The sequence below is a fragment of the Pseudomonas sp. PSPC3-2 genome (assembly GCF_049897085.1).
In the GTDB taxonomy this organism is placed as follows: Bacteria; Pseudomonadota; Gammaproteobacteria; order Pseudomonadales; family Pseudomonadaceae; genus Aquipseudomonas; species Aquipseudomonas paraveronii.
In genome coordinates this window covers 169,706-226,691 of sequence record NZ_JAFCVO010000008.1, presented here as the reverse complement: position 1 = coordinate 226,691, position 56,986 = coordinate 169,706, and the positions used below count along the sequence as shown (strand labels likewise).

Here is a 56,986-nt window from a genome sequence, read left to right as displayed (position 1 = left end):
CGGCAGCGGCGATACGCTGAGCAACAAGCCGAGGGCAAAGGTCAGCCAGACGATCCAGCCATTGTGCGAATGAGTACCGGCCATTATTCCTCCCTCTGCCGCGTGGTTGCCGGGGCGGCGGCCGGCGGCTTCGCAGCGGGCGGCGTGGTCGCAGGCTGGGCGGCCGGCGGTTTAGTCGCCGCTGGTTTCACCGGGCGAGTGCTGTGAGCGACCGGCTTGGCTGGCGTGGCCACGGGCGCAGCCGGCGCCGGCGCAGTTGCAGGCGGTGTAGCCGGCGCGGGTTTTGGTACGGTCGCCGGGATGATCGGCGCGGTGCCGTTACGCTTGTCTTCCGCTTCCTGGGCCTGAGCGGCGTCGTTGGCGCGCTCTTCCGCGGTGCGGTTGTCGCTGAACACCAGCAACAGGTAGCGGCTGCGGTTCAGCGCGGCAGTCGGCACGGCGCGGACAATAGCGAAGGGCTGGCCGGAGTCGTGGATCACTTCCTTGACCGTCGCCACCGGATAACCCGCCGGGAAGCGTTGGCCCAGGCCGGAACTGACCAGCAGGTCGCCTTCCTTGATATCGGCCGTGTCGGCCACATGACGCAGCTCAAGACGCTCCGGATTACCCGTACCGCTGGCAATCGCGCGCAGGCCGTTGCGGTTGACCTGCACCGGAATGCTGTGAGTGGTGTCCGTCAGCAGCAATACGCGCGAGGTGTAGGGCATCAACTCGACCACCTGCCCCATCAAGCCACGGGCATCGAGTACCGGCTGGCCAAGGACTACACCGTCGCGCTCACCCTTGTTGATGATGATGCGATGGGTAAAGGGGTTGGGGTCCATGCCGATCAACTCGGCGACTTCGACCTTCTCGTTGACCAGCGCGGAGGAGTTGAGCAACTCGCGCAGCCGAACGTTCTGCTCGGTGAGGGCCGCCAGCTTTTGCATGCGCCCCTGCAGCAGCAGGTTTTCAGTCTTGAGTTTTTCGTTCTCGGCGACCAGCTCGGTGCGGCTGCCGAATTGGCTGGCCACGCCCTGGTAGAGACGTTGCGGCAGGTCGGTGATCCAGTAAGTCTGCATCAACACCAGCGACATTTGGCTACGCACGGGCTTGAGCAGTGCAAAGCGGGCATCGACCACCATCAGCGCGACCGAAAGCACGACCAGCACCAATAAGCGCACGCCCAATGAGGGGCCTTTGGCGAAAAGCGGTTTAATAGGCCGCTCCTCCCAGGCAAATGTTCTCTCTATTCATACGGCATCTAACCGGCCTGGATGCAGATTGAAGAAGATAAACGCCAACAGGCAGCACTGCAAAGTGCTGCCTGCGGGCGAAACATGGGCTTACCAGCAACCACTTATTCGCTGGAGAGCAGGTCCATGGTGTGTTTATCCATCATTTCCAGTGCACGGCCACCGCCACGGGCGACGCAGGTCAGCGGGTCTTCGGCGACGATCACCGGCAGACCGGTTTCCTGGGCCAGCAACTTGTCGAGGTCGCGCAGCAAGGCGCCACCACCGGTCAGTACCAGGCCACGCTCGGCGATATCGGAAGCCAGCTCCGGAGGCGATTGCTCCAGGGCACTCTTCACTGCCTGAACGATGGTGGCGAGGGACTCTTGCAGAGCTTCCAGCACTTCATTGGAGTTCAGGGTGAAGGCACGCGGCACGCCTTCGGCCAGGTTGCGACCGCGAACATCGACTTCGCGCACTTCGCCGCCCGGATAAGCGGTACCGATTTCCTGCTTGATGCGTTCGGCGGTGGATTCGCCGATCAGGCTGCCGTAGTTGCGACGCACATAAGTGATGATCGCTTCGTCAAAGCGGTCGCCACCAACACGGACGGACTCGGCATACACCACGCCGTTCAGGGAAATCAGGGCGATTTCAGTGGTACCACCACCGATATCCACCACCATCGAACCGCGCGCTTCTTCAACCGGCAGGCCGGCACCGATCGCAGCAGCCATTGGCTCTTCGATCAGGAACACTTCACGAGCACCGGCACCAAGCGCCGATTCACGGATGGCACGACGCTCCACCTGGGTGGACTTGCACGGAACGCAGATCAGCACACGAGGGCTGGGCTGCAGAAAGCTGTTTTCGTGAACCTTGTTGATGAAGTACTGCAGCATCTTCTCGCAGACACTGAAGTCGGCGATCACGCCGTCTTTCATCGGACGAATGGCAGCGATATTGCCTGGTGTTCGCCCAAGCATACGCTTGGCCTCGGTGCCAACGGCAACGACACTTTTCTGATTACCATGGGTCCGAATAGCCACAACCGATGGCTCATTCAGGACGATACCGCGCTCGCGCACGTAAATAAGGGTGTTGGCAGTGCCCAGGTCAATGGAAAGATCGCTGGAAAACATGCCACGCAGTTTCTTGAACATGGGGAAAGGACCCTAGGCAACGCGTGGGTAAAAAAGTGCGGCAAACTCTAACAACGACAGGGATTTTGGGCAAGGCGCCAATGTGCTAAATTGGCCGACTTTCTACGCACCAACCCCCACAATCGCGGCCATATGACCGTAGAAATGCGGTAGTGTTCCGACAATCTAACACACGGACGCCCTCCGTTCTGTTTTCCACTGGAGAATCCCATGGCGCTTGAACGCTCCGACGTGGAAAAAATCGCACATCTGGCCTCGCTTGGCCTGAATGATGCCGATCTTCCACAGACCACCGCAGCCCTGAACAGCATTCTCGGGCTGGTTGACCAAATGCAGGCCGTGAATACCGACGGCATCGAGCCCCTGGCTCACCCGCTGGAAGCCAACCAGCGCCTGCGCGCAGACGTCGTGACCGAAGTCAATCATCGCGAGGCCTACCAGTCCATCGCGCCAGCGGTCGAAAACGGCCTGTATCTGGTTCCGAAAGTCATCGACTAAAGGGAAAGAGCCTTTCATGCATCACATGACTCTGGCCGAGATCGCCCGCGGTCTCGCCGACAAAAAGTTTTCATCCGAAGAGCTGACCAAGACCTTGCTGGCGCGTATCGGCGCGCTCGACCCCAAGGTCAACAGCTTCATCAGCCTCACCGAGGAGCTGGCCTTGAGCCAGGCCAAGGCCGCCGACGCACGTCGCGCCAACGGTGAGAACGGCGCGCTGCTGGGCGCACCGATCGCCCACAAGGACTTGTTCTGCACCCAGGGCATTCGCACCAGTTGCGGCTCGAAGATGCTCGACAACTTCAAGGCGCCCTACGACGCCACCGTGGTGTCCAAGCTGGCCGCCGCCGGGGCCGTGACCCTGGGCAAGACCAACATGGACGAATTCGCCATGGGCTCGGCCAACGAGTCGAGCTACTACGGCGCGGTGAAAAACCCGTGGAACCTGGACTGCGTGCCAGGCGGTTCATCCGGCGGTTCGGCGGCGGCGGTTGCCGCGCGCTTCCTGCCGGCCGCCACGGCCACCGACACCGGCGGCTCGATCCGCCAGCCCGCCGCGTTCACCAACCTCACCGGGCTGAAGCCGACCTACGGTCGCGTGTCTCGCTGGGGCATGATCGCCTATGCCTCCAGCCTCGATCAGGGCGGCACACTGGCACGCACCGCCGAAGACTGCGCAATATTGTTACAAGGTATGGCAGGCTTCGACGCAAAGGACTCCACCTGCATCGATGAGCCGGTACCGGACTACAGCGCCAGCCTCAACACCTCGCTCAAAGGCCTGCGCATCGGCGTGCCAAAAGAGTATTTCAGCGCCGGCCTCGACCCGCGCATCGCCGAATTGGTCCACAACAGCGTCAAGGAGCTGGAAAAGCTCGGCGCCGTGATCAAGCCCATCAGCCTGCCGAACAACCAGCACGCGATTCCGGCGTACTACGTGATCGCCCCGGCCGAAGCGTCCTCCAACCTGTCGCGGTTCGACGGCGTGCGTTTCGGTTATCGCTGCGAAAACCCGAAAGACCTCACCGACCTGTACAAACGCTCCCGTGGCGAAGGCTTCGGTGCCGAAGTGCAGCGCCGGATCATGGTCGGTGCCTACGCCCTGTCGGCCGGTTACTACGACGCGTACTACCTCAAGGCGCAAAAAATCCGTCGCCTGATCAAAAACGACTTCATGGCAGCCTTTGAAGAAGTCGACGTGATCCTCGGCCCGACCACGCCGAACCCGGCCTGGAAGATCGGCGCCAAGACCGGCGACCCGATCGCCGAGTACCTGGAAGACCTGTACACCATCACCGCCAACCTCGCGGGCTTGCCGGGCTTGTCCATGCCCGCCGGTTTCGTCGATGGCCTGCCGGTCGGCGTGCAATTGCTTGCCCCGTATTTCCAGGAAGGCCGCCTGCTCAATGTGGCGCACCAGTACCAGTTGAACACTGACTGGCACACTCGCACCCCTACCGGCTTCTGAGGAGAACACTATGCAATGGGAAGTTGTGATCGGGCTGGAGATTCATACCCAGCTCGCCACCCAATCGAAGATTTTCTCCGGTAGTGCCACCACGTTCGGCGCAGAACCCAACACCCAGGCGAGCCTGGTAGACCTGGGCATGCCCGGTGTGTTGCCGGTGCTGAACCAGGAAGCGGTGCGCATGGCGGTGATGTTCGGCCTGGCGATTGACGCCGAGATCGGCCAGCACAACGTGTTCGCACGCAAGAACTACTTCTACCCGGACCTGCCCAAGGGCTACCAGATCAGCCAGATGGAATTGCCGATTGTCGGCAAGGGCTACCTGGACATCCCGCTGGAAGACGGCACCATCAAGCGTGTCGGTGTGACCCGTGCGCACTTGGAAGAGGACGCCGGCAAGAGCCTGCATGAAGAGTTCAACGGTGCCACCGGCATCGACCTGAACCGCGCCGGCACGCCGTTGCTGGAGATCGTGTCCGAGCCCGACATGCGCAACGCCAAGGAAGCCGTGGCCTACGTCAAGACGATCCACGCGCTGGTGCGCTACCTGGGCATTTGCGACGGCAACATGGCCGAAGGCTCGCTGCGCTGCGACTGCAACGTGTCGGTCCGGCCAAAGGGCCAGGTCGAGTACGGCACCCGCTGCGAGATCAAGAACGTCAACTCGTTCCGTTTCATCGAGAAGGCGATCAACACCGAAGTGCGTCGCCAGATCGAACTGATCGAAGACGGCGGCAAGGTGATCCAGCAAACCCGCCTGTACGACCCGAACAAAGACGAAACCCGCGCCATGCGCAGCAAAGAGGAAGCCAACGACTACCGTTACTTCCCCGACCCGGACCTGTTGCCGGTGGTCATCGAGGATTCGTTCCTCGATGACGTCCGCGCCACCCTGCCGGAATTGCCGCCGCAGAAACGCGAGCGCTTCCAGGCGCAGTTCGGCCTGTCGGTCTACGACGCCAGCGTCTTGGCTTCGAGCCGTGAGCAAGCCGACTACTTCGAAAAAGTCGTGAGCATCGCCGGGGACGCCAAGCTGGCGGCCAACTGGGTGATGGTGGAGCTGGGCAGCCTGTTGAACAAACAGGCCCTGGAAATCGACGAAGCGCCAGTCTCGGCCGAGCAACTGGGCGGCATGTTGCTGCGGATCAAGGACAACACCATCTCCGGCAAAATTGCCAAGACCGTGTTCGAAGCCATGGCCAGCGGTGAAGGCAATGCCGATGAGATCATCGACAAGCGTGGCCTCAAGCAAGTCACCGACAGCGGCGCCATCTCCGCCGTGCTCGATGACATGCTCGCGGCCAACGCGGAACAGGTCGAACAATACCGCGCGGCAGACGAAGCCAAGCGCGGCAAGATGTTCGGCTTCTTTGTCGGCCAGGCCATGAAAGCCTCCAAAGGCAAGGCCAACCCGCAACAGGTGAACGAACTGCTGAAAAGCAAGCTCGAAAGCTGATAGCGGTGAACGGTCCGAGTGAGATTTCATGCTCGACTCGGACCTCCTGTGGGAGGGGGCTTGCTCCCGATAGCGGTGATTCAGTCAAAACAGTAGTGACTGACACTCCGCTATCGGGGGCAAGCCCCCTCCCACATTTGTGATGAGGGCACCTTGATAATGAAGCGCTTACTTGGCCTTTTAGCCCTGTTCTCTTTACTGGCCGGTTGCGCCAGCGGCCTCATCAACCCCAACGGCTACGACGAAACCGGCACCGCCTCCTATTACGGCGCCAAGCACCATGGCAAAAAAACTGCCAGCGGTGAACCCTTCAACCAGAACGCCCTGACCGCCGCCCATCGGCGCCTGCCTTTTGGCACGCAGGTCAAGGTGACCAATCTCGATACCGACAAATCGGTGGTGGTGCGCATCAATGATCGCGGCCCGCACACCCGTGGGCGGCTGATCGATCTGTCACGCCAGGCCGCCGCGCAACTGGGCATGCTGGGCAGCGGCACCGCGCGGGTGCGCGTGCAAGCCCTGAGCAATTGAAGACGGAGCCCTGGCCATTTACGGATTAACCGCCCTCTCGCCCTGGAGCCTGATCGAATTGATCAGCGGCCTGGTGTTGCTGATCGTCGGTGCCGAAATCCTGGTGCGCGCCGCGGTGCGCCTGGCTGCCAGCCTTAAGGTCAGGCCGTTGATCATTGGCCTGACGATCGTCGCCTTCGGCAGCAGTGCGCCGCAGATGACGGTCAGCCTGCAAGCCACCCTGGCCGGCAACACCGACATTGCGGTGGGCAGCGTGATCGGCAGCAGCATTTTCAACATCCTCGTCACCCTGGGCCTGTCGGCGCTGATCGTTCCGCTGCGGGTCTCGAGGCAACTGGTGCGCCTGGATATCCCGGTGATGATCCTCGCCGGCCTGCTGGTATTTACCCTGGCGGCCAATGAAGAACTGACGCCGGTCGACGGTTCGCTGCTGCTGGTGGCCTTGCTGGCCTACCTCGGCGTGCTGCACTACCAGACCCGCCATTCACGTCGCCCGCGCACGCTGGACACCGTGGCCAAGGCGCCCTGGCTGAGCAGCGTATTGCTGATGTTCGGCGGATTGCTGGTGCTGGTGCTGGCCGGGCATTTGTTGCTGGGTGCGGCAGTGGATGTGGCGGGCGATCTGGGCCTGTCGGAGCGCATCATCGGCTTGACGCTGATCGGCGTCGGCACTTCGCTGCCGTGCCTGGCCACCTCGCTGATCGCAGCCCTGCGCGGCCAGCGGGAAATCGCCGTGGGTAACGTGATCGGCAGCAACCTGTTCAACCTGCTGGGCGTACTGGGGCTGACCGCACTGCTCGCGCCCTCGCCGCTGTCGGTGTCGCCCAATGCCCTGGATTTCGACCTGCCGGTGATGCTCGGCGTGGTGGTGCTGTGCCTGCCGGTGTTTTATTCCGGCTACCGCGTGACCCGTGCCGAAGGCCTGGTGCTGCTGGGGCTATACCTGGCGTATGGGCTACATGTGATGGCATTCACCACCGGCATGCCGTTGGCCAACAAACTCGAACAACTGATGCTGTATTACGTCCTGCCAGTGCTGGTGGCTTTCCTGTTGTTCAGCACGCTGCGAGCCTGGCGCCGCCAACACAAGAGGGAATCGCAATGACCGATCCGAAAAAGCCAGGGGTAGAAATGCGTCGTCAGGTGATGGGCGATGCGTTCGTCGACCGCGCCTTGGGCAACGCGACCGAATTCACCCAGCCGCTGCAGGACTTCGTCAACGAACATGCCTGGGGCAGCGTGTGGAACCGCGACGGCTTGCCGCTGAAGACACGCAGCCTGATCACCCTCGCCGCCCTCACCGCGCTCAAGTGCCCGCAGGAACTCAAAGGCCATGTGCGCGGCGCGCTGAACAACGGCTGCACGGTGGAGGAAATCCGCGAGGCGCTGCTGCATTGCGCGGTGTATGCCGGTGTGCCGGCGGCGATCGAAGCGTTTCGGGCGGCGCAGGAAGTGATTGAGGCGTATCAGGCAGACAAGCCGTGACGCTCAGATAGCGATCACAAGATTCAGATCCAGCCACCCGCCTGCAACACGAAGATCCCGATATTCGTGGTCACCGCCGCCATCAAGGTGGTGATCACGATAATCGCCGCCGCCAGCTCATGATTGCCCTCGGCCGCCCTGGCCATCACAAAGCTCGCGGCTGCGGTCGGTGCGCCGAAGTACAGGAACAGAATCCCCAGTTCCGGCCCACGAAACCCCAGCAACCACGCCCCCAGAGTGGCGACCAGCGGCAGCCAGATCATCTTCATCAAGCTCGCACTCAACGCCATGTTGCCGCTCTTGCGCAACGCCGCCAGCGACAAGGTGCCGCCGATGCAGATCAGCGCCAACGGTAAAGTCATGTCGGCCAGGTACTGCGCGGATTTTTCCAGCCAGCCCGGCAAGCCGATCTGGAAATAGGCGAACGGCGCGGCCGCGATCACGCTGATGATCAGCGGGTTGGCCAGGACACTTTTGCAGATGCTCCACGGGTCGGATTTGATCACCGGGCTGTACACCGCCAGCACAATGGTCGACAGCGTGTTGTAGAACAGGATCACCAACGCCGCGAGGATCGCGCCGAGGGAGATGCCGTAATCACCGTACATACTGGCCGCCAGCGCCAGGCCGATCACCCCGTTGTTACCGCGAAAAGCGCCCTGGGTGTAGATGCCCCGGTCTTCACGCTTGCAGCGGAAAATCGCCCAGCCCCAGGCCAGGGCAAAACTCAACAGCGTGGCGACGGCGAAGTAGATCAGCAAACCTGGCTTGAGCGCCGAATGCAGGTCGGCATGCAGGATGCCGAGAAACAGCAGCGCCGGCATGGTGACGTTGAACACCAGCGACGACGCGGTGTGGATGAAGTTGTCGTTGATCCAGTTGATGCGCTTGAGCAACACGCCGAGGAACAACATGGCAAACACCGGCGCGGTGATGGTGAGGGTGGAGAGGAAGATAGCCAGCATGCCGGGGAGAACCTTGGTGAGCGTCGTTAGGGGGCTAATGATAAGCCATACGGCCCAGCGGCGCCTGATAGACCGCTATCGGGGGCAAGTCGAACCGTCGCACCGCCCCTCCCACATAGGGTCTGCGGTGTTCATCCATTATATGTCTGACGCAGACTCAGTGTGGGAGGGGCGGTGCGACGGTTCGACTTGCCCCCGATGAAGGCGACTCGGTCTCAAGTAATCGGCGCCGGGTTGAACAACGTAATGTCGTTATACAGCTTGTGCTGCTCCGCCCACGTCTGCTTCCTGCCGCTGGCCACATCCAGGTAGAAGTGGAACAACTCCCACCCCAACTCCTCGATGGTCGCGCGCCCGGTGGCTATGCGCCCGGCGTCGATATCGATCAGGTCCGGCCAGCGCTGCGCCAGCTCCGTGCGGGTCGAGACCTTCACCACCGGCGCCATCGCCAGCCCGTAAGGCGTGCCGCGCCCGGTGGTGAACACATGCAGGTTCATCCCCGCCGCCAGTTGCAAGGTGCCGCACACGAAGTCGCTGGCGGGCGTGGCGCAAAAGATCAGGCCTTTGCCCTTGAAGCGCTCACCCGGGCCGAGCACCCCGTTGATCGCGCTGCTGCCAGACTTGACGATGGAGCCCAGGGACTTCTCGACAATATTCGACAACCCCCCCTTCTTGTTCCCCGGCGTGGTGTTGGCACTGCGATCCGCCTCGCCCTTGGCCAGATAACGGTCGTACCAATCCATCTCCCTAACCAACGCTTCGGCCACGTCCCTGGTCTGTGCGCGAGCAGTCAGCAGGTAAATCGCATCACGCACCTCGGTGACTTCGGAAAACATCACCGTCGCCCCCGCCCGCAACAACAAGTCCGAGGCGAAACCCAGCGCCGGGTTGGCGGTGATGCCGGAAAACGCATCACTGCCGCCGCACTGCATGCCCAGGATCAGCTCGGACGCCGGCACGGTTTCCCGGCGGCGCTGGTCGAGTTTCTTCAGGCGCGCCTCGGCCAGCGCCATGATCTGCTCGATCATCTCGCCAAACCCGTGGCTGGAATCCTGCAGCCGATACAGCCACGGCTCGCTCAGGTCGACGGAGCTGTCGTTATCGTGCATCACCTGCCCGGCCTGCAATTTCTCGCAGCCCAGGCTGATCACCAGGGCTTCGCCGCCCAGGTTCGGGTTGCGTGCCAGGTTGCGCACGGTGCGGATCGGGATATACGCATCCGTCGCAGTGATCGCCACCCCACAACCGTAGCTGTGGGTCAGCGCCACCACGTCATCGACATGCGGGTACTTGGGCAGCAATTCGTCCTTGATGCGCTTGACCGCATGGTCCAGCACACCGGTGACGCACTGCACCGTGGTGGTGATGCCGAGGATATTGCGCGTGCCGACCGTACCGTCGGCATTGCGATAGCCCTCGAAGGTAAACCCTTCCAGCGGTGCCTGGGCCTCAGGCACCTCGGTAGACAGCGGCAAGCTGTCCAACGGCGGCGCGGTAGGCATGCGCAGTTGATCTTCCTGCACCCAACTGCCGCGTGGGATCGGCGCCAAGGCGTAGCCGATGGTTTGGCCGTAGCGAATAATCCGGCCGCCTACGGGGATATCTTCGAGGGTCACTTTGTGGCTTTGTGGAATGAAATCCACGGTCACCAGGCCGTCCGGGAATTCGGTCCCGGCCGGTACACCCTGGTCATTGACCACGATCACCACGTTGTCGCGCTCGTGCAAACGAATCGAGCGCGGCGAGTCGGCATGTTCAATCAACTGCATCACTCGGCCCCTTCAGGAATGCGCTTGGGTAAGGTGGGTCAACTCGGGCCCTTGGCTTGGCGGCTCTTTGAGCACCACGCGTTTGATCGGGCCGACAATCACCAGGTAACTGAACACCGCCACCAGCGCATTCGCGCCGACAAACACCAGGGCCCATTTGAACGAACCAGTGGTACTGATGATGTAGCCGATGACAATCGGCGTGGTGATCGACGCCAGGTTACCGAAGGTGTTGAACAGGCCGCCACTGAGGCCAGCGATTTGTTTCGGCGACGTGTCAGACACCACCGCCCAGCCCAGTGCGCCAACACCCTTGCCGAAGAAGGCCAAGGCCATGAAGCCCACCACCATCCACTCGATATCCACGTAGTTGCAGGCCACGATGCTGCTGGAGATCAGCAGGCCGCCAATAATCGGCGCCTTGCGGGCGAAGGTCAGGGAATGGCCTTTGCGCAGCAGGTAGTCGGAGATCACCCCGCCCAATACACCGCCGATAAACCCGCAGATCGCCGGCAATGAGGCAACGAAACCGGCCTTGAGAATGGTCATGCCACGGTCCTGCACCAGATACACCGGGAACCAGGTCAGGAAGAAGTACGTGATGCCGTTGATGCAGTACTGGCCCAGGTACACGCCGAGCATCATGCGGTTAGTCAGCAACTGACGGATGTAATCCCACTTCGGACCGTCGGTTTTCTTACCCTTGCCCTTGTCCTGATCCATATCGACCAACGCACCATTGGCCGCGATGTGATTGAACTCGGCTTCGTTGATCATCGGGTGCTGGCGCGGGCTGTGGATAACTTTCAGCCAGACCAGTGAGAAAACAACGCCGATCACGCCCATCACGATAAACACGTGCTGCCAGCCGAAGCTGTAGACGATCCAGCCCATCAGCGGCGCGAACAGCACCGTGGCGAAGTACTGCGCCGAGTTGAAAATCGCCGAGGCCGTACCACGTTCGGCGGTGGGGAACCAGGCGGCCACAATCCGTGCATTGCCCGGGAAGGACGGCGCTTCGGCCAGGCCGACCATAAAGCGCAGCATAAACAGCGCCACGACCGCCGTGGAGATACCGAACTCACCGACGTAGCCTTGCAGCACGGTGAACAGTGACCAGGTGAAGATGCTCAGGGCATAGACTTTTTTCGAGCCGAACCGATCGAGCAGCCAGCCGCCGGGAATTTGCCCGGCCACGTAGGCCCAACCGAATGCAGAGAAGATGTAACCGAGGGTGACCGCGTCGATGCCGAGGTCTTTTTGCAGGCTGGAACCCGCTATCGCGATGGTGGCCCGGTCGGCGTAATTGATCGTAGTCACCAGGAACAGCATGAGCAGGATCAAATAGCGGACATGGGTCGGCTTGGTCGCTTGCATATAGAAGTACTCCCACTAATTATTTTTTTTGCGGGTAATGCGTGTTTTGTCCAGTGGTCACCGGCGCCTACACAAGCCGGTGACCACTGGGTGCTGCGTGTTACGAGCCGATGTAGCTGGTTTTCACCACGGTGTAGAACTCTTGCGCATAGCGACCTTGCTCACGCGAACCATAGGATGAGCCCTTACGGCCGCCGAACGGAACGTGATAGTCCACGCCAGCCGTCGGCAGGTTGACCATCACCATCCCGGCCTGGGAGTGGCGCTTGAAGTGGTTGGCGTATTTGAGCGAGGTGGTGGCAATCCCCGCCGACAAACCGAACTCGGTGTCGTTGGCCATGGCCAGCGCCGCCTCGTAGTCCGCCACGCGCACTACGTTGGCCACTGGGCCGAAGATCTCTTCACGGCTGATGCGCATGGCGGCTTCGCTGTCGGCAAACAGCGTCGGCGCCAGGTAATAGCCCTCGGTGTCGCAGGTCACCAGGCCGCCACCGCTCACCAACCGCGCACCTTCGCTCTGGCCGATGTCGATGTATTTCAAGTCCTGGTCCAACTGGGCCTGGGAGACGACCGGGCCGATGTCGGTGCCGCTTTTCAAGGCATGGCCGACCTTGATCGACTTCATGCGCTCGGCCATGGCCGCGACGAACTGGTCATGAATGCCGGCCGTCACGATCAAGCGGCTGGAGGCGGTGCAACGTTGGCCGGTGGAATAGAACGCGCTCTGTACCGATAACTCGACGGCCTGCTTGAGGTCGGCGTCATCGAGAATGATCTGCGGGTTTTTGCCGCCCATTTCCAACTGCACCTTGGCTTGGCGCGACACACAACTGACCGCGATCTGACGCCCCACACCGACCGAGCCGGTGAAGCTGATGCCGTCGACTTTCGGGCTGTTGACCAACACCTCGCCGACCACACGCCCGCTGCCCATCACCAGGTTGAACACACCAGCGGGGAAACCGGCGCGGGAGATGATTTCCGCCAGGGCCCAGGCGCAGCCCGGCACCAGCTCCGCCGGCTTGATCACCACGCAGTTGCCGTAGGCCAGGGCCGGAGCGATTTTCCACGCGGGGATGGCGATCGGGAAGTTCCACGGGGTGATCAAGCCGACCACGCCAAGGGCTTCGCGGGTGACTTCAACATTGACGCCCGGCCGCACCGACGGCACGTAGTCGCCGGACAGGCGCAGGCACTCGCCGGCGAAGAACTTGAAAATATTCCCGGCGCGGGTCACTTCGCCAATGGCTTCAGGCAGGGTCTTGCCCTCTTCCCGAGCCAGCAGCGTGCCAAGTTCTTCGCGGCGGGCGAGGATTTCGCTGCCGACTTTATCCAACGCGTCATGGCGGGCCTGGATTCCGGAAGTGGACCAGGCCGGGAACGCAGCACGGGCAGCATCGATGGCGGCGTTGACCTGGGCGACATCCGCCTTGGCATATTCGCCGACGACATCGGACAACTCCGACGGGTTGAGGTTGACGCAATAATCAGCGCCGGCCACCCATTGGCCGTTGATGTAGTTCTCAAAACGTTTGGCTTGGGACACGAATCTTCTCCTGACGCAAAAGGCCGCTGATTGCTCAGCGGCCTTATAGATAAGTTATTGCGGACCTTGCTTGTCGATCAGCGCGGCCAGGGCTTCGTATTCTTCCGGCAGCAGCTCGGTCAGTGGCGTGCGTACCGGGCCTGCGTCGTAGCCGACGATTTTGGCGCCTGCCTTGACGATGCTCACCGCATAGCCGGCCTTGCGGTTACGGATGTCCAGGTACGGCAGGAAGAAGTCATCGATGATCTTGCCGACAGTGGCGTGATCGTCGCGGGCGATGGCGTGATAGAAGTCCATCGCGGTTTTCGGGATGAAGTTGAACACCGCCGAGGAGTACACCGGCACGCCCAGCGCCTTGTAGGCAGCGGCGTAAATCTCTGCAGTCGGCAAGCCACCCAGGTAGCTGAAACGGTCGCCCAGACGACGGCGGATCGACACCATCAATTCGATGTCACCCAGGCCGTCCTTGTAGCCGATCAGGTTCGGGCAACGTTCGGCTAGGCGCTCCAGCAGTGGCGCAGTCAGGCGGCAGACGTTGCGGTTGTAGACCACCACGCCGATCTTGACCGACTTGCACACCGCTTCCACGTGGGCGGCAACCCCGTCCTGGCTGGCTTCGGTCAGGTAATGCGGCAGCAGCAGCAAGCCTTTGGCTCCGAGGCGCTCGGCTTCCTGAGCGTATTCGATGGCCTGACGGGTCGAACCACCCACACCGGCGAGGATCGGCACGCTGGTGGCGCAGGTATCCACTGCCGTCTTCACAACCTGGGAATATTCGCTGGCGGCCAGGGAGAAAAACTCACCGGTGCCGCCGGCAGCGAACAGTGCAGTGGCGCCGTAGGGGGCTAGCCACTCCAGACGCTTGATATAGCCGGCCTGATGGAAATCACCTTGTGCGTTGAAATCGGTCACGGGGAAAGACAGCAGACCGTGGGAGAGGATGGACTTCAGTTCTTGTGGATTCATTATTCGAACACCCTGGCAAAGACTTTCTATCGAAAGGTTATTGTTGGTTCTGGTTATGTCATACGTCATCGTACAACTATAAAATATTTCGTCAACTGCAATTCATCGACGTTCATCGAACCGCCTGTTGAGACAGCGCGTGTTGACGTAGGATTTTTTTCCTCTATGCTCAAATAACTGTATATGCATACAGTAAAAAGGAAGATCCCCACGACATAGCAAGGAGCTAACATGTCCGGTCTTGAACTCGCAGCACCCGAAAAAAACCTACCCACCCTGCGTTTCGAAGGCGCTGAACACACCGCCATCGGTGACGACACGCTGTTGCGCTTCGCCAAGGACGCCCCGGCGATTGCCGCCCGACACGTCGAACTGCACCTGCCCAACGGCCTGGCGCTGACCTATGGTCAAGTGATCGCCCTGGGCGGTGACTTCTATGGCATTCCCGGCCAACCCATCAGTGATGGCACCTCCCCTGCCGAGCGCGTGCAACGCTTTAGCGCCGCATTCAACTCGCTGGCGGTGCTGCCGGCGTCACGGGAGGAAGCACCGAAGATCCTGGCGGTGATGCAAAAGGAGATCAACGCGGTCAACCAGGCGATCAAGGACGGCAAATCACCCCACGACGCCTACGCTGCGCTCGGTGATACGTTGTCCGAGGAGTGGAACCGCATCACCGGCGGTGGCAGTGTGGTTTCGGCGCTGTTTCCCCTGGGGCGTTACTTGAAGCTGGCGGCGGACAACGCCGACCACTTCGGCGAATGGGCGCTGTCGGCCTACCTGGCCGGGCATACGGCAGCGCTGCAACAAGCGGTCATCGCCCATCAGAGCGGCACCGACCAGGCGCTGGAACTGGCCTATGCAATGAACAGTTTTGCCGATCACTTCCTGACCGACCTGTTTTCCGCCGGCCACCTGCGAGTGCCGCGCAAACAACTGGCCGCCGTGGTGACGCCCGGGGATTTGGGCTCACTGGTCAGCCGCTTCATGCACGATGAAGACAGCAAGTTCGGGCTCAAGGTACGCAATGCCGTCGGTGACGAGTGGCATGCCTACGGGGATAAACGCTACTTCGATGCCGACGACGCGGCCAACCGGGCCCAGGTCCAACGCGCCGTGCAGGCGTCGGCCGATGAGATTTTCGACGCGTTTATCAGCGGCGTCGCGCCCTCCCCGGCCCACTTCAAGGCGCCGCTGTATGTGCCGGATCTGAATGCGGCGCAGAACCCGGCGAATAACTTTTCGCCGTTGTTCAAGATGCAGGGAGACAAGGTGCTGCGGCGCAAGGACGTGAATGACTTGAACGACAAGCATTGGACCGCTGATTGGTGGGGGTGGAGTACGTACTTGCTGCTCAAGGACTACACGCCCAATACACCTGCTTGAGGCGTACCGTTTGTCGTGACTGCATGACTGTCCTCAAGGGCCAAGTCCTTGGCTCTTGAGGCTTTTCATTCCCGTCATCCGCAGACGCAGAGCCAGGCAGACCCGTGGGTTCTGGTAACGGCTAAGTACATCTTCATGGCGGCACAAATCGAGCAGAACGTGATCGTGCTTGATGCCTTGACCACAGCGCCGCCTACCGACATTCGCCCACCGGCGGTTTGATCACTCGGCCCGTTCTGCCGCTTCATGGGCATGGCGCAGCCGCTCCCGACTGTTCGTCAAATGCAAGCGCATCGCCGCCCGCGCCGCGTCCGAATCCTGACGCGCGATTGCTTCATAGATTTCTTCGTGTTCGCGGCTCAAGCGCTTCATGTAGTGCTGCTGGTCATCCTGGGCCAGGCGCGCCGAGTTCAGGCGGGTACGCGGAATGATGCTAGTGCCCAGGTGAGTCATGATGTCGGTGAAGTAGCGGTTGCCGGTGGACAGGGCAATCTGCAGGTGGAACTGGAAGTCCGACGCTACCGCATCGCCGGCATGGGCGGCGCTTTCATTCAAGGCGTCGAGGGCGGCACGCATGCCGGCCAATTGTTCGTCGCTGCGGCGCAACGCGGCCAGGCCCGCAGACTCCACTTCCAGGCTGATACGCAGTTCCAGGATCGCCAACACATCACGCAGGGTCACGACGGTGGCCGGGTCAATGCGGAAGCCGCTGGGGCTTGGCGTGTCCAACACAAAGGTGCCGATACCGTGGCGGGTTTCCACCTGTCCCGCCGCCTGCAAGCGCGAGATGGCTTCACGCACCACCGTGCGGCTGACGCCATGGGCCTCCATGATCGCCGATTCGGTGGGCAATTTGTCGCCACGCTTGAGTTGGCCGTCGCGGATCTGCTCGGACAACACCGTGACCAATTCCTGGGCAAGGCTGCGGCGCTTGCGGGGAAAACGCGGGGCGGTGTTGGTGCTTTCCATGTTGGGTCATCTTTCTTGGTGAACTGAAGACGCATCATAGCCCATGGCGGTTGTACGATCACCGTCCCCGGCATGTCTTTCATCTACAACGACCAGGCAAAAAAATGCCCCGGCAACCGCCGAGGCATTTTTCAGGCTCGCCCGAAGGCAACAACCGCTTACTTCACCACTTTCAGACTGGGCCGGCCGCTTGGACGCGGTGGCTCGGTATCCGGTGGCGGCACTTCATCGTCGTCTTCCCCTTCGATCGCGTCGTCATCCTCGAAAGGCGACTCCAGATCGAACACCATGCCTTGACCATTTTCCCGGGCGTAAATCCCGAGGATGGCGCCAATCGGCACGTACAGCGTATGCGGCACACCGCCGAAACGCCCTTCGAAGCTGACGGCTTCGTTGTCCATGTGCAGGTGGCGCACCGCACTCGGCGATACGTTCAGCACAATCTGCCCGTCACTGGCAAAACCCTGCGGAACCTGAACCGCAGGAAACTCGGAATTGACCAGCATGTGCGGGGTGCAATCGTTGTCCACAATCCACTCATAGAGCGCGCGAACCAGGTAGGGTCGACTGGAGTTCATCAACGGCTCCTTAAGCCTTAGCGCATATCGCGTTCGACACCAGACAGACTCGTCTGGAAAGCCTCACGCGCAAACTGGCGCTCCATGTAATCAAGCAGCGGCTTGGCCGGCCGCGGCAGTTCAATGCCCATAATCGGCAAGCGCCAGAGTATGGGCAATAGGCAGCAATCCACCAGGCTTTGTTCCTCGCTGAGGAAAAAAGGCTTGTCGGCGAACAGTGGCGAAACACCCGTCAGGCTCTCGCGCAATTCCTTGCGCGCCACGACACGGGCCGCCTCTTTGCTGCGCGAATCCAGAATCAAATCCACCAGCCCGCACCAGTCGCGCTGAATCCGATGGATCAGCAGGCGGCTGTTGGCACGCGCCACCGGGTATACCGGCAGCAAAGGCGGATGCGGGTAACGCTCATCCAGATATTCCATCACCACGGTTGACTCCCACAACGCCAGGTCACGATCGACCAGGGTGGGCAAGCTGCCGTAAGGGTTCACTTCGATCAGTTTCGGCGGGTGACGACCCACCTCCACACTGATGATCTCGGCGCTGACACCCTTCTCTGCGAGCACGATGCGTACTCGGTGGGAATAGTGGTCGGCGGGGTCGGAGTAACAGGCCAACCGATTGGTCACGCCCATGGCGGTCCTCCTCGCTTGTTGAAATTATCGGAAGCTCAAAAACGAGCGCGCCCAGAGAGCATCTCGGTAGTACCTGATGACCAGGTCGCTACGGTTTAGAGATGCCGCTGGGCGCGCAAGATTAACAGCAATTGCTTACGGTTGGATCAATGCACATCCTTCCAGTATTCGCGCTTGAGCAGATAAGCGAATACGAAGAAGAAAGCCAGGTACAGCAAGACATACGTACCAATGCGCTGGTGCTGCAGTTTGACCGGGTTGGCCGAGTAGGCCAGGAAGGTCACGAGATTCTTGACCTTCTCGTCGAACTGCTCTTCGTTCAGCGCGCCGGACTTGGGCACGATGGTCAGTTGATCGCACGCTTCATGTGTCAGCGGCGTGCCGGTCAACGGGTCAAATTGCTTCTTGCCGCCATCTACTACCTGAACCTGCTTGCATCCTATCACTTGGCGACCCTGCAGGCCGACCAGAACGTTAGGCATAGCGACGTTCGGGAACACCACGTTGTTCACGCCCCATGGACGTGCAGGGTCTTCATAGAAGGATTTCAGGTAGCCGTAGAGCCAATCGGTGCCGCGAACCCGCGCCACCAGGGTCAGGTCGGGCGGCGGAGCGCCGAACCAGGCCTTGGCGTCCGCCGGCTGCATGCCGATGTTCATGTGGTCGCCAATCTTGGCGCCGGTGAACACCAGCTTATTGAGCATCACCTCGTGCGGAATGCCCAAGTCATCGGCCACGCGCTCGTATCGCTGGAACTTGGCGCTGTGGCACCCCATGCAATAGTTGGCGAACGTGCGAGCGCCGTCCTGCATGGCCGCTTTGTCAGACACGTCGATAGCGACTTTTTCCAACTCGGGGCCTTGCTCGGCAGCGAAGGACAGTAGCGGCAGCGCCGCAAGCATCAATGCAACGAATAATTTTTTCATCAGCCAGTCACCCTTTCCGGAACCGGTTTGGTCTTCTCAAGCCGGGTGTAGAACGGCATCAGAATGAAGTAGGCGAAGTACAGGAAGGTGCAGACCTGCGACAGCAACGTGCGCTCAGGAGTCGGCGCCAGTACACCCAGTACACCCAGGATAACGAACGCAATGCAGAACACCCACAGCCAGATCTTGCTCAACCAGCCCTTGTAGCGCATGGACTTGACCGGGCTTCGGTCGAGCCACGGCAGCACGAACAGCACTGCGATGGCGGCGCCCATGGCGATCACGCCCATGAGCTTGTCGGGGATCGCCCGCAAGATCGCGTAGAACGGTGTGAAGTACCAGACCGGGGCAATATGCACAGGCGTCTTGAAGGCGTTGGCCTGTTCGAAGTTAGGTTTCTCCAGGAAATAACCACCCATCTCCGGGAAAAAGAACACGATCGAGCAGAACACGAACAAGAACACGACGACACCGACAATATCTTTTACGGTGTAGTACGGGTGGAACGGAATGCCATCCAGCGGGATGCCGTTCTCGTCCTTGTGCTTCTTGATGTCCACACCATCAGGGTTGTTCGAACCCACTTCGTGCAGCGCCAGGATGTGCAGCACCACCAAACCGAGAATCACGATCGGCAAGGCCACCACGTGCAAGGCGAAGAAGCGGTTCAGGGTGATGCCCGAGATCAGGTAGTCACCACGAATCCATTGGGTCAGGTCGTTGCCGATCACCGGGATCGCGCCGAACAGCGAGATGATCACCTGGGCGCCCCAGTACGACATCTGGCCCCACGGCAGCAGGTAGCCCATGAAGGCTTCAGCCATCAGCGCCAGGTAGATCAGCATGCCGAACACCCACACCAGCTCACGCGGCTTCTGGTACGAACCGTAGAGCAAACCACGGAACATATGCAGGTAGACCACGATGAAGAACGCCGAGGCGCCGGTGGAGTGCAGCAGGCGCAGGATCGAGCCGTACTCGACGTCACGCATGATGTATTCGACGGAAGCAAACGCCTCCTCCGCCGACGGGGTGTAGCTCATGGTCAGCCAGACGCCGGTGACGATCTGATTGACCAGCACCAGCAGTGCCAGGGAGCCGAAGAAGTAGAAGAAGTTGAAGTTTTTTGGCGCGTAATACTTGCTGAGATGGTCTTCCCACATTTTGGTGGCGGGGAAGCGCGCATCGACCCAATCCATGAACTTACTCATCACGCGTTCTCCTTGTCGAGGCCAATGACAATGATGTCGTCAGATTCGTAGTTATGCGGAGGCACGGGCAGGTTCAGTGGAGCAGGTTGCGATTTGTAGACGCGGCCGGCCAGGTCGTAGTGCGAACCGTGGCAGGGGCAGAAATAACCGCCGACCCAATCCTTGCCCAGGTCGACTGGCGCCACTTCAGGGCGGAAAGTAGGTGAGCATCCCAGGTGGGTACACAGACCGACCAGCAGCAGAATCTCTGGCTTGATCGAACGTGCTTCGTTTTTGGCGTAGGCGGGTTGGTCGGAAAACTCAGATTTTGGGTCAGACAACTGGCCTTCGATCTTTTTCAGATTTCCCAGGATTTCCTCCGTTCGACGAACAATGAAGACCGGCTGACCGCGCCACTCAGCAATCATCTGCTGGCCTGGCTCGATCTTGCCAATATTCACTTTCACCGGTGCACCTGCGGCTTTCGCCTTGGCACTGGGAAACCATGACCCCACGAACGGGACCGCAGCCCCCACCGCTCCTGCAGCACCCACCACGGATGTGGCTGCTACCAAGAAGCGACGCCGGCCTGCATTCACGCCGTCATTGCTCATTCAGTCCTCTCCCATCAGCTTTTTGGCCTGTTAAATCAGGCGTCTACTAAGTATTAAATCTGAACTTATAAAAATTTTGCCGAATGGTAATGAAAAGCCCCACCTCTGACAAGGGAATTACCCGGAGCTCCAGCTCCAAGCCTTGTAGTATAGGGGGTCTACGGCTGTGGCAAGTTGTCACGCCGAAATTTATACATAAATCGCAGGCAATAAAAAACGCCCAGCTCCGTGAGGAGGCTGGGCGTTTTTGTGGAACGTAAAGCGAATTAACGCTTCGAGTACTGCGGACGCTTACGCGCTTTACGCAGACCGACTTTCTTACGTTCAACTTCACGGGCATCACGAGTCACGAAGCCAGCTTTGCGCAGAGCGCCACGCAGGGTTTCGTCGTACTGCATCAGAGCGCGAGTGATACCGTGGCGGATTGCGCCAGCTTGACCACTTACACCGCCACCGATAACGGTGACGTAGATGTCGAACTTTTCACCGGTCTCGGTCAGTTCCAGCGGCTGACGAACTACCATGCGGGCAGTTTCGCGGCCGAAGAAATTTTCCAGAGTGCGGTTGTTGATCGAGATGTTACCAGTGCCCGGACGCAGGAAAACGCGTGCGGTTGCGGTTTTGCGACGGCCAGTGCCGTAATTTTGAGTCGCCGACATAATGAACTATTCCGTTAAAACTTCAGTTCTTGGGGCTGCTGAGCAGCATGAGGGTGAGCAGCGCCCGCATAGACTTTCAGCTTGCGAAACATATCGCGACCCAGTGGGCCCTTCGGCAGCATGCCTTTAACCGCGATTTCAATCGGGGCCTCAGGCTTCTTGGCGATCAGACCTTCGAAATTAGAAGACTTGATGCCGCCTGGGAAACCGGAGTGACGGTAGTACATTTTGTCTTGCGCTTTGTTGCCGGTAACACGTACCTGCTCAGCGTTGATGATCACGATGTAGTCACCGGTGTCAACGTGAGGAGTGTATTCAGGCTTGTGCTTGCCACGCAGACGGCTGGCGACTTCAGTGGCCAGACGACCCAGAGTCTGACCAGCGGCGTCGACGACAAACCAGTCGCGCTGAACTGTTTCCGGTTTTGCAGTAAAAGTTGTCATTCTTTAATAGCCTCAGGGGCCGCCCTGTAAATTAGACGGCGGATCTTACTGAATAGTGCGTACTTTGACAAGTCAAAGGCAGCCGGATACAGACGCTATCGGGGGCTCGGGTCGGCGCGTCCGTTCAACGGCAAGATTCTTCGGCAGGCGGCGCATCACTTCCACTGCAGAAAGAGGTGGGCAATTATGCAGATTGCGAAAAAAATTTCAACCTGCTTTTATGATTGTTTTCCCCAAAGGAGCACCCGATGGATTATCGACAGCTGGGCCGTACCGATCTGAACGTAAGCGCGATAGCCTTGGGCACCATGACCTGGGGCGAGCAGAACAGCGAGGCAGAGGCCTTCGCACAGATCGAACGGGCCAAGGCCGCAGGGATCAACTTCCTCGACACGGCGGAAATGTACCCGGTGCCGCCCAAGGCCGATACCTACGCCACCACCGAGCGTTACATCGGTAATTACTTCAAAAGCCACGGCGACCGGGCCGACTGGATTCTCGCCAGCAAGATCGCCGGCCCCGGCAACACCATCGACTACATCCGCGGCGGCCACCCGCGCCACAACCGCAAGCACATCGTCGACGCCCTGGATGCCAGCCTCAAGCGCCTGCAGACCGACTGGATCGACCTCTACCAGTTGCATTGGCCGGAGCGCAGCACCAATTTCTTCGGCCAGTTGGGCTACACGCACAAGGACGAAGACGACCTGACGCCGCTGGAGGAAACCCTCGAAGCGCTGGACGCGCAAGTGAAGGCCGGCAAGATCCGCCACATCGGCCTGTCCAATGAAACACCCTGGGGCACCATGAAATTCCTCGCCCTGGCCGAAGCCCGTGGCTGGACCCGCGCAGTGTCGATCCAGAACCCCTACAACCTGCTCAACCGCAGCTTTGAAGTGGGCCTGGCGGAAATCGCGATTCGCGAACAGTGCGGCTTGCTGGCTTATTCGCCCTTGGCGTTCGGCATGCTCAGCGGCAAATACGAAGGCGGCGCACGCCCGGCAAAAGCCCGCCTGACGGAATACAGCCGCTTCAGCCGCTACTTCAACCCGCAGTCGGAAGCGGCGTGCAGCCGCTATGTGGCACTGGCCCGCGCACACGGCCTGGACCCGGCGCAGATGGCGTTGGCGTTCGTTACGCAGCAGCCGTTCGTGACCAGCAACATCATTGGTGCGACGACGCTTGAGCAACTGGACAGCAACCTTGCCAGCGCAGACCTGAAACTGTCGAAAGAGGTGCTGGAGGGGATTGAGGCGATTCAGAAGGATCATCCGAATCCGGCGCCTTGATTGACCTTTAGGCCGCCATCGGGGGCAAGCCCCCGATGAGGCCCTCAGCCACACCACCGAAATCAAAGCGCCCGCGCAATAATCTCCTTCATGATCTCGTTGGTCCCCGCATAAATCCGCTGCACCCGCGCATCCGCCCAGGCGCGGGCGATCGGGTATTCCCACATGAAGCCGTAGCCGCCATGCAATTGCACGCACTCGTCGAGCACCTTGCATTGCAGGTCCGTGGCCCAGTACTTGGCCATCGCGGCGGTGGGCACGTCGAGCTTGCCCTCAAGGTGCAATGCCAGGCACTTATCGACGAACACGCGGCCGATCTGGATCTCGGTGGCCATCTCCGCCAATTTGAAGCGGGTGTTCTGGAAATCGGCAATCGCCTTGCCGAACGCCCTGCGCTCACGGGTGTAGTCGAGCGTCCATTGCAGCGCTGCTTCGGCTGACGACAGCGCGCCAATCGCCACGGTCAAGCGCTCCTGGGGCAACTCCTGCATCAAATAGGCAAAGCCCATGCCCGCCTGGCCCAGCAAGTTTTCCTTGGGTACACGGACATCCTGGAAGAACAGCTCAGAGGTGTCCTGGGCCTTCATGCCGACTTTCTCCAGGCGCTTGCCCTTATCGAAGCCCGGCGTGGCGGCCTCCACCAGGAACAGGCTGGTGCCCTTGGCGCCGGCCTTGGGGTCGGTCTTGGCGACCACGATCACCAGATCGGCGAGAAAGCCGTTGGTGATGAAGGTCTTGGAGCCGTTGATCACATACTCATCGCCGTCCAGCACTGCGCTGGTCTTGACCCCTTGCAGATCGGACCCGGCACCCGGCTCGGTCATTGCGATGGCCGTGACCATCTCGCCGGAGATCAATCTGGGCAGGTATTTGTGCTTCAACGCCTCACTGCCGTAATGCAGGATGTACGGCGCGACAATATCCGAATGCAGGGAGAAACCGATGCCGGTCAGCCCCAGACGGCTGATTTCTTCGATCACCACTGCGCTGTAAAGAAAGTCCGCACCCAGGCCGCCGTACTCCTCCGGCAGATGGGAGCACAACATCCCCGCCTCGCCGGCCTTGTTCCACAGCGTGCGGTCGATATAGCCCTGCTTCTCCCATTGCGCGTGGAACGGCGCGGCGTCTTTTTCAAGGAAGGTGCGCACGCTCTGGCGGAAGAGCTCGTGTTCCGAACTGAACAAGGTTCTGGGGATCATGGGTCACCTGCGTGGATTGTCGGACAAAGACGAACCACAGAGCCTATGCCCCGACGACGTCACGGGACACTGGACACATGCGACAAAAAATAAGACGATCCAGCCGTCTGGTGACCACTTTCCCCTATAAGAATAAATGAAATTATGTCTAACCAAATCTCCACGCCCCTGCGGCGCGTCAGCATTTTGGCCATTGATCGGGTATTCGCTTCCACCCTCATGCAAGCCAAGGATTTCTTCCACCTCGCCAGCCTGCGTTACGGCAAACAACAAGGCCTGGGCCTGACCCCCGCATTCGAAACCCGCCTGGTCAGCCCCGACGGGCTATCGGCGCGCAGCTTCAGTGATGTGATCATGCCGATGGACGGCGGGCTGGAAGACGCCGACATCATCGTGCTACCGGCCTTCTGGGATGACTTCGACGCCCTGTGTACGCGTTACCCGCAAGTGCTGCCGTGGCTGCGTGAACAGCACGCCCGCGGCGCCGTAGTCTGCGGCGTAGCCAACGGGGTGTTCTGGCTGGCCGAAGCCGGGCTGCTCGATGGGAAGGAGGCGACGACCTACTGGCGTTTCTTCAATGCCTTCAGCGAGCGCTTCCCCAAGGTCCAACTTAACCAGGACAAGCACCTCACCGACGCCGACAACCTGTACTGCGCCGGCGGTACCACCTCCGCCTGCGACCTCTACATTTATTTGATCGAACGCTTCTGCGGCGCCAATATCGCCCAGGCCGTGGCCCGCGACATTCTTTACGAAGTGCAGCGTAGCTACTCGCCGGGACGGATCGGTTTCGGCGGGCAGAAGCTGCACCAGGACGTGATCATCCTGCAAATCCAGCACTGGCTCGAAGAACATTTCGCCGACAAGTTCCGCTTCGAGGACGTCGCCCGGGAACACGGCATGAGCATCCGCAACTTCATGCGCCGCTTCCAGACCGCCACCGGCGACAAACCGCTGCATTACCTGCAACGGCTGCGGATCGAGACGGCAAAAGGACTGCTTTCGGGCAGCCGCAAGAGCATCAAGACCATCAGTTATGAGGTGGGTTACGACGATGCGAGCTTCTTTGCGCGGTTGTTCAGGCAGCACACCGAGCTGTCACCGAACCAGTATCGCCAGCAGTTCCAGCAAGCCGCGTAATCAGGGCCGTACAGAGGCCGAATGTGGGAGGGAGCTTGCTCCCGATGGCGGTGGATCAGTCACTACATCATTGACTGACATTCCGCTATCGGGAGCAAGCTCCCTCCCACATTGGAGCTGCGTCGTGCTTAGGGCTTGTGCGCCCGCGACAGGAACTCGTGGGATTGCATTTCCAGCAAGCGGCTCAGGGTGCGCTGGAATTCAAAGTTCAAGCGACCGCCGGTGTAGAGGTCCTTGAGCTCGACTTCCGCCGAGATGATCAACTTGACGTTGCGGTCATAGAACTCGTCGACCATGTTGATAAAGCGGCGCGCGATGTCGTCGGTGCTGACGCTCATCTGCTCCACGCCACTGAGGATCACGGCGTGGAAGATCTTGCCCAGTTCGATGTAGTCGTTCTGGCTGCGCGGGCCGTCGCACAGTTCACGGAAGTCGAACCACGCCACGTCATCGCAGGTGCGCAAGGCGATGATTTCGCGGTTTTCGATGATCAACTTGTCGTTTTCCACCGCCTGGGTGCATTCCGGCGTGAGGGCGCGGAAGCTTTTGCGCAGGCTTTCTTGCGCCGCATCGTTGAGCGGGAAGTGGAACAACTCCGCTTGCTCCAGGTGCCGCAGGCGGTAATCGACGCCACTGTCGACGTTGACGATCTCGGTGTTCTGCTTGATCAGCGCAATGGCCGGCAGGAAGCGCGCGCGTTGCAGGCCATCCTTGTACAGGCCATCGGGCACGATGTTCGAGGTAGCGACCAGGGTCACGCCGTTCTTGAACAACTCTTCCATCAAGGTGCCGAGGATCATGGCGTCGGTGATGTCGGAGACGAAGAACTCATCGAAACAGATCACCCGCGCTTCTGCGGAGAACCGCTTGGCGATGATGGTCAGCGGGTTTTTCTCGCCCGGCAGGGTTTTCATCTCTTCGTGGACGCGCTTCATGAAGCGGTGGAAGTGCGTGCGGACCTTTTCCCTGAACGGCAACGCTTCGAAGAAGGTGTCCACCAGGTAGGTCTTGCCGCGACCGACGCCGCCCCAGAAGTACAGGCCCTTGACCGGCGTGTAGCCTTTCTTGCCAAACAACTTGCTGAACACCCCGGGTTTGCTCTGCGAGGCCGCGACCAGGTCTTCGTACAGGCGTTGCAAATGACGCACCGCCGTTTCCTGGGCCGCATCGTGGAAGAATTCAGGGCGTTTCAGATCAGCTTGATATCGTTCTAGGGGCGTCATAATTTCGTTAGCAAGGCAACAAAAACGGGCCGTCACTGTAACGACGGCCCCGGATAATGGCAATCAACCCTTGGTCGGGTTAATCCTCGAGGGGGGTCAACGCGACGCGCAGGGCTTCGATGGCGGCATCGCGCGACGCGGCATCGGCGAACGTAGCGCTGTCGGCCACTGCGGCGGCGTCCAGCCATACACTGAAGCTCAGGGCTTCAGTGCGCACGTCCAGCGCAGCGCCACTTTGCAATTGCTTGGTCACTGCGCCAGCCGCTTTGCCGTCGGCAAAATTGCGCGACAACAGCAGTTGCTCGCCATCGGCCGCCAGCAGGCGGAAGCGGAAGCTGCCGTCGTCTTCACGAAAGCTCACGAAGCGTGCAGCTTTGGCGGCCTTTTTCTTGGTGCTGACCGGCGCTGCGGCCTGGTTGACGAACGAACGCAGGCCCACTGCCTCACGCAGTTCGGCGAGGAACGGCGCGGCCACGGCGCGGGCTTTTTGGGCACCGATCAGCAGCAGGTCTTCCATGTCCGCCGGGCGCGACATCAATTGGTGATAGCGCTCGCGGGATTCACCCAGTTGACCGTCCAGCAGTTGGAACAGACGGTTCTTCGCCTCGCCCCAGCCCAGGCCTTGCAACAACTCGGCGCGAAATTCCTGCTCCTGGGCCTTGCTGGCAAACGCCTGGTACAGGGTGAACAGGTGCGAATTGTCCGGGTCCTTGGCTTCACCGGGCGCGCGGGAGTCGGTGACGATCCGCGAGATCGCGTCTTTCATGTCCTTGGCGCTGCTGAACAACGGGATGGTGTTGTCGTAGCTCTTCGACATCTTGCGACCGTCCAGGCCCGGCAAGGTGGCGACGCTTTCTTCGATCAACGCCTCGGGCATGGTGAAGAACTCTTTACCGTTGCCGAACAGGTGGTTGAAGCGCTGGCCGATGTCGCGGGCCATTTCCACGTGCTGGATCTGGTCGCGGCCCACCGGCACCTTGTGCGCGTTGAACATCAAAATGTCCGCCGCCATCAGCACCGGGTAGCTGTACAGGCCCATGGTGATGCCCGCATCCGGGTCTTCGCCGTTTTCCACGTTCTTGTCCACCGACGCTTTGTAGGCGTGGGCGCGGTTGAGCAGGCCCTTGGCGGCGACGCAGGTCAGCAGCCAGGTCAGCTCGGGGATCTCGGGGATGTCGGACTGGCGATAGAACGTCACCCGGTTCACATCCAGGCCACCGGCCAGCCAGGTCGCGGCGATTTCCATACGCGAGCGCTGGATGCGCTGCGGGTCATCGCATTTGATCAGGGCGTGGTAGTCGGCCAGGAAGTAGAAGGAGTCGGCATTGGCGTCCTGACTGGCAAGGATCGCCGGGCGGATCGCCCCGGCGTAGTTGCCCAGGTGCGGCGTGCCGGTGGTGGTGATGCCGGTGAGGATACGGGTACGAGTCGTCATGGGTAATCGCTTATCAGACTGCTATCAATTCGAGAGGCGCGGCAGCACCAGATCCTTCAGATCGGTCAGCTTGCCATGAAAAAAGTGTCCGCATTCTGCCACTTTCAGCAGCTCATGGGGGCGTTTCAGGGCGGCGGACCAGTCATAGACGCGTTGCGGGTCGACGACTTCGTCGGTTTCCGGCTGGATCAGGGTCAACGGGCAGTTCTGGGGCAGCACGTCGGTATCGCCCAGACGCATCACCGCAGCGGCGACCATGAACAGGTGCGCGAGCTTTTCGCCCTTGGCTTCCAGACGGCCACCGAGGCTGGCGGCGACATAGCCACCAAAGGAAAAACCGAGCAAGGTGATGGGCAGGTCGGGGTGTTTTTTGCGCAGCCAGGTGGCGGCCGCTTCGGCATCGTCTACTTCACCGCTGGCCATGTCATGGGTGCCGGCGCTGGCACCGACGCCACGGTAATTGAAACGCAACGTGATCAAACCGGCATCGCGCGCGGTGCGTTGCAGGGTCGAAACGACTTTATTGAGCATCGTCCCACCCTGCACCGGATTCGGATGGCAGATCAGCGCCAGGCCACGTGGTTCGGGGTTGTCGAGGTACAGGGCTTCCAATTGACCTACCGGGCCATCGATCAAAACAGGGGTTTCACGCATGAGCAAGGAATGAACTCCGTGACCTCTCAAAGGGTCGACTCGTCTAGCTAAAAGTCTGTGCATGGCATCATTGCGAGCTTAATCGCGGTATACAGCGCAGGTCCGAGCCGTTAACGTAAAGCAAAGCCGTTTATAGAGGAAGGACTCGTGGAACACTCGCTCTTAGTTTGGTTGTTGCCGACTCTTGCCCTGGTTGCCGGTGTCGCCATTGGATTCCTGGTTGCTCGCTTGCTGCCGAATGCCGCGCCTAACCGCACGCAGCGTCAGTTGGATGACATTCAGGAACGTTTTGACAGTTATCAGAACGAAGTTGTTACCCACTTCAACAGCACCGCGACCCTGGTCAAGAAGCTCACACAGAGCTACCAGGAAGTACAGGATCACCTCGCCGATGGCGCCAACCGCCTGGCGCTCGACGACATCACCCGTCAGCGCCTGCTGGCCGCGCTGCATTCCGATGCACCGCAGACCCCACGGGATCGCCTGACCCCGCCACGGGAAAACCAGGAGCCGCCACGGGACTACGCGCCAAAAACGCCGAACGCCCCAGGCATGCTGGATGAGCATTACGGCTTGAAGAAGTAAGTCTTTTCAGGCGCTGTAAAAAAAGCCCGGCTGATCGATGATCAGCCGGGCTTTTTGTTGGGCCTCAATCTCCAGACCAGCGGGGATGCCATTGTGGGAGGGAGCTTGCTCCCGATAGCGGCGGATCAGTTGATACATGGGCTGACTGACACACTGCTATCGCGAGCAAGCTCCCTCCCACACTGACCGAGTTGGGCCTCAGGAGACGGGCTGTTCCTGCAACAACCCACTGTCGATCCGCACATGCCGCCCATGGAAGCGCTTGAGGCTGCTGCGATGGCCAACGCTGACGATGCTCAGCCCCGGCAGTTCATCGATCAACGCCTGGTACAACGTCGCCTCATCCTCTTCATCCATGGCCGAGGTCGCTTCGTCCATGTACAGCCACTGCGGTGCGAACAACAATGCACGGGCAAAGGCCAGGCGCTGCTGCTCGCCCGGCGAGAGCATGCGCTGCCAGTGATTGGCTTCCTCCAGCCGCGCGACCAGGTGCGGCAAGCGGCAGGTTTGCAGGACCTGTGCATAACGTTCGTCCACGTACACGCCGTCGTCCTGTGGATAACTCAGCGCGGCCTTCAACGTGCCAATCGGCAGATACGGCTTCTGCGGCAGGAACAGGTAGCGCGCCGCCGGCAGGCGAATGCTGCCGTGGCCCGCCGGCCACAGTTGGCCCATGGCACGCAGCAACGTACTTTTACCGCTGCCGGAACGCCCGCTGAGCATCAGGCGCTGGCCTGGCTCGACGATCATGTCGGCGTCGGCGAGCAAGTGGCGACCATCGGCCAGATCCATGCCGAGCTTCTCTACCACCAGGCGCTCGCCTTCCGGGCGCACGTCGATGGCCGCAGGGCGCTGCTCGTTATCGCTCATGGCCTGCTGGAAACTCAGCAGACGATCACTGGTGGCGCGCCAACTGGCCAGCTCCGTGTACGCGCTGATAAACCAGCTGAAGTTGTCCTGGACGTTGCCGAACGCCGAGTTGATTTGCATCAGCTCGCCCAACTCGATCTTGCCGGCGAAGTAGCGCGGCGCGGCGACGATAAACGGAAAGATGATTGCGATCTGGCCGTAGCCGGCAGTGAAGAAGGTCAGGCGCTTGGACACTTTCATGATGTCCCAGAAGTTATGCCAGACCCGGCCGAAGCGTTGGCTCAAACGTCGATTTTCATTCGGCTCGCCGTTGTACAAGGCGATGCTCTCGGCGTTCTCGCGCACCCGCACCATGGAAAAACGCAAGTCCGCTTCAAAGCGTTGCTGCTGGTTGTTCAGCCCAATCAAGCGACGGCCGATCAAGTGCGTCAGCCAACTGCCCACGGCGGCATAAAGCAAAGCACACCAGAACATGTAGCCGGGGATGGTGAAGCCAAACACTTCGATACTGCCCGACACGCCCCACAGGATGATGGAAAACGACACCAGGCTGACTACGTTGCGCAGCAGCCCCACCCCCAAGTTCAAGGTGCTGGAGGTGAAGCTATTGAGGTCTTCGGAAATCCGCTGGTCCGGGTTATCGGTGTAATCGCCCTGCTCCAGCTGGTAGTAGTTTTTGTCGCTGAGCCAACGCGCAAAGTGTTTTTCGGTCAGCCAGGCACGCCAGCGGATGGTCAGCATCTGGGTTAGGTACAAACGGTAAACCGCACCGAGGATGGCCACCGCAGCGATACCGCCAAAATAGCCAATCAGTTGCCAGAAAGCCGCCGTGTCCTTATGTTCCAGGGCGTTGTAGAAATCCTTGTACCAGTGGTTGATCCACACGGAGATCGCGACGCTGAACAGTGACAAACCAATCACCGCCACCAACAACAACCAGGCCTTGCCCTTCTCTTCACTGCGCCAATAGGGCGTGATCATCGCCCAGGTTCGGCGAAAAAAGTGCCCACGCACCGCGTCATTGACCGCGGAGTACTCAGCGTTCTGATTCATCGTTCAGGCTCTGTAAGAAAATGTAACAGGCGTTTGAACCGATCATAGACGATCGGTTCAAGGCGCCGTGCGGCCTGAAGCAGATTGTTCAGCCGGCGTTCAGCGCCGTACCGGGCGCTTCTGCAACTTACGCTGCAGGGTACGACGGTGCATGCCCAGGGCACGGGCGGTGGCCGAGATATTGCCTTCGTGCTCGGTCAGCACACGCTGGATGTGTTCCCACTGCAGGCGGTCCACCGACATTGGGTTTTCCGGCACCAGGGTGTCGAGGTCGGCGTGCTCGGAGAGCAAGGCCGCCAGCACGTCGTCGGCGTCCGCCGGTTTGCACAGGTAGTTGCAGGCGCCGCGCTTGATGGCTTCGACGGCGGTGGCGATGCTGGAATAACCGGTGAGGATTACCACGCGCATTTCCGGATCGAGTTCGAGCAGCTTGGGCAGCAGCACCAGGCCGGAGTCGCCGTCCATTTTCAAGTCGAGCGCGGCGTAGTCCGGCAAGTCGGCCTGGGCGATGCTCAGGCCTTCTTCTGCGGAACCTGCCGTGCTGACGCGGAAACCGCGACGGCTCATGGCACGCGCCATGACGCGGGTAAAGGTAGCGTCATCATCTACCAGCAACAGATGCGGCAGTTCTTCGCCTTCGACTTGGATCTCGTCACTCATCGATATCTCCTCGTGCGACACGGGGTAGGCGCAGCTCGGTGAGCGTGCCGCCTTCCTCATGACTATAGAGCTTCACTGAGCCGCCCGCGCGGGTCACGCTGGCCTTGCTCAAAAACAGGCCGAGGCCGAAACCTTTGCCCTTGGTGGTAAAGAACGGTTTGCCGATCTGCTCGGCGATGGCCAGCGGCACGCCGGCGCCGTGGTCACGAATGCTGATGGTCAGGTCTTCGGTATTCCAGTCCAACTGCACTTCGAGGCCTTCGGGGCAGGCATCGGCGGCATTGTTCAGCAGGTTGAGCAGGGCCTGGGTCAAGTCCGGCGGCGGCGCCAAGCGCGGCACGCTGCCCTGCCCCAGCAGGTGGAAACGGTAACTGGCTTCGGGGCGCATCAAGTGCCAGCGGTTCAAGGCTTCGTCGAGCCACTGGGTCACGTCCTGCATCTCCACCGCCAGGCGGCGATTGGCTTCGGCGGCGCGTACCAGTTGCTGCAAGGTTTGCTTGCACTGCTTGACCTGTTCGCGCAGCACGCCGAGATCTTCTTGCAGCGCCGGGTCGTGATGGTCCTGGGTCATTTCGTTGAGCAGTACGCTCATGGTCGCCAGGGGCGTGCCCAACTCATGAGCTGCACCGGCAGCCTGGGTGGCGACGGCCAGCAGTTGCTGGTCGCGCAGGCCCTCTTCGCGGCGAATGGCACGCAACTCTTCCTGACGGCGCAGTTCTTCGGCCATGCGGGCGGCAAAAAAGGTGATGACGGCAGCGGACAGCGCGAAGCTCAACCACATCCCGTAGATCTGCAGGTTTTCCCGGGCGATGGGGAACGTCTGCAACGGGTAGAACTGCGCCAACAGCAAGGTGTACAGGGTCAGGGCGATGCCGGAAAGCACCACCGAGTAGCGCCACGGCAAGGTCACGGCCGCGATGGTCAGGGGCACCAGGTAATACGAAACAAACGGATTGGTGGAACCGCCGGAGAAATACAGCAACACACTGTGGATAAACAGGTCGCAGGCCAACTGCAGGGCGTACTCCAGCTCGGTCACCGGCCAGGTGGTGCGCAACCGGATGGCGGTAAACACACACAGCACGGTGGAAAAGCCCAGGGTCACGCTCAGTTGCAGCCATGGCAGCGCCAGCAGGTCGAACCAATAGGCAAGCCCGACCGAACCGGCCTGCGCGGCCAGCACCAGGGTGCGAATGAACGTCAGGCGCCAGAGGTTCTGGCGGGTGGCGGAAGTCAGTTTTACGACGGCGAGCATGAGCTCTCCCGGTGAGCGCTGCAGGCGGATCGGCAGGAGTATAAACGAAGCAGACACGCTGGCACGGCGTGTGTGGCTCTTTGACGCAGGCGCGGTAAATTACCGTTCGTCGGCGCCACGACAATGTGTAGCGGATGTGTAAACCCGAAGAACCCGACACCACCGTCTACAGTCATATCGACACGAACATCCCAAGGAGTTTCCATGTCCCGTTTCATTCGCAATGCTGCCGTTCTCACCCTCAGCGCCGGGGTCCTGGCCAGCCTTCCGGCCGTCGCCGCCGATGAACTGCATTACAACCAGATTTCCCTGCGGGCCGAGGTCAGCCAGGAAGTAGCCCGCGACCAGATGATCGTCACCCTCTACACCGAATCCCAAAACACCGACCCGGGCAAGCTCGCCGCGGAAATCACCACCACCATGAACAAGGCCCTGGCCCAGGCTCGCGAAGTCAAAGGCGTGACCCTGCGCCAGGGTAGCCGCAACAGCTACCCGATCTACGACAACAAGAACCAGAAAATCACCGGCTGGCGCGAACGTGCCGAACTGCGCATGGAAAGCTCGGACTTTGCCGCCTTGTCCAAGCTCACTGGCGAAATGCTGACCCACCTGAAGATGAACAGCATGGACTTCGCCATCGCCAACCCGACCCGCAAGGCCAGCGAGGATGCACTGCTCAAAGACGCCGTCAACGCGTTCAAGGCGCGTGCGCAACTGGCCACCGATGCGTTGGGCGGCAAGGGTTACAAGATCGTCAACCTGAACTTCAACACCAATGGTTATCCACAGCCTTACGCGCGCGGCGCCATGATGATGAAAGCCGCAGAGATGGACTCGGCGCCGACGCCGGAAGTGGAAGCCGGCACCAGCCAGGTCAGTATGTCGGCGGAGGGGGTCATCGAAGTGCTTCAATAACCCTCCCACGAACCCAAAAAACGGCGCGACCTCAGGCTCGCGCCGTTTTTTTGTGAATGGCAATCAGCAGTAACCCCCGCTGACATCTAGCGTGGAATCGTTTTCTCGATTTTCGGCACACATCAGTACCCTCAGATAAACAAGGAGTGATCTGCGGGCGTGTATCCACATCACTACCGAGAACTCCAACGATGACACTTTCCGTCGTAAACCCAGCGTCGACCCAAACCTTCACCCCCAGCCCGTCAGCCGCCTCGGATACTTCATCCGACTCCGCCACGCCCTCTACCCCGCGCGCGCCGGGCGATAGCCAATTGGTGCAAAACTTCCTCAGTGCGCTCAACAGCACAAGAGGCGAATACGCCGCCCCGATTCAAATCCCGCCAAACTCCACACTGGGACAGTGGCGAACCCAATTGGCCATCGCGCTAAGCAACCCCGACTTTCAAAGCTGGATAAAGAGCACTTTCTGGCCTACAACGTGACGCATCCGCCGCTGGATCAACTCAAGGTGCGCCAGGCCTTGGACATGGCCATCGATAAACCCGCGATCATCAAGGCCGTGTACCAGAGCGCCGGCCAATTGGCGCAGAACGCATTACCTCCCGCGCAGTGGTCTTATGACCCGACGATCAAGGATGCCCCCTTTGACCCGACCAAGGCGCGGGCGCTACTAAAAGAAGCAGGAGTTGCACCCGGTACTACCATCAACCTGTGGGCGATGACCGTACAGCGCGCCTCCAATCCGAATGCGCGAATGTCGGCACAAATGATCCAGCAGGATTGGGCAAAGATCGGCATCAACGCCAACATCGTCAGCTATGAGTGGGGCGAGTACATCAAGCGCGCCAAGAATGGCGAGCACGATGCGATGATCTACGGCTGGACCGGCGATAACGGCGACCCGGATAACTGGCTCGGCGTGCTCTACAGTTGTGCCGCAGTGAAGGGCAGCAACTACGCCAAATGGTGTAACCCCGCCTACGACAAACTGGTGCAGCAGGCCAAGGTCAGCAGCGACCGCGAGCAGCGTATCAAGTGGTATCAGCAGGCGCAGAAAATACTTAAAGAACAGGTACCTATAACGCCTATTGCGAACTCGACGGTTTTCCAGCCGCTTCGAAAGGAAGTGCAGGACTTCAAGATCAGCCCCTTTGGCCTGACCCCGTTCTACGGCGTGAGTCTAGATAAGTAACAGCAACGCCCCAACTGAGTGCGCCAGACGTCTCAGTTGGGCCTTTTTGGTGCCTCTTCCGCCCCGAAAAAACCCTCAAAATGTACGCATTTGTGTCGTAAGTTTCATATTTGCGACATTCTTGTACGTTCGTACCACTCTTTCACCCTTGCAACCGTTCAGCATCTTGCAATGGGTATGGCCCCTGCATAAGTATCCGCAGGTCGACTCACGAGGTCGCCCTCACTACCAAAAATGACAACAAATCATGAGGCCAACATGCTTAAACACGCAGTCATTCCGTTACTTGTTAGCGCTGGCCTTATGGCCGCAGCGCCTTTCGCCCAAGCGGCGACTAACCTGGTGTTCTGCTCCGAAGGGAGCCCGGCCGGTTTTGATCCAGGCCAGTACACCACCGGAACAGACTTCGATGCTTCGGCCGAAACCATGTTCAACCGCCTAAGCCAGTTCGAACGTGGCGGCACCGCCGTTGTTCCTGGCCTGGCCACCCGCTGGGACGTGTCCCCGGATGGCCTGACGTACACCTTCCACCTGCGTGAAGGCGTCAAGTTCCACACCACCCCGTACTTCAAGCCCACTCGTGAATTCTCGGCTGACGACGTACTGTTCACCTTCAACCGGATGATCAACAAAGACGATCCATTCCGTAAGGCATACCCCACCGAGTTCCCGTACTTCACGGACATGGGGATGGACACCAACATCAAGAACATCGAGAAAGTCGATGCCCACACGGTCAAGTTCACCCTTGGCACCGTGGACGCCGCCTTCATCCAGAACCTGGCGATGAGCTTCGCGTCGATCCAGTCGGCCGAATACGCCGCCCAACTGCTGAAAAACGGTACGCCACAGGACATCAACCAGAAGCCAGTCGGCACCGGCCCGTTCGTGTTCAAGAGCTACCAGAAAGACTCGAACATTCGCTACACCGGCAACAAGGACTACTGGAAACCTGAGGACGTGAAGATCGACAACCTGATCTTCGCCATCACCACCGACCCGTCGGTACGCATCCAGAAACTCAAGAAAAACGAATGCCAGATCACCCTGTTTCCGCGTCCGGCCGACCTCAAGGCACTGGGCGACGACAAGGATTTGAAACTGCCGCACCAGGCCGGTTTCAACCTGGGCTACATCGCCTACAACGTCATGCCGGTGCTCAAGGGCCAGACCGCGCCTAACCCGCTGTCCGACCTGCGCGTACGCCAGGCGTTGGACATGGCGGTGAACAAGCAGCAGATCATCGACTCCGTGTACCAGGGCGCTGGCCAATTGGCGGTCAACGCCATGCCGCCGACCCAGTGGTCCTACGACACCACCATCAAAGATGCCCCGCACGACGTGGCCAAAGCCAAGGAACTGCTCAAGGAAGCCGGGATCAAGGACGGCACCGAGATCACCCTGTGGGCCATGCCGGTACAACGTCCGTACAACCCAAACGCCAAGCTGATGGCCGAGATGCTGCAGAACGACTGGAAACAGATCGGCCTGAAGGTCAACATCGTCAGTTACGAATGGGGCGAGTACATCAAGCGTTCCAAAGGCGGCGAGAACCAGGCCATGATCATTGGCTGGAGCGGCGACAATGGGGACCCGGACAACTGGCTGAACGTGCTGTTCGGCTGCGACTCGCTGTCGGGTAACAACTTCTCCAAGTGGTGCGACAAGAAATTCGACGGCATCGTGAAAGAAGCCAAGGCCACATCGGATGTCGCCAAACGCACCGAGCTGTATAAGCAGGCGCAACATATCCTCAAAGATGCAGTCCCGATGACACCTATCGCGCACTCGACGGTGTATCAACCCATGCGCAACACCGTACAGGACTTCAAGATCAGCCCGTTTGGTCTGAACTCCTTCTACGGCGTGGGCGTAAGCGGCAAGTAAGGACCGATAGCGGCGACGCTTGATAACGTCGCCGCTATTGCATCCGCCAGACCAGTAGGAAACAGACCACATTCGCGCTCGCTGCCGTCCTACGGCAATGAACTTCGATTCGCGGCTCCGTTGCCTACAAGGTCAGTCAGATTTTGCGCATTTACTGCGAAGTCCTCGACCCCTAACGTCGTAGGACAGCAGAGGCTCCAATCTGATGGGCACTTGCTGTGTGTGGGATCAGTGATGTCCCCCTGGCCGTATGCCGGGGTGATTGCTCGCTGATGACAACTACAAACAAGGATCGGGATCGTCATGCGCCATACCACCGTTCTATCCGCAATTTTTGGCACCAGCCTGCTGGCTGTAGCCACGATGGGCCACGCCGCCGAGAAAAAGAGCCTGGTGTTCTGTTCGGAAGGCAGCCCGGCAGGCTTTGACACCGCGCAGTACACCACCGCCACCGACAACGATGCCGCCGAGCCGCTGTATAACCGCTTGGTTGAGTTTGAAAGGGGCGCGACCAACGTCGTACCGGGGCTAGCCACCAAGTGGGATATTTCGCCAGATGGCCTGACCTACACCTTCCACCTGCGTGAAGGGGTGAAATTCCACAGCAATAAAGAGTTCAAGCCCACGCGTGACTTCAACGCCGACGACGTGTTGTTCACCTTCAACCGCATGCTTGACCCCGAACATCCGTTTCGCAAGGCCTACCCCACCGAGTTTCCATACTTCAACGGGATGAGCCTGAACAAGAACATCGCCAAGGTCGAGAAAACCGGCCCGTACACCGTGGTGATGACCCTGAACACGGTCGACGCGGCGTTCGTGCAAAACATCGCCATGAGCTTTGCCTCGATTCTGTCGGCCGAGTACGCCGAGCAGTTGCTCAAGCAAGGCAAGCCCAGCGATATCAACCGGAAGCCGATCGGCACCGGCCCGTTCGTCTTCCAGCGCTACCAGAAAGACTCGCAGATCCGCTACACAGGCAACAAGCAGTACTGGGACCCGAGCCGGGTCAAGCTCGACCAACTGATCTTTGCCATCAACACCGACGCTTCGGTGCGGGTGCAAAAGCTCAAGGCCGGCGAATGCCAGATCACCCTGCATCCGCGCCCGGCGGACGTCGACGCCCTCAAGGCCGACCCGAACCTGCAACTGTTGACCAAGCCAGGCTTCAACCTTGGCTACATCGCCTACAACGTGCGCCATAAACCATTCGACCAGCTCGAAGTGCGCCAGGCGCTGGACATGGCGGTGAACAAGCAGAGCATCCTGAACGCCGTGTACCAGGGCGCGGGGCAACTGGCGGTCAACGCCATGCCACCGACCCAGTGGTCTTATGACGACAGCATCAAAGACGCCGCCTACAACCCGGAGAAAGCCAAGGAGCTGCTCAAGGCCGCCGGCGTGAAGGAAGGTACCGAGATCACCCTGTGGGCGATGCCGGTGCAACGGCCGTACAACCCCAATGCCAAGCTGATGGCCGAGATGCTGCAGAACGACTGGGCCAAGATCGGTCTCAAGGTCAAGATCGTCAGCTACGAGTGGGGCGAGTACATCAAGCGCACCAAGAACGGTGAGCACGACATCAGCCTGATCGGCTGGACCGGCGACAACGGCGACCCGGACAACTGGTTGGGCACCCTTTACAGCTGCGACGCCATCGGCGGGAACAACTACTCCATGTGGTGTGACCCGGCATACGACAAGCTGATCAAGCAAGCCAAGGTCGTCACCGACCGCGAACAACGGACTGTTCTGTACAAACAGGCACAGCAACTGCTCAAAGCGCAGGTGCCGATCACACCCGTCGCCCACTCGACGGTCAACCAGCCGTTAAGCGCCAAAGTCGAAGGTTTCAAAGTGAGCCCCTTCGGCCGCAACGTGTTCTCGGGCGTCAGTATCACCCCATAAGAAAATAACCGGATTGCGGAGAGTGGATAACACTCTTCGGCAAACGTGCAGCCTTCTATTGGGAAATTTCCTACGGCAAACGTTTGCAAATGCTTGAACGAGTTACACACCAATAGTCGGTTCACCTAAAAGACCGGCATAAAAAAAAGAGAACCAAAGGAGCTTCATCCATGAAACTGAGCAGCAAAGCGCTTCTGGCCCTGGCCATCAGCAGCATCACGGCGACCGCCTATGCGGAAACCCAGAGCCAGGACTTCGTTCCTACCACACTGGCCGGCGCCAGCGCCCAAAGCGAGGCCAAGGGCTTTATCGAAGGATCGAGCCTGGGCGGTACCACGCGTAACTGGTTCTCCAGCGAGAAAAAATTCCGCGGCGAGCGCTTTACCTACGAGAAGCACGGCCAGGAGCGTACCGACGCGAACCGCACGAACTGGCTGCAAGGCACCATCCTCAACTACTCGTCGGGCTTCACCCAAGGCACCGTGGGCGTGGCAACCGAAGTCGCGGCCTACAACGTAGTGGCCCTGGACCGCAGCAAGCGTGACATCAAGGGCGGCTCCAACCGCACCCTGGCTGACTCCGACGGCGACGCCGTAGGCCAGTGGAGCAAACTGGGCCTGGCCAACGCCAAGTTCCGCGTGTCGAACACCACCTTGACCGCCGGTCGCCAGAACTTCAGCAGCGGCATCATCGACACCATTGGCAACCGTGCGCTGCCTTCGAGCTTCGAAGGTGTGGCAATCAACAGCGAAGAGTTCAGCAACCTGTCGTTCCAGGGCGCCTACTTCGATCGCGTATCGCCACGTACCGAACAGAGCCTGTCGAAATTCCGCAGCGAATACGGCAATGGCAGGCAGGAAGCCGACCACGTCTACACCGCCGGTGTGAACTGGCAGCCACTCAAAAGCCTGAAAACCAGCTTCTTCGGCGCCAACGTCAAGGACTTCTGGAACCAGTACTACTTCGGCGCTACCCATGAACTGGGTGACAGCCAAACCCTGGCCCTGACCACAGGTCTCAACTACTACAAGACCGTCGACGAAGGCAAAAAGTTGATGGGCAAGATCGACAACGATACCTACTCGCTGTCGCTCGGCCTGACCCACCAGGCGCACAGCCTGACCTTCTCGTACCAGGAAGTGAACGGCAACGAGTACTTCGACTACCTGCACGAAACCAACGGTATCTACCTGGCCAACTCCCTGACCTCTGACTTCAACGGTCCGAACGAGAAGTCCTTCCAGGTTGCCTACGGCCTCAACATGGCCGAATACGGCGTGCCTGGCTTGAAGTTCAACATCTACTCGGCTCGCGGCTGGGGCATCGACGGCACTCACTACACCGGCGACGGCGGCGTGAGCAAGTTCGCTTACAACGGCATTCAGGCCCAAGACGGCGAGCATCACCAGGAATACGGCGTGGGTACTTCCTATGCCATCCAAAGCGGTGCCCTGAAGGCCACCACCATTCGTGGCACCTATGTGACTCACCGCGCCAGCGCCAACCAGGCTGACGGCAACATCCGAGAGTTCCGCCTGGTCACCACCATCCCGTTCAACATTCTTTAATCAGCGCCAGGTAGGCGGCGGGCTCAGGACGAGCCCGCCCTCTACGCTTGTCTGGTCCCATCGATTGCAGAGGGCTCCGAATGAACATGCTCCCGTTACAAGCCGCCATTGCCGCTGCGCTGTTGAGCGTGGCGGTTGGCATTTCGGCCAAACCGCTGGTGGTCTGCACCGAAGCCAGTCCGGAAGGTTTCGATCCGGTCCTGTACACCACGGCCGTCACCGCCGACGCCGCCGCCGAAACTATGTTCAACCGCCTGGTGGACTTCAAGCCCGGCACCACCGAAGTGGTCCCCGCGCTGGCCAAAGATCTCCCGCAAATCAGCGCCGACGGCCTGACCTACACCTTCCACCTGCGCGACGACATCAAGTTCCACACCACCGACTACTTCAAACCCACGCGCAACCTGAACGCCGACGACGTGCTTTGGAGCTTCCAGCGCCAGCTGGACCCGAAACACCCGTGGCACACCAAGTCCAACGTGGGCTACCCGTACTTTGAAAGCATGGGCTTCAAGGAACTGCTCAAGAGCGTCGAGAAGACCGACGATCACACTGTCGTCTTTACCCTGACGCGCCGTGAAGCACCGTTCCTGGCCGACCTGGCCATGGCGTTTTCCTCGATTCACTCCGCCGAATACGCCGACCAGTTGCTCAAGTCCGGCAAGACCGATGACCTCAACGCCAAGCCGATCGGCACCGGCCCGTTCATCTTCACCCGCTACGCCAAGGACGCCCAGGTGCGCTTCAAGGCCAACCCGGACTACTTCCGCGGCAAGCCACCGGCCGACCCGCTGATCCTGGCGATCACCACCGACAACAACGTGCGCCTGCAGAAGCTCAAGGCCAACGAGTGTCAGGTCGCGCTGTATCCAAAGCCGGATGACATCCCAAGCATCAAGAAAGACCCGAACCTGAAGATCGATGAACTGGCGGCGATGACCACCAGCTACACCGCCCTGAACACCACCCACAAGTACATGAGCGACCCGCGGGTACGTCACGCGATCAACATCGCGTTCGACAAGGCCGGCTATACCAAAGCACTGTTTGGCGAAGGCAACGCCGTCGTGGGCACCGGCCCGTATCCACCAACGCTGCTAGGCTTCAGCGACACACTGAAAAACCCGCCACGCGACCTGGACAAGGCCCGCGCCCTGCTCAAGGAAGCCGGCGTACCGGAAGGCACCGAATTCACCCTGTTCACTCGCGCCAACGGCGGCCCGACCAACCCCAACCCAATGATGGGCGCCCAGCGTATGCAGGCGGATCTGGCCCAGGTTGGCCTGAAGGTCAACATCAAGGTCATGGAATGGGGCGAGATGCTCAAGCGCGCCAAAGCCGGTGAGCACGACATGGTTTCCGCAGGCTGGGTAGGTGATAACGGCGACCCAGATAACTTCCTCACGCCTAACCTGAGTTGCGATGCCGCCAAAAACGGCGAAAACTACGCGCGCTGGTGTAACGAGGCGTTTCAAGCCTTGATCGACAAGGCCCGCGCAATCGAGGAACCGGCAGCACGGGCTGCGCTCTATGAACAGGCACAGGACGTTTTCGGCAAGGATCAACCATGGCTTCCCATGGCTTACCCGAAACTGTTCACCGCCATGCGCAAAAACGTAGAAGGCTTTACCCAAAGCCCTCTAGGTAACAATAACTTCGCCACCACCCAGGTGAAGTAAATAAGAAAAACGCTCGACACCGTCGACGTTGACGGTGCCGAACCTGCCTAACCGGCTGATTGAGGTACACCACAAGATGTTTAGTTTTATTGCCCGCCGATTGGGGTTATTGATCCCCACATTCTTCGGCATCACGTTGCTGACTTTTGCGTTGATTCGCATGATTCCCGGCGACCCCGTCGAAGTCATGATGGGCGAGCGCCGCGTCGACCCCGAGATGCACGCACAGGCAATGGAACGCCTTGGCCTTAACAAGCCGCTGTATGCGCAATACCTGGACTATGTCGGCAAGCTCGCCCAAGGCGACCTTGGCGAGTCCCTGCGCACGCGCACCAGCGTGTGGACCGAGTTCACCGCACTCTTCCCGGCGACCCTGGAACTGTCCATGGCCGCCCTGTTGTTCGCCGGTATCCTGGGCCTGTTGGCGGGGGTGATCGCGGCCTTGAAGCGAGGATCGCTGTTCGACCACGGGGTGATGGGCATCTCCCTCGCGGGCTATTCGATGCCGATCTTCTGGTGGGGCCTGATCCTGATCATGTTCTTCTCGGTGAGCCTGGGCTGGACCCCGGTTTCCGGGCGTATCGACCTGCTCTACGACATCGAGCCACGCACCGGTTTCATGCTGATCGACACCCTGCTGGCCAACGAGCCGGATGCGTTCTGGGACGCCCTGCACCACCTGATCCTGCCGGCTATCGTGCTCGGCACCATCCCGCTGGCGGTGATTGCGCGGATGACCCGCTCGTCGATGCTCGAAGTACTGCGCGAAGACTACATCCGCACCGCCAAGGCCAAAGGCCTGTCGCCGGCGCGCGTCGTCTTCGTCCACGGCCTGCGTAACGCGCTGATCCCGGTCCTCACCGTGGTCGGCCTGCAAGTCGGCACCTTGCTGGCCGGTGCGGTATTGACCGAAACCATCTTCTCGTGGCCCGGCATCGGCAAATGGCTGATCGAAGCCATTGGCGCGCGGGACTACCCGGTGGTGCAAAACGGCATTCTGCTGATCGCCTGCCTGGTGATCGTGGTGAACTTCGTGGTGGATATCCTCTACGGCTTCGCCAACCCACGCATCCGTCACCAGCGCTGAGATCATGACCATGACCACACCCACTCCAGTGTCAGCAGTCGATCAAAGCCTGCTGTACCCGTCCCCGTACAAAGAATTCTGGCAAGCCTTCTCCCAAAACAAAGGCGCAGTCGCCGGCCTGCTGTTTATGCTGCTGATCGTGTTCTGCGCGCTCTTCGCCCCCTGGGTGGCGCCGCACAACCCCAGCGAGCAATACCGTGACTTCCTGCTGACCCCGCCGTCGTGGCTGGAAGGTGGGCAGATCCAGTTCCTGCTCGGCACCGACGAACTCGGCCGTGACTTGCTCTCGCGCCTGATCCAGGGCTCGCGCCTGTCGCTGCTGATCGGCTTGTCGTCGGTGGTGATGTCGCTGATTCCGGGCATCCTGCTCGGGCTGTTCGCCGGGTTCTTCCCGCGCCTGCTCGGCCCGACCATCATGCGCCTGATGGACATCATGCTGGCCCTGCCGTCGCTGCTGCTGGCCGTTGCCATTGTCGCGATCCTCGGCCCTGGCCTGATCAACACCGTGATCGCCATCGCCATCGTGTCGCTGCCGTCCTACGTGCGTTTGACCCGCGCTGCGGTGATGGGCGAACTGAACCGCGACTACGTGACCGCCGCCCGCCTGGCCGGTGCCGGCCTGCCACGCCTGATGTTCATCACCGTGCTGCCCAACTGCATGGCACCGCTGATCGTGCAGGCGACCCTGAGTTTCTCTTCGGCGATTCTCGATGCCGCAGCCCTCGGCTTCCTCGGCTTGGGCGTGCAACCGCCAACGCCGGAGTGGGGCACCATGCTGGCTTCGGCCCGTGACTACATCGAACGCGCCTGGTGGGTCGTGAGCCTGCCGGGTCTGACCATTTTGCTCAGCGTGCTGGCAATCAACTTGATGGGCGACGGCCTGCGCGATGCGCTGGACCCGAAACTCAAGAACGCCGCCTGAGGAGCTTCCCATGTCACTGTTAGAAATCAAGAATCTCAACGTGCGCTTCGGCGACAAGACCGCCGTACCGGTGGTCGATGGCCTCGACATTAGCGTCGACAAAGGCGAAGTGCTGGCGATCGTGGGCGAGTCGGGCTCGGGTAAATCCGTGACCATGATGGCGCTGATGGGCCTGATCGAGCACCCCGGCATCGTCACCGCCGACGCCCTGAACTTCGACGGCAAAGACATGCTCAAGCTGAGCAACCGCCAGCGTCGGCAAATCGTCGGCAAAGACCTGGCGATGGTGTTCCAGGACCCGATGACCGCACTGAACCCCAGCTACACCGTGGGCTTCCAAATCGAAGAAGTGCTGCGCCTGCACCTGAAGATGTCCAGCAAGCAAGCGCGCAAGCGCGCCATCGAACTGCTGGAAAAAGTCGAGATCCCTGGCGCTGCCAGCCGGATGGACGCCTACCCGCACCAATTGTCCGGCGGTATGAGCCAGCGTGTGGCCATCGCGATGGCGATTGCCGGCGAACCGAAGTTGCTGATCGCCGACGAACCGACCACCGCGCTAGACGTGACCATCCAGGCGCAGATCATGGACCTGCTGCTGGCCCTGCAAAAAGAGCAGAACATGGGCCTGGTGCTGATCACCCACGACCTCGCGGTCGTGGCAGAAACCGCCCAGCGCGTGTGCGTGATGTACGCCGGCCAAGCGGTGGAAGTCGGCCAGGTGCCGCAACTGTTCGATATTCCGGCGCATCCCTACAGCGAAGCGCTGCTCAAGGCGATCCCGGAGCACAGCCTCGGTGCCGCGCGCCTGGCCACGCTGCCCGGCATCGTGCCCGGCCGTTATGACCGCCCGCAAGGTTGCCTGTTGTCGCCGCGTTGCCCCTACGTGCAGGACAGCTGCCGCCAGACCCGTCCGGGCCTGGACCCTAAATCGAACAGCCTTGCACGCTGCTTCTACCCCTTGAACCAGGAGGTGGCGTAATGGCCGTCGTTCTTACCGCCCGCGACCTGACCCGTCACTACGAAGTGTCCCGTGGCCTGTTCAAGGGCCACGCCACCGTGCGCGCCCTCAACGGCGTGTCCTTTGAGCTGGAAGCCGGCAAGACGCTCGCGGTGGTAGGCGAGTCGGGTTGCGGCAAATCCACCCTGGCCCGTGCGCTGACGCTGATTGAAGAACCGTCTTCAGGCTCGTTGAAAATCGCCGGCCAGGAAGTCACCGGCGCCAACAAAGCGCAGCGCAAGCAATTGCGCAAAGACGTGCAGATGGTATTCCAGAGCCCGTATGCCTCGCTGAACCCACGGCAGAAAGTCGGCGATCAACTCGGCGAACCGTTGCTGATCAACACCAACCTGTCCGCCGCCGAGCGCCGCGAAAAGGTCCAGGCGATGATGAAGCAGGTGGGCCTGCGCCCTGAGCATTATCAGCGCTACCCGCACATGTTCTCCGGTGGCCAGCGCCAGCGGATCGCATTGGCCCGCGCCATGATGCTGCAACCCAAAGTGCTGGTGGCGGATGAACCGACCTCGGCGCTGGACGTGTCGATCCAGGCCCAGGTGCTTAACCTGTTCATGGATTTGCAGCAGGAATTCAACACCGCCTACGTGTTCATTTCCCACAACCTCGCGGTGGTGCAACACGTTGCCGACGACGTGATGGTGATGTACCTCGGCCGCCCAGTGGAAGTCGGCCCCAAGGACGATATCTACGCCCGCCCCTTGCACCCGTACACCCAGGCACTGCTGTCGGCGACCCCGACCATTCACCCGGACCCGAACAAGCCGAAGATCAAGATCGTCGGCGAGTTGCCCAACCCGCTGAACCCACCGTCGGGTTGCGCCTTTCACAAACGCTGCCCGTATGCGACCGAGCGTTGCAGCAGCGAGGAGCCGCAGTTGCGGCCGTTGGATAACCGCCAGGTGGCTTGCCACTATGCGGAGCAGTTCGTCGCCTGAAATGAGCACCGCGCTCCCGTGTGGGGAGCGCGGTGACACAGCGTTCTACAGCCCTTCCCGTCAGATTGCGCATCAGCCTGGTGGGAGGGGCTTTTTTTCGCCGGATCTACGTTTGGCTATCGCCTTCATCATCCGAGCTGTCATCGCCCGGCTCGTCGGTGGTGGAGTCGTCATCGCCCTTGCTGCCACCCTGATCCTCATCGCCAGCCTCCGATTCGGACTTGGCCAACTGCAGGACCTTGCCCTCCCCACTCTGAACCGCAAACACCGCCGCCCCGCTCTGTACGGGGTTATGTGCCCAGGCCGTCGACATTCCCAATGACAACAGCACCAGCACCTTTAGCAACAGCACGACGCGTTGAACAATACTCATGGTCGATCCCCTCCAGTCAGTAGGTGAGTCCCGCACGACGGCTGTTTAGTACCGCCAGCGTTGACGCTAGTCCCAATGCCGGGTTCTCGCCAATCCCATACCGGGGGAGATCAAAAAATGTGGGAGGGAGCTTGCTCCCGATAGCGGTGGATCAGCCAGCACAGAGAGTGGCTGATCCACCGCTATCGGGAGCAAGTCGAATCGTCGCACCGCCCCTCCCACAGGTTGTTTTGTCGCGCCCATGAAAAAGGGCGAAGCCATGACAGCTTCGCCCTCTTGTCCACCGCTCAGACCTTAATGGTGCTCGCGGGTCGCGCGGAATTTCACATCCGGCCAGCGCTCTTCCATCAGCGCCAAATTGACCCGGGTCGGGGCCAGGTAGGTCAGGTGACCGCCGCCGTCGATCGCAAGGTTTTCCACGGCTTTGTTGGAGAACTCTTCCAACTTCTTCTTATCGCTGCAATCGATCCAACGCGCCGAATACACGGTGATTGGCTCGTAGGAGCATTCGACCTTGTATTCCTCTTTCAAGCGGCTGGCGACCACATCGAACTGCAGCACACCGACGGCGCCGAGGATGATGTCGTTGCTGCGCTCGGGGAAGAACACCTGGGTCGCGCCCTCCTCCGCCAGTTGCTGCAAACCTTGGCGCAGTTGCTTGGATTTCAGCGGGTCGCGCAGGCGCACGCGGCGGAACAGTTCCGGGGCGAAGTGCGGGATACCGGTGAAGCCCAGCGTTTCGCCTTCGGTGAAGGTGTCGCCAATCTGGATGGTGCCGTGGTTGTGCAGGCCGATGATGTCGCCGGCGTAGGCTTCTTCGAGCTGTTCACGCTCCGAGGAGAAGAACGTCAGGGCGTCGCCGATGCGCACGTCCTTGCCGATGCGCACGTGGCGCATCTTCATGCCTTTTTCGTATCTGCCGGAGCAGATGCGCATAAAGGCGATACGGTCGCGGTGTTTGGGGTCCATGTTCGCCTGGATCTTGAACACGAAGCCGGCGAATTTCTCTTCCACCGGCTCCACGGTACGCTCGTTGGCGACCCGGGCCAGCGGGCGCGGGGCCCAGTCCACCACGGCGTCGAGCACGTGGTCGACACCGAAGTTGCCCAACGCGGTACCGAAGAACACCGGGGTCAGTTGGCCGTCGAGGAATTCCTGCTGGTTGAATTCGTGGCAGGCGCCCTGCACCAGTTCCAACTGGTCGACAAAACGGTCGTACTCATCGCCCAGGTGGGCGCGGGCTTCGTCGGAGTCGAGCTTTTCGATGATTTTCACATCGGTGCGTTCGTGACCGTGGCCGGCGGTGTAGACAATGATGTAGTCGTCGGCCAGGTGGTACACCCCCTTGAAGTCGCGGTAGCAACCGATCGGCCAAGTGATCGGCGCGGCCTTGATCTTCAGGACGGCTTCGATTTCATCCAACAACTCGATCGGGTCGCGGATGTCGCGGTCGAGTTTGTTGATAAAGCTGACGATCGGCGTGTCGCGCAGACGGCAAACGTCCATCAGCGCAATGGTACGTGGCTCGACGCCCTTACCGCCGTCGAGGACCATCAAGGCCGAGTCCACCGCGGTCAGGGTGCGGTAGGTGTCTTCGGAGAAGTCTTCGTGGCCCGGGGTGTCGAGCAGGTTGATCATGTGATCGCGATATGGGAACTGCATGACCGACGTGGTAATGGAAATACCCCGTTGTTTTTCCATTTCCATCCAGTCGGAGGTGGCATGGCGGTCGGATTTGCGGGATTTCACCGTGCCGGCCACTGCGATTGCCTTGCCCATCAGCAGGAGCTTCTCGGTGATGGTGGTTTTACCGGCATCGGGGTGGGAAATAATGGCGAAAGTGCGGCGTTTCGCGACTTCGGCGGCCTGGTGGGTCATGGGAAATCGCCTGGCAGGTGAGTCAAAAAAGGGCGGCGAGTATAGCGCAAACCCAGGGTGCCGGACCACCGTTCACCCGGTTGGGGGTGGCTAAATACTGCCAAGTATGGAACCTTTTAAAAGGTAGAGACGTCCACTCCCCTGCTACCGCACTCGGAACAGGGGCTGAAAAATCAGCAAGTTAGCCTGACGAGGCTGCGCTCATAGCTCGACCTCACGCCGTCTTACCGGCATTGGCGAGCTGCTTTTCGCGTCCACATCCGTTGACAGCCAGAAATGGCATGCCACGAAGAAATGTGTTCGCCGACTGAACAAAAGGAGTCCGCCTGTGGCTATTCGCTATGGCAAAGGGCTGATAGGAGGAGCGGTTGTCGTCGCTCTCCTGGCCCTGCTGATCCACTGGATCGGCATCAACACGATCGAACTGTACCGCGACGATTTGTTGTTTTACCTGCAAGCTCACCTGATTCTCGTCCTAGTCTCCATGCTGGCCGCCCTGATTGTGGGCATCCCCGCCGGTATCCTGCTCAGCCGACCGAACATGGTCGGGCGCGCAGAACGCTTCATGCAAATCTTCAACATCGGCAACACCGTCCCTCCCCTGGCCGTACTGGCCATCGCCCTCGGCGTCCTCGGCATCGGCAGCGGCCCGGCGATCTTCGCGCTGTTCCTCGCCTCCTTGCTGCCCATCGTGCGCAACACCTACGAAGGCCTGAAAAACGTCCAAGGTTCGCTGAAAGAAGCCGCCACCGGCATCGGCATGACCCCGCGCCAGGTGCTGTTTCGCGTCGAGTTGCCGAACGCCGTGCCGATCATCATCGGCGGCGTGCGCGTGGCACTGGCGATCAACGTCGGCACCGCGCCGCTGGCGTTCCTGATCGGTGCCAACAGCCTGGGCAGCCTGATCTTCCCCGGCATCGCCCTGAACAACCATCCGCAACTGCTGCTCGGTGCCGCATGTACCGCGTTGCTGGCATTGCTGCTCGACGGCCTGGTGACCATGGCCAGCCGCCTCTGGCTGGAACGCGGGTTGCGTCCGTCTTAAGGCTTGGCATAGGAACCAACATGAAAAAACTGACATTGATATTGAGCTGCGTCCTGCTGTTCGCAGGTATTGCGCAAGCCGCAGAAAAACCAGTCATCCGCATCGGCGCCCGGGTGTTCACCGAACAGACCTTGCTGGCCGAAATCACTGCCCAGTACCTGCGCACCAAGGGCTATGACACCCGCGTAACCGGCGGCCTGGGCAGCAATCTGGCGCGCAGTGCCCAGGAAAGCGGGCAACTGGATATGCTCTGGGAATACACCGGGGTGTCGCTGGTGAATTACAACCATGTGGACGAGAAACTCAGCAGCGAACAGTCCTACGCACGGGTGAAAGAACTCGATGCAAAAAGAGGTCTTGCCTGGCTGTCGCCGTCTAAATTCAGCAACACCTACGCGTTGGCGCTGCCAGAGAACGTGGCCAAGGAATTTCCGCAGATCAACAGTATCAGCGACCTGACCCAAGCCCTGGCGCAAACAAACAAAGGCACGCGCCTGGTGGCCCTGGACACCGAATTCGCCAACCGTTCCGACGGGATGGACGGCATGGTCAAGCTGTACGACATGAACCTGACCCGCAAAAACACCCGGCAGATGGACGCCGGCCTGGTCTATACCGCGCTGCGTAATGGCCAGGTGTTTGCCGGTTTGGTCTACACCACCGACGGTCGCCTGAGCGCCTTCAAATTGAAGCTGCTCGAAGACGACAAACATTACTTCCCGGACTACACCGCCGCGCCGGTGGTGCGCCAGGCGTACCTCGATGCACACCCACAACTGGCGGCAGACCTCAAGCCGCTGGCCGCACTGTTCGACGATGAAACCATGCGCCAGTTGAACGCGCGGGTCGACGTCGACCATGAAAGCCCGTCCGCCGTGGCCGCAGATTTCCTGCGCCAACATCCGATCAACTAATTAAGAGGAGAAGACATGGAATTTCTGAACGCCTTTTCCCATCTTGATTGGGCACTCGTCCTGCACCTGACCTGGCAGCACATCACCCTGGTCGGCATCGCCGTGATCCTCGCGATTGTCGTCGGCGTGCCCCTCGGCGTGCTGATGACCCGTTTCCCGAGCTTGGCCGGCCCGCTGCAAGCCAGCGCCACCGTGCTGCTGACCGTGCCGTCCATCGCCCTGTTCGGTCTGCTGCTGCCGTTCTACTCCACATTCGGCCAGGGCCTGGGGCCAATGCCGGCGATCACCGCCGTGTTCCTCTACTCCCTGCTGCCGATCATGCGTAACACCTACCTGGCCCTGACCGGCGTGGACCCGGGTATTCGCGAAGCCGCCAAAGGCATCGGCATGACCTTCGGCCAGCGCCTGCGCATGGTCGAACTGCCCATCGCCGTGCCGGTGATCCTCGCCGGGGTGCGCACCGCCGTGGTGATGAACATCGGCGTGATGACCATCGCCGCCACCATCGGTGCCGGCGGCCTGGGTGTACTTATTCTGGCTTCCATCAGCCGCAGCGACATGTCGATGCTGATCGTCGGCGCCGTACTGGTCAGTCTCCTGGCCATCTTCGCCGACCTGCTTCTGCAATGGCTGCAACGCTCGCTGACTCCAAAAGGACTGCTCAAATGATCGAACTTCAACACCTGACCAAGACTTTTCAAAGCAACGGCAAAACTGTCTCCGCCGTGAACGACGTAAGCCTGACCGTCAATGAAGGCGAGATTTGCGTATTCCTGGGGCCCTCGGGCTGCGGCAAGAGCACCACGCTGAAAATGATCAACCGCCTGATCAAGCCCACCTCGGGCAAGATCCTGATCAACGGCGAAGACACCACCGACCTCGACGAAGTGACCCTGCGTCGCAATATCGGCTATGTGATCCAGCAGATCGGCCTGTTCCCGAACATGACCATCGAGGAAAACATCGTGGTGGTGCCCAAGTTGCTGGGCTGGGACAAGCAGAAATGCCACGACCGCGCCCGCGAGTTGATGAGCATGATCAAGCTGGAACCCAAGCAGTACCTGCACCGCTATCCGCGCGAACTGTCCGGTGGCCAGCAACAGCGCATCGGCGTGATCCGTGCGCTGGCGGCGGATGCGCCGTTGCTGCTGATGGATGAGCCGTTCGGCGCAGTCGACCCGATCAACCGCGAAATGATCCAGAACGAATTTTTCGAGATGCAGCGCGCGCTGAACAAGACCGTGATCATGGTCAGCCATGACATCGATGAAGCCATCAAGCTGGGTGACAAGATCGCCATCTTCCGCGCCGGCAAGCTGCTGCAGATCGACCACCCGGACACCCTGCTGGCGCACCCGGTGGACGAGTTCGTCAGCAACTTCGTCGGCCAGGACAGCACCCTCAAGCGTCTGCTGCTGGTAAAAGCCGAAGATGCAGCGGACAACGCGCCGTCGGTCAGCCCGCAAACCCCGGTGGCCGACGCCCTGGAGCTGATGGACGAACTCGACCGCCGCTATGTGGTGGTCACCTGCGCCGAGAACAAGGCGCTGGGTTATGTGCGACGTCGCGACCTGCACCGTCAGACCGGCACTTGCGGTCAATACCTGCTCGAGTTCAACGCCACGGCGGCGTATGACGAGCACTTGCGCATCCTGTTGTCACGCATGTACGAGTTCAACCGCTCGTGGTTGCCGGTGCTGGATGCCGAGCGGGTGTTTTTGGGTGAAGTGACGCAGGAGTCGATTGCCGAGTACTTGAGCTCCGGTAAGTCGCGTGGGGGCAAGACCAGTATCGTTTCGCCTGCCGAGACTGCGCTGGCCTGATCTGACACAACACGCGTAAAACTGTGGGAGGGGGCTTGCCCCCGATGGCGGTGTATCAGTCAATATATTCATGGCTGACACACTGCCATCGGGGGCAAGCCCCCTCCCACATTTGGCCTGTGGTGTGTCAGGGAAATACCCTCAATTATCCGCCTGCGGGGAACATCAATCCGTCACACCTGTCGGTTACATAAGTAGCTGCACGCGGTCCCGCGACGAACGCGTGCAAAAACGCGACATTTTTAGTTGATCTATGGCCCCTCAAGTCCTAAAGTTCGCGCCGAACGTCCATGCTGGAAACGATCCATCCGGCTCAAGTACTGACGACGAGACAGCAAGGCCAAGGGAAGCGGTTATTCCCATGGCCTTTTTGCTTTCGGCGACATGCCTTGGGAAGTAGGCGAACCAAAGTGGGGATACGGAGGACGTTCATTTGCACCCATTGATCAATTTAGTTTGCCCTTAGGAGTTCCCAGCATGTCGATCAACGTCGAAGACTATTTCGCGCGCGCCACTTTTGACAAAATGAAGGCGTTCGCCGACAAGCAAGAAACCCCGTTCGTGGTGATCGACACCGCGATGATCAGCCAGGCCTACGATGACCTGCGCGCCGGTTTCGAATTTGCCAACATCTATTACGCGGTCAAGGCCAACCCGGCCGTCGAGATCATCGACCTGTTGAAAGACAAGGGTTCGAGCTTCGACATCGCCTCGATCTACGAGCTCGACAAAGTGATGGACCGCGGCGTCAGCGCCGACCGTATCAGCTACGGCAACACCATCAAGAAGTCCAAGGACATCCGCTACTTCTATGATAAGGGGGTGCGCCTGTTCTCCACCGACTCCGAAGCCGACCTGCGCAACATTGCCAAGGCCGCTCCGGGCTCGAAAATCTATGTGCGTATCCTCACCGAAGGCTCGACCACGGCTGACTGGCCTTTGTCGCGTAAATTCGGCTGCCAGACCGACATGGCCATGGACCTGCTGATCCTGGCGCGTGACCTGGGCCTGGTGCCGTATGGCCTCTCGTTCCACGTCGGCTCGCAACAGCGCGACATCAGCGTGTGGGACGCGGCGATTGCCAAGGTCAAAGTGATCTTCGAGCGCCTGAAGGAAGAAGACGGCATCCACCTCAAGCTGATCAACATGGGCGGCGGCTTCCCGGCCAACTACATCACCCGCACCAACAGCCTGGAAACCTACGCTGAAGAAATCATCCGTTTCCTCAAGGAGGATTTCGGCGACGACCTGCCGGAAATCATCCTGGAACCGGGCCGTTCGCTGATCGCCAACGCCGGCATCCTGGTCAGTGAAGTGGTACTGGTTGCACGTAAATCGCGTACCGCCGTCGAGCGTTGGGTGTACACGGACGTGGGCAAGTTCTCCGGCCTGATCGAAACCATGGACGAAGCGATCAAGTTCCCGATCTGGACCGAGAAGAAAGGCGAGATGGAAGAAGTGGTGATCGCCGGTCCTACTTGCGACAGCGCCGACATCATGTACGAAAACTACAAGTACGGCCTGCCGCTGAACCTGGCAATCGGTGATCGGATGTACTGGTTGTCGACCGGTGCGTACACCACCAGCTACAGCGCGGTTGAATTCAATGGCTTTCCGCCGTTGAAGTCGTACTACGTGTAAGACGGCCCTAAAACAAAAAACCCATGACTCGTCATGGGTTTTTTATAGCTCAGAAACAGGTCAGAGCACGTTGCTCATAGGCATCGGCCATCGCCCGAATCCGCGGGTCATTCGCCGCCGCCAACGCCTTGTGTGCCACCCGCAAAAACTTCAAATTGCCGCCTGCCAGCGCCGTGCGCAGCCACGCCAGCGCCGCCTCGATCTGGCCGCTGTCGGCCAGCACCGCCGCATAACTGAACTGCCCACGAAAATCACCAGCTTCGGCTGAGCGTCGATACCACGCTACGGCAGCGTCCAGATCCCTCGGGCAAAATTGCCCCTCTTCCAGATAGCGTCCCAACAGGTTCATCGACTTCGCATGGCCCTGCTCCGCCGCCTGGCGATAACACCTCAGCGCGTGTGCTTGATCCTCGGCGACGCCGCGACCGGTGGCCAGCAGGTTGGCGTAGTTGTACTGCGCCCAGTCCAACCCGGCTTCGGCCGCAAGCTGATATTCCCACGCCGCCGCCGCTTCGTCGGCGGTGCAACCCCAGCCATGCTCCCGGCAGCGCCCCAACATATTGCGCGCCATCAAGTGCCCGCCCTGCGCCGCGATCTGGAACCAGCGCAGAGCCAGCGCTTCATCGCGCTCGATGCCGCGCCCTTCCAAGAGGATCTGCCCGAGCAAGGCCTGGGCATCGACCACGCGCTCCTTGGCCGCGATCAGGATCGCCTGGGCCGCGCGCACCGGTGAGTCGTCGAGCATGCGCTGCAACTGTTCGACGTTGAGCACTTCTTCACGGCGCAATAAAAAACCCATGCTCAGACCTCGACCCAGCGACGCAACAGGTTGTGGTAAGTGCCGGTGAGCTGGATCAACGCCGGGTGGTCGGGGACATCCGCGCTCAGTTGCTGGATCGCACCGTCCATCTCGAACAGCAAGGTGCGCTGGCTGTCTTCGCGCACCAGGCTTTGGGTCCAGAAAAACGAGGCGTAGCGTGCGCCACGGGTCACGGCGTTGACTTTGTGCAGGCTGGAACCGGGGTAGAGCACCATGTCGCCGGCGGGCAGTTTGACCCGTTGCAGGCCGAAGGTGTCCTGGATCTCCAGTTCGCCGCCGTCGTACTCCTCCGGGTCGCTGAAGAACAGGGTCGACGACAGGTCGGTGCGCACCCGCTCATGGCTGCCCTTGGGCTGGCGCACGGCATTGTCGATATGGAAATCGAAACTGCCCCCGGCGGTGTAGCAGTTAAGCAGCGGCGGGAAGACTTTGTGCGGTAACGCCGCCGACATGAACAGCGGGGTTTGCCACAACCGCTCAAGCATCGCCGCACCGATTTCCTTGGCCAGCGGGTGGCCTTCGGGCAATTGCAGGTTGTGCTTGGCCTTGGCGGACTGGTACCCGGCGGTGATTTTACCGTCGGCCCAGTCGGCGGCTTCCAGCGCTTGGCGGATGCGCTGCACTTCCTCACGAGAGAACAGGCCGGGAATATGCAGCAACATGGGCACTACCTGAGAGCGGAAAGACGTTAATGGTATTGATTCTTATCCAATCTGTAAAACGCATAGACGAACGAGATCGTAAAAACCGTAAGGGAAAAGTGTAAAGAATGTAAATTCGCTACGAATAGCAATGAATCGCAATTGATACAAAGTCTTGTTCAATCTATATTCCGCGGCCTCACATCCTTGGGGAAAGGACACGTCATGTCGCGCACTTGCTTAAAAACACCTACCAGTTCACCACGCTTGCTGGCTTCGGCCATCGGCGTTGCTCTCGGCGCCAGCTCCGTCGCCCATCTGGCGCAAGCGGCCGAAGACACCGAACAGAAAGGCCAGCGCAACAGCATCTCCCTGGGCGCCACCAGCATCACCGGGGAAGAACAGGACGCCACCTCCTATCAGGTCGAGAAAGCCTCTTCGCAAAAATACACCGCGCCGCTGGTGGACACGCCGCGCTCCGTCACCGTGGTGCCGCAGCAAGTACTCAAGGACACCGCTGCCACCTCGCTGCAGGATGCTTTGCGCACCGTGCCCGGCATTACCTTTGGCGCCGGCGAAGGCGGCAACCCCCAGGGCGACCGCCCGTTCATCCGCGGGTTTGACGCCCAGGGCGACACCTACCTGGACGGCGTGCGCGATACCGGCGGCCAGACCCGTGAGATCTTCGACATTGAATCGATCGAAGTCAGCAAAGGCCCGAACTCCTCGTTCGGCGGGCGTGGCTCGGCCGGTGGCAGCCTCAACCTGGTGAGCAAGACGCCCCAGGCGCGGGACTTCACCAACGGCGGCTTCACCTACGGTTCCGACCAGACCCGCCGCTACGTGCTCGACGTTAACCGCCAATTCCTCGACGACAGCGCCGCGTTCCGCCTGAACCTGATGAGCCACGAGCAGAACGTGGCCGGCCGCGACGCAGTGAACTACGACCGCTGGGGCGTGGCGCCGTCGCTGACCTTCGGCCTGGGCACGCCGACCCGCGTCAACGTCAGCTACTACCACATGGAAAGCGACGACCTGCCGGATTCGGGGATTCCCTACGGTTACGGCTCCGCGACCGCCACCGCCCACGTACACGACAAACCCAACGACGGCGGCGACAGCAATAACTTCTACGGCCTCAAGAGCCGCGACTTCCGCAAGACCCGCGCCGATATCAGCACGGTCTCCGTCGAACATGACCTGAACGACAACATGACGCTGAAAAACACCCTGCGCCATGGCAACACCGGCCAGGACTATATCCTCACGCAGCCGGACGACAGCAAACTCAACGTCAACAAGTTCGGCACCGTCTGGCGCCGCGCCAACAGCCGCGTGTCGACCACCGAGACCACCACCAACCAGACCGACCTGTTCGGCAGCTTCCAGGCGCTGGGCTTCAAGAACACCTACTCCACCGGCCTCGAATTCACCGGCGAAGAAACCCGTGTCAGCAGCTACACCATCAGCCCCAACGCCAACCCGGTCTGCACCGTGGCCAAAGGCAGCCTGGGCGGCCAATGCACCTCGCTGAGCAAT

Annotated in this window: 54 protein-coding genes and 1 pseudogene (2 of these 55 cut by a window edge); 27 read left to right on the top strand and 28 right to left on the bottom strand. The window is 60.3% G+C overall.

Annotated features, from left to right (window positions below; translation table 11 throughout):
* The 3 genes from mreD to mreB form a co-directional block, all read right to left on the bottom strand.
* Window positions 1–84 carry the start of a rod shape-determining protein MreD gene (gene mreD / locus ACP7CJ_RS15675; protein WP_276196524.1) on the bottom strand. Its footprint begins 405 nt before the window's first position, so only the first 84 of its 489 coding nucleotides appear in the window; its start codon is at window positions 82–84; its stop codon lies off the left edge, out of view.
* Window positions 84–1,199: a rod shape-determining protein MreC gene (gene mreC, locus ACP7CJ_RS15670; protein WP_426100821.1), complete on the bottom strand. Its 1,116-nt coding sequence runs from the start codon at window positions 1,197–1,199 to the stop codon at window positions 84–86. The genes mreD and mreC overlap by 1 nt, the downstream gene beginning before the upstream one ends.
* A 140-nt stretch (window positions 1,200–1,339) precedes the next feature.
* The gene (mreB, locus tag ACP7CJ_RS15665; RefSeq protein WP_002555108.1) at window positions 1,340–2,377 is read right to left on the bottom strand and encodes a rod shape-determining protein MreB; all 1,038 of its coding nucleotides are present in this window, start codon (window positions 2,375–2,377) and stop codon (window positions 1,340–1,342) included.
* A 210-nt stretch (window positions 2,378–2,587) separates the two neighbouring features.
* Here mreB and gatC point away from each other — a divergent pair, with 210 nt between their 5' ends.
* The 6 genes from gatC (at window position 2,588) to ACP7CJ_RS15635 (ending at window position 7,815) form a co-directional block, all read left to right on the top strand.
* Window positions 2,588–2,875: an Asp-tRNA(Asn)/Glu-tRNA(Gln) amidotransferase subunit GatC gene (gatC, locus tag ACP7CJ_RS15660; RefSeq protein WP_247408111.1), complete on the top strand. Its 288-nt coding sequence runs from the start codon at window positions 2,588–2,590 to the stop codon at window positions 2,873–2,875.
* A gap of 16 nt (window positions 2,876–2,891) precedes the next feature.
* On the top strand, window positions 2,892–4,343 hold the full coding sequence (gene gatA / locus ACP7CJ_RS15655; protein WP_426100711.1) for an Asp-tRNA(Asn)/Glu-tRNA(Gln) amidotransferase subunit GatA: 1,452 nt from the start codon (window positions 2,892–2,894) through the stop codon (window positions 4,341–4,343).
* 10 nt (window positions 4,344–4,353) lie between these two features.
* Window positions 4,354–5,799, top strand: a complete 1,446-nt coding sequence (gene gatB / locus ACP7CJ_RS15650) for an Asp-tRNA(Asn)/Glu-tRNA(Gln) amidotransferase subunit GatB (protein WP_276196522.1) — start codon at window positions 4,354–4,356, stop codon at window positions 5,797–5,799.
* Window positions 5,800–5,958: 159 nt separating this feature from the next.
* A complete protein-coding gene (locus tag ACP7CJ_RS15645; protein WP_426100713.1) occupies window positions 5,959–6,330 on the top strand; it encodes a septal ring lytic transglycosylase RlpA family protein in 372 nt (123 codons plus the stop codon).
* 58 nt (window positions 6,331–6,388) lie between these two features.
* Entirely contained in the window at window positions 6,389–7,435 is a 1,047-nt protein-coding gene (locus tag ACP7CJ_RS15640) for a calcium/sodium antiporter (protein ID WP_247395479.1), read from the top strand.
* On the top strand, window positions 7,432–7,815 hold the full coding sequence (locus tag ACP7CJ_RS15635; protein ID WP_276196520.1) for a carboxymuconolactone decarboxylase family protein: 384 nt from the start codon (window positions 7,432–7,434) through the stop codon (window positions 7,813–7,815). The genes ACP7CJ_RS15640 and ACP7CJ_RS15635 overlap by 4 nt, the downstream gene beginning before the upstream one ends.
* Before the next feature lie 23 nt (window positions 7,816–7,838).
* Here the strand turns inward: ACP7CJ_RS15635 and ACP7CJ_RS15630 are convergent, their stop codons facing one another.
* From ACP7CJ_RS15630 to kdgD, 5 genes are all read right to left on the bottom strand, one after another.
* Window positions 7,839–8,780, bottom strand: a complete 942-nt coding sequence (locus ACP7CJ_RS15630) for an AEC family transporter (protein ID WP_247395481.1) — start codon at window positions 8,778–8,780, stop codon at window positions 7,839–7,841.
* Window positions 8,781–8,995: 215 nt separating this feature from the next.
* On the bottom strand, window positions 8,996–10,549 hold the full coding sequence (gene garD, locus ACP7CJ_RS15625; protein WP_426100715.1) for a galactarate dehydratase: 1,554 nt from the start codon (window positions 10,547–10,549) through the stop codon (window positions 8,996–8,998).
* A 12-nt stretch (window positions 10,550–10,561) separates the two neighbouring features.
* On the bottom strand, window positions 10,562–11,926 hold the full coding sequence (locus tag ACP7CJ_RS15620) for an MFS transporter (protein ID WP_276196518.1): 1,365 nt from the start codon (window positions 11,924–11,926) through the stop codon (window positions 10,562–10,564).
* Between the two features lie 100 nt (window positions 11,927–12,026).
* Complete coding sequence (locus tag ACP7CJ_RS15615; protein WP_276196517.1) at window positions 12,027–13,472, bottom strand: aldehyde dehydrogenase family protein; 1,446 nt, start codon at window positions 13,470–13,472, stop codon at window positions 12,027–12,029.
* 54 nt (window positions 13,473–13,526) lie between these two features.
* Window positions 13,527–14,438, bottom strand: a complete 912-nt coding sequence (kdgD, locus tag ACP7CJ_RS15610) for a 5-dehydro-4-deoxyglucarate dehydratase (protein WP_276196516.1) — start codon at window positions 14,436–14,438, stop codon at window positions 13,527–13,529.
* Between the two features lie 231 nt (window positions 14,439–14,669).
* On the opposite strand from kdgD, the gene ACP7CJ_RS15605 reads away from it, so the two are divergent.
* Window positions 14,670–15,824 (top strand): phospholipase, encoded by a 1,155-nt coding sequence (locus tag ACP7CJ_RS15605; RefSeq protein WP_276196515.1) that lies wholly within the window; start codon window positions 14,670–14,672, stop codon window positions 15,822–15,824.
* A 48-nt stretch (window positions 15,825–15,872) separates the two neighbouring features.
* Window positions 15,873–16,046, top strand: a complete 174-nt coding sequence (locus ACP7CJ_RS15600) for a hypothetical protein (protein WP_276196514.1) — start codon at window positions 15,873–15,875, stop codon at window positions 16,044–16,046.
* Here ACP7CJ_RS15600 and ACP7CJ_RS15595 read toward each other — a convergent pair whose 3' ends face one another.
* The 8 genes from ACP7CJ_RS15595 to rplM all read right to left on the bottom strand — a co-directional run bounded on the left by ACP7CJ_RS15595 (window position 16,047) and on the right by rplM (window position 21,838).
* Window positions 16,047–16,793, bottom strand: a complete 747-nt coding sequence (locus ACP7CJ_RS15595) for a FadR/GntR family transcriptional regulator (RefSeq protein ID WP_276196513.1) — start codon at window positions 16,791–16,793, stop codon at window positions 16,047–16,049. It lies immediately after the preceding gene.
* Window positions 16,794–16,951: 158 nt separating this feature from the next.
* Window positions 16,952–17,371, bottom strand: coding sequence for a ClpXP protease specificity-enhancing factor (locus ACP7CJ_RS15590; protein WP_247395489.1), 420 nt, complete (start codon window positions 17,369–17,371; stop codon window positions 16,952–16,954).
* Between the two features lie 17 nt (window positions 17,372–17,388).
* Window positions 17,389–18,006, bottom strand: coding sequence for a glutathione S-transferase N-terminal domain-containing protein (locus ACP7CJ_RS15585; protein ID WP_276196512.1), 618 nt, complete (start codon window positions 18,004–18,006; stop codon window positions 17,389–17,391).
* Between the two features lie 146 nt (window positions 18,007–18,152).
* Window positions 18,153–18,932: a cytochrome c1 gene (locus tag ACP7CJ_RS15580; RefSeq protein WP_276196511.1), complete on the bottom strand. Its 780-nt coding sequence runs from the start codon at window positions 18,930–18,932 to the stop codon at window positions 18,153–18,155.
* The gene (locus ACP7CJ_RS15575; RefSeq protein WP_017845421.1) at window positions 18,932–20,143 is read right to left on the bottom strand and encodes a cytochrome b; all 1,212 of its coding nucleotides are present in this window, start codon (window positions 20,141–20,143) and stop codon (window positions 18,932–18,934) included. Before ACP7CJ_RS15575 ends, ACP7CJ_RS15580 begins: the two co-directional genes overlap by 1 nt.
* On the bottom strand, window positions 20,143–20,736 hold the full coding sequence (gene petA, locus ACP7CJ_RS15570; protein ID WP_247395492.1) for a ubiquinol-cytochrome c reductase iron-sulfur subunit: 594 nt from the start codon (window positions 20,734–20,736) through the stop codon (window positions 20,143–20,145). The genes ACP7CJ_RS15575 and petA overlap by 1 nt, the downstream gene beginning before the upstream one ends.
* Window positions 20,737–21,002: 266 nt before the next feature.
* Window positions 21,003–21,395 (bottom strand): 30S ribosomal protein S9, encoded by a 393-nt coding sequence (rpsI, locus tag ACP7CJ_RS15565; protein WP_276196510.1) that lies wholly within the window; start codon window positions 21,393–21,395, stop codon window positions 21,003–21,005.
* Between the two features lie 14 nt (window positions 21,396–21,409).
* Window positions 21,410–21,838 carry a 50S ribosomal protein L13 gene (gene rplM / locus ACP7CJ_RS15560; RefSeq protein ID WP_010568039.1) on the bottom strand — a complete coding sequence of 143 codons (429 nt, stop codon included), beginning with the start codon at window positions 21,836–21,838 and terminating at the stop codon, window positions 21,410–21,412.
* A 248-nt stretch (window positions 21,839–22,086) separates the two neighbouring features.
* Between rplM and ACP7CJ_RS15555 the strand changes: the two genes are divergently transcribed.
* Window positions 22,087–23,127, top strand: coding sequence for an NADP(H)-dependent aldo-keto reductase (locus ACP7CJ_RS15555; protein ID WP_276196509.1), 1,041 nt, complete (start codon window positions 22,087–22,089; stop codon window positions 23,125–23,127).
* A gap of 62 nt (window positions 23,128–23,189) precedes the next feature.
* Here the strand turns inward: ACP7CJ_RS15555 and ACP7CJ_RS15550 are convergent, their stop codons facing one another.
* Entirely contained in the window at window positions 23,190–24,326 is a 1,137-nt protein-coding gene (locus ACP7CJ_RS15550; protein WP_247395494.1) for an acyl-CoA dehydrogenase family protein, read from the bottom strand.
* Between the two features lie 219 nt (window positions 24,327–24,545).
* Here ACP7CJ_RS15550 and ACP7CJ_RS15545 point away from each other — a divergent pair, with 219 nt between their 5' ends.
* Window positions 24,546–25,466 carry a GlxA family transcriptional regulator gene (locus ACP7CJ_RS15545; RefSeq protein ID WP_426100823.1) on the top strand — a complete coding sequence of 307 codons (921 nt, stop codon included), beginning with the start codon at window positions 24,546–24,548 and terminating at the stop codon, window positions 25,464–25,466.
* Between the two features lie 128 nt (window positions 25,467–25,594).
* Here the strand turns inward: ACP7CJ_RS15545 and zapE are convergent, their stop codons facing one another.
* The 3 genes from zapE to ACP7CJ_RS15530 all read right to left on the bottom strand — a co-directional run bounded on the left by zapE (window position 25,595) and on the right by ACP7CJ_RS15530 (window position 28,778).
* Window positions 25,595–26,689, bottom strand: coding sequence for a cell division protein ZapE (gene zapE, locus ACP7CJ_RS15540; RefSeq protein WP_247395495.1), 1,095 nt, complete (start codon window positions 26,687–26,689; stop codon window positions 25,595–25,597).
* A gap of 79 nt (window positions 26,690–26,768) precedes the next feature.
* Window positions 26,769–28,124: a tryptophan--tRNA ligase gene (locus ACP7CJ_RS15535; protein WP_276196508.1), complete on the bottom strand. Its 1,356-nt coding sequence runs from the start codon at window positions 28,122–28,124 to the stop codon at window positions 26,769–26,771.
* A 24-nt stretch (window positions 28,125–28,148) separates the two neighbouring features.
* Entirely contained in the window at window positions 28,149–28,778 is a 630-nt protein-coding gene (locus tag ACP7CJ_RS15530) for an alpha/beta hydrolase (RefSeq protein WP_247395537.1), read from the bottom strand.
* A 147-nt stretch (window positions 28,779–28,925) separates the two neighbouring features.
* On the opposite strand from ACP7CJ_RS15530, the gene ACP7CJ_RS15525 reads away from it, so the two are divergent.
* A complete protein-coding gene (locus tag ACP7CJ_RS15525; protein ID WP_247395497.1) occupies window positions 28,926–29,363 on the top strand; it encodes a YhcB family protein in 438 nt (145 codons plus the stop codon).
* Between the two features lie 6 nt (window positions 29,364–29,369).
* Here ACP7CJ_RS15525 and ACP7CJ_RS15520 read toward each other — a convergent pair whose 3' ends face one another.
* The 4 genes from ACP7CJ_RS15520 to ACP7CJ_RS15505 form a co-directional block, all read right to left on the bottom strand.
* The gene (locus ACP7CJ_RS15520) at window positions 29,370–29,501 is read right to left on the bottom strand and encodes a hypothetical protein (protein WP_276196507.1); all 132 of its coding nucleotides are present in this window, start codon (window positions 29,499–29,501) and stop codon (window positions 29,370–29,372) included.
* A 60-nt stretch (window positions 29,502–29,561) separates the two neighbouring features.
* Window positions 29,562–31,286, bottom strand: a complete 1,725-nt coding sequence (locus tag ACP7CJ_RS15515; protein WP_276196506.1) for an ABC transporter ATP-binding protein/permease — start codon at window positions 31,284–31,286, stop codon at window positions 29,562–29,564.
* Between the two features lie 99 nt (window positions 31,287–31,385).
* Window positions 31,386–31,946, bottom strand: a complete 561-nt coding sequence (locus tag ACP7CJ_RS15510) for a response regulator transcription factor (RefSeq protein WP_004372278.1) — start codon at window positions 31,944–31,946, stop codon at window positions 31,386–31,388.
* The gene (locus ACP7CJ_RS15505; protein ID WP_247395499.1) at window positions 31,939–33,201 is read right to left on the bottom strand and encodes an ATP-binding protein; all 1,263 of its coding nucleotides are present in this window, start codon (window positions 33,199–33,201) and stop codon (window positions 31,939–31,941) included. Before ACP7CJ_RS15505 ends, ACP7CJ_RS15510 begins: the two co-directional genes overlap by 8 nt.
* A 204-nt stretch (window positions 33,202–33,405) precedes the next feature.
* On the opposite strand from ACP7CJ_RS15505, the gene ACP7CJ_RS15500 reads away from it, so the two are divergent.
* From ACP7CJ_RS15500 to ACP7CJ_RS15455, 10 genes and pseudogenes are all read left to right on the top strand, one after another.
* Window positions 33,406–34,116, top strand: coding sequence for an SIMPL domain-containing protein (locus ACP7CJ_RS15500; protein ID WP_276196505.1), 711 nt, complete (start codon window positions 33,406–33,408; stop codon window positions 34,114–34,116).
* 466 nt (window positions 34,117–34,582) lie between these two features.
* Window positions 34,583–35,311: pseudogene (locus tag ACP7CJ_RS15495) on the top strand (ABC transporter substrate-binding protein); the annotation flags it as partial.
* A gap of 258 nt (window positions 35,312–35,569) precedes the next feature.
* Window positions 35,570–37,198, top strand: coding sequence for an ABC transporter substrate-binding protein (locus ACP7CJ_RS15490; protein ID WP_276196502.1), 1,629 nt, complete (start codon window positions 35,570–35,572; stop codon window positions 37,196–37,198).
* Window positions 37,199–37,561: 363 nt separating this feature from the next.
* On the top strand, window positions 37,562–39,106 hold the full coding sequence (locus tag ACP7CJ_RS15485; protein ID WP_426100825.1) for an ABC transporter substrate-binding protein: 1,545 nt from the start codon (window positions 37,562–37,564) through the stop codon (window positions 39,104–39,106).
* A 170-nt stretch (window positions 39,107–39,276) separates the two neighbouring features.
* Window positions 39,277–40,674, top strand: a complete 1,398-nt coding sequence (locus tag ACP7CJ_RS15480) for an OprD family porin (protein WP_276196500.1) — start codon at window positions 39,277–39,279, stop codon at window positions 40,672–40,674.
* Window positions 40,675–40,754: 80 nt separating this feature from the next.
* The gene (locus ACP7CJ_RS15475; RefSeq protein WP_426100717.1) at window positions 40,755–42,353 is read left to right on the top strand and encodes an ABC transporter substrate-binding protein; all 1,599 of its coding nucleotides are present in this window, start codon (window positions 40,755–40,757) and stop codon (window positions 42,351–42,353) included.
* Window positions 42,354–42,429: 76 nt separating this feature from the next.
* A complete protein-coding gene (locus ACP7CJ_RS15470; RefSeq protein WP_247395514.1) occupies window positions 42,430–43,440 on the top strand; it encodes an ABC transporter permease subunit in 1,011 nt (336 codons plus the stop codon).
* Between the two features lie 10 nt (window positions 43,441–43,450).
* Window positions 43,451–44,362, top strand: a complete 912-nt coding sequence (locus ACP7CJ_RS15465; protein WP_247395517.1) for an ABC transporter permease subunit — start codon at window positions 43,451–43,453, stop codon at window positions 44,360–44,362.
* Between the two features lie 10 nt (window positions 44,363–44,372).
* Complete coding sequence (locus ACP7CJ_RS15460; RefSeq protein WP_102617145.1) at window positions 44,373–45,341, top strand: ABC transporter ATP-binding protein; 969 nt, start codon at window positions 44,373–44,375, stop codon at window positions 45,339–45,341.
* Complete coding sequence (locus tag ACP7CJ_RS15455; RefSeq protein WP_247395518.1) at window positions 45,341–46,312, top strand: peptide ABC transporter ATP-binding protein; 972 nt, start codon at window positions 45,341–45,343, stop codon at window positions 46,310–46,312. Before ACP7CJ_RS15460 ends, ACP7CJ_RS15455 begins: the two co-directional genes overlap by 1 nt.
* A gap of 106 nt (window positions 46,313–46,418) precedes the next feature.
* On the opposite strand, the gene ACP7CJ_RS15450 is transcribed toward ACP7CJ_RS15455, so the two are convergent.
* Both ACP7CJ_RS15450 and ACP7CJ_RS15445 read right to left on the bottom strand, forming a co-directional pair.
* Entirely contained in the window at window positions 46,419–46,685 is a 267-nt protein-coding gene (locus tag ACP7CJ_RS15450; RefSeq protein WP_276196498.1) for a hypothetical protein, read from the bottom strand.
* A gap of 294 nt (window positions 46,686–46,979) precedes the next feature.
* On the bottom strand, window positions 46,980–48,563 hold the full coding sequence (locus tag ACP7CJ_RS15445; protein ID WP_247395520.1) for a peptide chain release factor 3: 1,584 nt from the start codon (window positions 48,561–48,563) through the stop codon (window positions 46,980–46,982).
* Between the two features lie 328 nt (window positions 48,564–48,891).
* Here ACP7CJ_RS15445 and ACP7CJ_RS15440 point away from each other — a divergent pair, with 328 nt between their 5' ends.
* From ACP7CJ_RS15440 to ACP7CJ_RS15420, 5 genes are all read left to right on the top strand, one after another.
* Window positions 48,892–49,608, top strand: a complete 717-nt coding sequence (locus tag ACP7CJ_RS15440; protein WP_247395521.1) for an ABC transporter permease — start codon at window positions 48,892–48,894, stop codon at window positions 49,606–49,608.
* A 20-nt stretch (window positions 49,609–49,628) separates the two neighbouring features.
* Entirely contained in the window at window positions 49,629–50,522 is an 894-nt protein-coding gene (locus tag ACP7CJ_RS15435; protein WP_247395522.1) for a glycine betaine ABC transporter substrate-binding protein, read from the top strand.
* 15 nt (window positions 50,523–50,537) lie between these two features.
* Window positions 50,538–51,191 (top strand): ABC transporter permease, encoded by a 654-nt coding sequence (locus tag ACP7CJ_RS15430; protein ID WP_247395523.1) that lies wholly within the window; start codon window positions 50,538–50,540, stop codon window positions 51,189–51,191.
* On the top strand, window positions 51,188–52,345 hold the full coding sequence (locus tag ACP7CJ_RS15425; RefSeq protein WP_426100719.1) for a betaine/proline/choline family ABC transporter ATP-binding protein: 1,158 nt from the start codon (window positions 51,188–51,190) through the stop codon (window positions 52,343–52,345). The genes ACP7CJ_RS15430 and ACP7CJ_RS15425 overlap by 4 nt, the downstream gene beginning before the upstream one ends.
* 477 nt (window positions 52,346–52,822) lie before the next feature.
* A complete protein-coding gene (locus tag ACP7CJ_RS15420) occupies window positions 52,823–53,986 on the top strand; it encodes a type III PLP-dependent enzyme (RefSeq protein WP_276196496.1) in 1,164 nt (387 codons plus the stop codon).
* Between the two features lie 49 nt (window positions 53,987–54,035).
* Here ACP7CJ_RS15420 and ACP7CJ_RS15415 read toward each other — a convergent pair whose 3' ends face one another.
* Both ACP7CJ_RS15415 and ACP7CJ_RS15410 read right to left on the bottom strand, forming a co-directional pair.
* The gene (locus tag ACP7CJ_RS15415; protein ID WP_426100721.1) at window positions 54,036–54,785 is read right to left on the bottom strand and encodes a tetratricopeptide repeat protein; all 750 of its coding nucleotides are present in this window, start codon (window positions 54,783–54,785) and stop codon (window positions 54,036–54,038) included.
* 2 nt (window positions 54,786–54,787) lie between these two features.
* Window positions 54,788–55,468 carry a Fe2+-dependent dioxygenase gene (locus tag ACP7CJ_RS15410; protein ID WP_276196494.1) on the bottom strand — a complete coding sequence of 227 codons (681 nt, stop codon included), beginning with the start codon at window positions 55,466–55,468 and terminating at the stop codon, window positions 54,788–54,790.
* 204 nt (window positions 55,469–55,672) lie between these two features.
* On the opposite strand from ACP7CJ_RS15410, the gene ACP7CJ_RS15405 reads away from it, so the two are divergent.
* Window positions 55,673–56,986, top strand: the 5' portion of a protein-coding gene (locus tag ACP7CJ_RS15405) for a TonB-dependent receptor (RefSeq protein ID WP_276196493.1). 972 nt of this gene lie beyond the right edge of the window; only the first 1,314 of its 2,286 coding nucleotides appear in the window; its start codon is at window positions 55,673–55,675; its stop codon lies beyond the right edge, outside the window.

Coding starts and splice junctions, on each gene's coding strand:
- ACP7CJ_RS15630 (WP_247395481.1), bottom strand. CDS start 8,780: ATGCTGGCTATCTTCCTCTCCACCCTCACCATCACCGCGCCGGTGTTT.
- ACP7CJ_RS15420 (WP_276196496.1), top strand. CDS start 52,823: ATGTCGATCAACGTCGAAGACTATTTCGCGCGCGCCACTTTTGACAAA.
- ACP7CJ_RS15480 (WP_276196500.1), top strand. CDS start 39,277: ATGAAACTGAGCAGCAAAGCGCTTCTGGCCCTGGCCATCAGCAGCATC.
- gatC (WP_247408111.1), top strand. CDS start 2,588: ATGGCGCTTGAACGCTCCGACGTGGAAAAAATCGCACATCTGGCCTCG.
- ACP7CJ_RS15605 (WP_276196515.1), top strand. CDS start 14,670: ATGTCCGGTCTTGAACTCGCAGCACCCGAAAAAAACCTACCCACCCTG.
- ACP7CJ_RS15575 (WP_017845421.1), bottom strand. CDS start 20,143: ATGAGTAAGTTCATGGATTGGGTCGATGCGCGCTTCCCCGCCACCAAA.
- ACP7CJ_RS15445 (WP_247395520.1), bottom strand. CDS start 48,563: ATGACCCACCAGGCCGCCGAAGTCGCGAAACGCCGCACTTTCGCCATT.
- ACP7CJ_RS15515 (WP_276196506.1), bottom strand. CDS start 31,286: ATGAATCAGAACGCTGAGTACTCCGCGGTCAATGACGCGGTGCGTGGG.
- ACP7CJ_RS15465 (WP_247395517.1), top strand. CDS start 43,451: ATGACCACACCCACTCCAGTGTCAGCAGTCGATCAAAGCCTGCTGTAC.
- petA (WP_247395492.1), bottom strand. CDS start 20,736: ATGAGCAATGACGGCGTGAATGCAGGCCGGCGTCGCTTCTTGGTAGCA.
- gatB (WP_276196522.1), top strand. CDS start 4,354: ATGCAATGGGAAGTTGTGATCGGGCTGGAGATTCATACCCAGCTCGCC.
- ACP7CJ_RS15635 (WP_276196520.1), top strand. CDS start 7,432: ATGACCGATCCGAAAAAGCCAGGGGTAGAAATGCGTCGTCAGGTGATG.
- ACP7CJ_RS15595 (WP_276196513.1), bottom strand. CDS start 16,793: ATGGAAAGCACCAACACCGCCCCGCGTTTTCCCCGCAAGCGCCGCAGC.
- ACP7CJ_RS15470 (WP_247395514.1), top strand. CDS start 42,430: ATGTTTAGTTTTATTGCCCGCCGATTGGGGTTATTGATCCCCACATTC.
- ACP7CJ_RS15415 (WP_426100721.1), bottom strand. CDS start 54,785: ATGGGTTTTTTATTGCGCCGTGAAGAAGTGCTCAACGTCGAACAGTTG.
- ACP7CJ_RS15530 (WP_247395537.1), bottom strand. CDS start 28,778: ATGCGTGAAACCCCTGTTTTGATCGATGGCCCGGTAGGTCAATTGGAA.
- ACP7CJ_RS15545 (WP_426100823.1), top strand. CDS start 24,546: ATGCAAGCCAAGGATTTCTTCCACCTCGCCAGCCTGCGTTACGGCAAA.
- ACP7CJ_RS15505 (WP_247395499.1), bottom strand. CDS start 33,201: ATGCTCGCCGTCGTAAAACTGACTTCCGCCACCCGCCAGAACCTCTGG.
- ACP7CJ_RS15535 (WP_276196508.1), bottom strand. CDS start 28,124: ATGACGACTCGTACCCGTATCCTCACCGGCATCACCACCACCGGCACG.
- ACP7CJ_RS15490 (WP_276196502.1), top strand. CDS start 35,570: ATGCTTAAACACGCAGTCATTCCGTTACTTGTTAGCGCTGGCCTTATG.
- ACP7CJ_RS15580 (WP_276196511.1), bottom strand. CDS start 18,932: ATGAAAAAATTATTCGTTGCATTGATGCTTGCGGCGCTGCCGCTACTG.
- ACP7CJ_RS15510 (WP_004372278.1), bottom strand. CDS start 31,946: ATGAGTGACGAGATCCAAGTCGAAGGCGAAGAACTGCCGCATCTGTTG.
- ACP7CJ_RS15550 (WP_247395494.1), bottom strand. CDS start 24,326: ATGATCCCCAGAACCTTGTTCAGTTCGGAACACGAGCTCTTCCGCCAG.
- gatA (WP_426100711.1), top strand. CDS start 2,892: ATGCATCACATGACTCTGGCCGAGATCGCCCGCGGTCTCGCCGACAAA.
- ACP7CJ_RS15455 (WP_247395518.1), top strand. CDS start 45,341: ATGGCCGTCGTTCTTACCGCCCGCGACCTGACCCGTCACTACGAAGTG.
- ACP7CJ_RS15485 (WP_426100825.1), top strand. CDS start 37,562: ATGGGCCACGCCGCCGAGAAAAAGAGCCTGGTGTTCTGTTCGGAAGGC.
- ACP7CJ_RS15585 (WP_276196512.1), bottom strand. CDS start 18,006: ATGGGCGTGACCAATCGGTTGGCCTGTTACTCCGACCCCGCCGACCAC.
- ACP7CJ_RS15555 (WP_276196509.1), top strand. CDS start 22,087: ATGGATTATCGACAGCTGGGCCGTACCGATCTGAACGTAAGCGCGATA.
- ACP7CJ_RS15520 (WP_276196507.1), bottom strand. CDS start 29,501: ATGTATCAACTGATCCGCCGCTATCGGGAGCAAGCTCCCTCCCACAAT.
- ACP7CJ_RS15645 (WP_426100713.1), top strand. CDS start 5,959: ATGAAGCGCTTACTTGGCCTTTTAGCCCTGTTCTCTTTACTGGCCGGT.
- ACP7CJ_RS15590 (WP_247395489.1), bottom strand. CDS start 17,371: ATGAACTCCAGTCGACCCTACCTGGTTCGCGCGCTCTATGAGTGGATT.
- ACP7CJ_RS15460 (WP_102617145.1), top strand. CDS start 44,373: ATGTCACTGTTAGAAATCAAGAATCTCAACGTGCGCTTCGGCGACAAG.
- ACP7CJ_RS15500 (WP_276196505.1), top strand. CDS start 33,406: ATGTCCCGTTTCATTCGCAATGCTGCCGTTCTCACCCTCAGCGCCGGG.
- zapE (WP_247395495.1), bottom strand. CDS start 26,689: ATGACGCCCCTAGAACGATATCAAGCTGATCTGAAACGCCCTGAATTC.
- mreB (WP_002555108.1), bottom strand. CDS start 2,377: ATGTTCAAGAAACTGCGTGGCATGTTTTCCAGCGATCTTTCCATTGAC.
- ACP7CJ_RS15410 (WP_276196494.1), bottom strand. CDS start 55,468: ATGTTGCTGCATATTCCCGGCCTGTTCTCTCGTGAGGAAGTGCAGCGC.
- kdgD (WP_276196516.1), bottom strand. CDS start 14,438: ATGAATCCACAAGAACTGAAGTCCATCCTCTCCCACGGTCTGCTGTCT.
- rpsI (WP_276196510.1), bottom strand. CDS start 21,395: ATGTCGGCGACTCAAAATTACGGCACTGGCCGTCGCAAAACCGCAACC.
- rplM (WP_010568039.1), bottom strand. CDS start 21,838: ATGACAACTTTTACTGCAAAACCGGAAACAGTTCAGCGCGACTGGTTT.
- ACP7CJ_RS15430 (WP_247395523.1), top strand. CDS start 50,538: ATGGAATTTCTGAACGCCTTTTCCCATCTTGATTGGGCACTCGTCCTG.
- ACP7CJ_RS15475 (WP_426100717.1), top strand. CDS start 40,755: ATGAACATGCTCCCGTTACAAGCCGCCATTGCCGCTGCGCTGTTGAGC.
- garD (WP_426100715.1), bottom strand. CDS start 10,549: ATGCAGTTGATTGAACATGCCGACTCGCCGCGCTCGATTCGTTTGCAC.
- ACP7CJ_RS15620 (WP_276196518.1), bottom strand. CDS start 11,926: ATGCAAGCGACCAAGCCGACCCATGTCCGCTATTTGATCCTGCTCATG.
- ACP7CJ_RS15450 (WP_276196498.1), bottom strand. CDS start 46,685: ATGAGTATTGTTCAACGCGTCGTGCTGTTGCTAAAGGTGCTGGTGCTG.
- ACP7CJ_RS15425 (WP_426100719.1), top strand. CDS start 51,188: ATGATCGAACTTCAACACCTGACCAAGACTTTTCAAAGCAACGGCAAA.
- ACP7CJ_RS15435 (WP_247395522.1), top strand. CDS start 49,629: ATGAAAAAACTGACATTGATATTGAGCTGCGTCCTGCTGTTCGCAGGT.